45 protein-coding genes and 3 pseudogenes (1 of these 48 only partly in view) are annotated in these 57,671 nt (G+C 68.5%); 27 read left to right on the plus strand and 21 right to left on the minus strand.

Features of this window, described 5'->3' with window-relative positions:
- Positions 1-127 carry the 5' portion of a hypothetical protein gene (locus tag ABZW30_RS23220; RefSeq protein ID WP_355673073.1) on the minus strand. The gene continues 632 nt to the left of window position 1, outside the view, so only the first 127 of its 759 coding nucleotides appear in the window; it begins with the start codon at positions 125-127; its stop codon lies beyond the left edge, outside the window.
- A gap of 199 nt (positions 128-326) precedes the next feature.
- Positions 327-650: a hypothetical protein gene (locus tag ABZW30_RS23225; RefSeq protein WP_355673074.1), complete on the minus strand. Its 324-nt coding sequence runs from the start codon at positions 648-650 to the stop codon at positions 327-329.
- Positions 651-876: 226 nt separating this feature from the next.
- On the opposite strand from ABZW30_RS23225, the gene ABZW30_RS23230 reads away from it, so the two are divergent.
- Positions 877-1,425 carry a hypothetical protein gene (locus tag ABZW30_RS23230; RefSeq protein WP_355673075.1) on the plus strand — a complete coding sequence of 183 codons (549 nt, stop codon included), beginning with the start codon at positions 877-879 and terminating at the stop codon, positions 1,423-1,425.
- A 215-nt stretch (positions 1,426-1,640) separates the two neighbouring features.
- Here the strand turns inward: ABZW30_RS23230 and ABZW30_RS23235 are convergent, their stop codons facing one another.
- The 7 genes from ABZW30_RS23235 to ABZW30_RS23265 form a co-directional block, all read right to left on the minus strand.
- Positions 1,641-3,146, minus strand: coding sequence for an ATP-binding protein (locus ABZW30_RS23235; RefSeq protein WP_355673076.1), 1,506 nt, complete (start codon positions 3,144-3,146; stop codon positions 1,641-1,643).
- Between the two features lie 23 nt (positions 3,147-3,169).
- Entirely contained in the window at positions 3,170-3,619 is a 450-nt protein-coding gene (locus ABZW30_RS23240; RefSeq protein ID WP_355673077.1) for a DUF6238 family protein, read from the minus strand.
- A 35-nt stretch (positions 3,620-3,654) separates the two neighbouring features.
- Positions 3,655-5,124: an SCO6880 family protein gene (locus tag ABZW30_RS23245; protein WP_355673078.1), complete on the minus strand. Its 1,470-nt coding sequence runs from the start codon at positions 5,122-5,124 to the stop codon at positions 3,655-3,657.
- A gap of 154 nt (positions 5,125-5,278) precedes the next feature.
- Positions 5,279-6,721: an ATP-binding protein gene (locus tag ABZW30_RS23250; RefSeq protein ID WP_355673079.1), complete on the minus strand. Its 1,443-nt coding sequence runs from the start codon at positions 6,719-6,721 to the stop codon at positions 5,279-5,281.
- Positions 6,722-6,736: 15 nt separating this feature from the next.
- On the minus strand, positions 6,737-7,432 hold the full coding sequence (locus ABZW30_RS23255) for a hypothetical protein (protein WP_355673080.1): 696 nt from the start codon (positions 7,430-7,432) through the stop codon (positions 6,737-6,739).
- Positions 7,432-7,740, minus strand: a complete 309-nt coding sequence (locus ABZW30_RS23260) for a DUF6112 family protein (protein WP_063346628.1) — start codon at positions 7,738-7,740, stop codon at positions 7,432-7,434. The genes ABZW30_RS23255 and ABZW30_RS23260 overlap by 1 nt, the downstream gene beginning before the upstream one ends.
- A 77-nt stretch (positions 7,741-7,817) precedes the next feature.
- Positions 7,818-8,993 (minus strand): C40 family peptidase, encoded by a 1,176-nt coding sequence (locus ABZW30_RS23265; RefSeq protein WP_355673081.1) that lies wholly within the window; start codon positions 8,991-8,993, stop codon positions 7,818-7,820.
- 563 nt (positions 8,994-9,556) lie between these two features.
- Between ABZW30_RS23265 and ABZW30_RS23270 the strand changes: the two genes are divergently transcribed.
- Positions 9,557-10,303 (plus strand): site-specific DNA-methyltransferase, encoded by a 747-nt coding sequence (locus ABZW30_RS23270; RefSeq protein ID WP_355673082.1) that lies wholly within the window; start codon positions 9,557-9,559, stop codon positions 10,301-10,303.
- Positions 10,304-10,388: 85 nt separating this feature from the next.
- Here ABZW30_RS23270 and ABZW30_RS23275 read toward each other — a convergent pair whose 3' ends face one another.
- A complete protein-coding gene (locus ABZW30_RS23275; RefSeq protein ID WP_355673083.1) occupies positions 10,389-11,336 on the minus strand; it encodes a DUF5655 domain-containing protein in 948 nt (315 codons plus the stop codon).
- Between the two features lie 489 nt (positions 11,337-11,825).
- Here ABZW30_RS23275 and ABZW30_RS23280 point away from each other — a divergent pair, with 489 nt between their 5' ends.
- A complete protein-coding gene (locus tag ABZW30_RS23280; protein ID WP_355673084.1) occupies positions 11,826-12,740 on the plus strand; it encodes a hypothetical protein in 915 nt (304 codons plus the stop codon).
- Here the strand turns inward: ABZW30_RS23280 and ABZW30_RS23285 are convergent.
- The 3 genes and pseudogenes from ABZW30_RS23285 to ABZW30_RS23295 all read right to left on the minus strand — a co-directional run.
- Positions 12,737-12,961, minus strand: a pseudogene (locus ABZW30_RS23285) (integrase core domain-containing protein); the annotation flags it as partial. The gene ABZW30_RS23280 and the pseudogene ABZW30_RS23285 overlap by 4 nt on opposite strands.
- Before the next feature lie 42 nt (positions 12,962-13,003).
- Positions 13,004-15,592, minus strand: a complete 2,589-nt coding sequence (locus ABZW30_RS23290) for a tetratricopeptide repeat protein (protein WP_355673085.1) — start codon at positions 15,590-15,592, stop codon at positions 13,004-13,006.
- A 527-nt stretch (positions 15,593-16,119) separates the two neighbouring features.
- The gene (locus tag ABZW30_RS23295) at positions 16,120-18,558 is read right to left on the minus strand and encodes a DUF262 domain-containing protein (RefSeq protein ID WP_355673086.1); all 2,439 of its coding nucleotides are present in this window, start codon (positions 18,556-18,558) and stop codon (positions 16,120-16,122) included.
- A gap of 432 nt (positions 18,559-18,990) precedes the next feature.
- Between ABZW30_RS23295 and ABZW30_RS23300 the strand changes: the two genes are divergently transcribed.
- The 5 genes from ABZW30_RS23300 (at position 18,991) to ABZW30_RS23320 (ending at position 26,541) form a co-directional block, all read left to right on the plus strand.
- Positions 18,991-20,169 (plus strand): cysteine desulfurase family protein, encoded by a 1,179-nt coding sequence (locus ABZW30_RS23300; RefSeq protein ID WP_355673087.1) that lies wholly within the window; start codon positions 18,991-18,993, stop codon positions 20,167-20,169.
- 65 nt (positions 20,170-20,234) lie between these two features.
- Positions 20,235-21,341 (plus strand): DUF4007 family protein, encoded by a 1,107-nt coding sequence (locus ABZW30_RS23305; RefSeq protein WP_355673088.1) that lies wholly within the window; start codon positions 20,235-20,237, stop codon positions 21,339-21,341.
- Between the two features lie 2 nt (positions 21,342-21,343).
- Entirely contained in the window at positions 21,344-24,949 is a 3,606-nt protein-coding gene (locus tag ABZW30_RS23310) for an ATP-binding protein (RefSeq protein WP_355673089.1), read from the plus strand.
- The gene (locus ABZW30_RS23315; protein ID WP_355673090.1) at positions 24,946-25,782 is read left to right on the plus strand and encodes a phosphoadenosine phosphosulfate reductase family protein; all 837 of its coding nucleotides are present in this window, start codon (positions 24,946-24,948) and stop codon (positions 25,780-25,782) included. The genes ABZW30_RS23310 and ABZW30_RS23315 overlap by 4 nt, the downstream gene beginning before the upstream one ends.
- Positions 25,783-26,001: 219 nt before the next feature.
- Positions 26,002-26,541, plus strand: coding sequence for a hypothetical protein (locus tag ABZW30_RS23320; protein WP_355673091.1), 540 nt, complete (start codon positions 26,002-26,004; stop codon positions 26,539-26,541).
- A 25-nt stretch (positions 26,542-26,566) separates the two neighbouring features.
- Here the strand turns inward: ABZW30_RS23320 and ABZW30_RS23325 are convergent, their stop codons facing one another.
- Positions 26,567-27,337 (minus strand): phosphoadenosine phosphosulfate reductase, encoded by a 771-nt coding sequence (locus ABZW30_RS23325; protein ID WP_355673092.1) that lies wholly within the window; start codon positions 27,335-27,337, stop codon positions 26,567-26,569.
- A 588-nt stretch (positions 27,338-27,925) separates the two neighbouring features.
- Between ABZW30_RS23325 and ABZW30_RS23330 the strand changes: the two genes are divergently transcribed.
- Positions 27,926-28,828 carry a hypothetical protein gene (locus ABZW30_RS23330; RefSeq protein ID WP_355673093.1) on the plus strand — a complete coding sequence of 301 codons (903 nt, stop codon included), beginning with the start codon at positions 27,926-27,928 and terminating at the stop codon, positions 28,826-28,828.
- A gap of 153 nt (positions 28,829-28,981) precedes the next feature.
- Here ABZW30_RS23330 and ABZW30_RS23335 read toward each other — a convergent pair whose 3' ends face one another.
- On the minus strand, positions 28,982-33,805 hold the full coding sequence (locus tag ABZW30_RS23335) for an ATP-binding protein (protein ID WP_355673094.1): 4,824 nt from the start codon (positions 33,803-33,805) through the stop codon (positions 28,982-28,984).
- Between the two features lie 656 nt (positions 33,806-34,461).
- Between ABZW30_RS23335 and ABZW30_RS23340 the strand changes: the two genes are divergently transcribed.
- A complete protein-coding gene (locus tag ABZW30_RS23340) occupies positions 34,462-34,653 on the plus strand; it encodes a hypothetical protein (RefSeq protein ID WP_355673095.1) in 192 nt (63 codons plus the stop codon).
- A gap of 50 nt (positions 34,654-34,703) precedes the next feature.
- Here ABZW30_RS23340 and ABZW30_RS23345 read toward each other — a convergent pair whose 3' ends face one another.
- Positions 34,704-35,861 (minus strand): site-specific integrase, encoded by a 1,158-nt coding sequence (locus tag ABZW30_RS23345; RefSeq protein ID WP_355673096.1) that lies wholly within the window; start codon positions 35,859-35,861, stop codon positions 34,704-34,706.
- Positions 35,862-35,953: 92 nt separating this feature from the next.
- Between ABZW30_RS23345 and ABZW30_RS23350 the strand changes: the two are divergent.
- A pseudogene (locus tag ABZW30_RS23350) lies at positions 35,954-36,118 on the plus strand (pirin family protein); the annotation flags it as partial.
- A 357-nt stretch (positions 36,119-36,475) separates the two neighbouring features.
- Here the strand turns inward: ABZW30_RS23350 and ABZW30_RS23355 are convergent.
- Complete coding sequence (locus ABZW30_RS23355; protein ID WP_355673097.1) at positions 36,476-36,760, minus strand: hypothetical protein; 285 nt, start codon at positions 36,758-36,760, stop codon at positions 36,476-36,478.
- The gene (locus ABZW30_RS23360) at positions 36,736-37,248 is read right to left on the minus strand and encodes a hypothetical protein (protein ID WP_355673098.1); all 513 of its coding nucleotides are present in this window, start codon (positions 37,246-37,248) and stop codon (positions 36,736-36,738) included. The genes ABZW30_RS23355 and ABZW30_RS23360 overlap by 25 nt, the downstream gene beginning before the upstream one ends.
- Positions 37,249-37,309: 61 nt before the next feature.
- On the opposite strand from ABZW30_RS23360, the pseudogene ABZW30_RS23365 reads away from it, so the two are divergent.
- From ABZW30_RS23365 to ABZW30_RS23430, 14 genes and pseudogenes are all read left to right on the plus strand, one after another.
- Positions 37,310-37,990 (plus strand): annotated as a pseudogene (locus tag ABZW30_RS23365) (transposase); the annotation flags it as partial.
- Positions 37,991-38,408: 418 nt separating this feature from the next.
- Positions 38,409-39,281 (plus strand): ABC transporter ATP-binding protein, encoded by an 873-nt coding sequence (locus ABZW30_RS23370; protein ID WP_355673099.1) that lies wholly within the window; start codon positions 38,409-38,411, stop codon positions 39,279-39,281.
- Complete coding sequence (locus tag ABZW30_RS23375; RefSeq protein WP_355673100.1) at positions 39,278-40,108, plus strand: ABC transporter permease; 831 nt, start codon at positions 39,278-39,280, stop codon at positions 40,106-40,108. The genes ABZW30_RS23370 and ABZW30_RS23375 overlap by 4 nt, the downstream gene beginning before the upstream one ends.
- Before the next feature lie 380 nt (positions 40,109-40,488).
- Positions 40,489-40,653, plus strand: a complete 165-nt coding sequence (locus ABZW30_RS23380; RefSeq protein WP_355673101.1) for a thiazolylpeptide-type bacteriocin — start codon at positions 40,489-40,491, stop codon at positions 40,651-40,653.
- A gap of 43 nt (positions 40,654-40,696) precedes the next feature.
- Complete coding sequence (locus ABZW30_RS23385; protein ID WP_355673102.1) at positions 40,697-40,861, plus strand: thiazolylpeptide-type bacteriocin; 165 nt, start codon at positions 40,697-40,699, stop codon at positions 40,859-40,861.
- 70 nt (positions 40,862-40,931) lie between these two features.
- Entirely contained in the window at positions 40,932-42,086 is a 1,155-nt protein-coding gene (locus tag ABZW30_RS23390; RefSeq protein WP_355673103.1) for a hypothetical protein, read from the plus strand.
- 5 nt (positions 42,087-42,091) lie between these two features.
- Positions 42,092-44,656, plus strand: a complete 2,565-nt coding sequence (locus ABZW30_RS23395) for a lantibiotic dehydratase (protein ID WP_355673104.1) — start codon at positions 42,092-42,094, stop codon at positions 44,654-44,656.
- Positions 44,653-46,422, plus strand: a complete 1,770-nt coding sequence (locus ABZW30_RS23400; RefSeq protein ID WP_355673105.1) for a hypothetical protein — start codon at positions 44,653-44,655, stop codon at positions 46,420-46,422. Before ABZW30_RS23395 ends, ABZW30_RS23400 begins: the two co-directional genes overlap by 4 nt.
- Before the next feature lie 26 nt (positions 46,423-46,448).
- A complete protein-coding gene (locus tag ABZW30_RS23405) occupies positions 46,449-48,407 on the plus strand; it encodes a YcaO-like family protein (RefSeq protein WP_355673106.1) in 1,959 nt (652 codons plus the stop codon).
- A 26-nt stretch (positions 48,408-48,433) separates the two neighbouring features.
- Complete coding sequence (locus ABZW30_RS23410) at positions 48,434-49,939, plus strand: hypothetical protein (RefSeq protein WP_355673107.1); 1,506 nt, start codon at positions 48,434-48,436, stop codon at positions 49,937-49,939.
- Between the two features lie 17 nt (positions 49,940-49,956).
- On the plus strand, positions 49,957-50,913 hold the full coding sequence (locus ABZW30_RS23415) for a thiopeptide-type bacteriocin biosynthesis protein (RefSeq protein WP_355673118.1): 957 nt from the start codon (positions 49,957-49,959) through the stop codon (positions 50,911-50,913).
- Positions 50,910-52,139 (plus strand): cupin domain-containing protein, encoded by a 1,230-nt coding sequence (locus ABZW30_RS23420; RefSeq protein WP_355673108.1) that lies wholly within the window; start codon positions 50,910-50,912, stop codon positions 52,137-52,139. The genes ABZW30_RS23415 and ABZW30_RS23420 overlap by 4 nt, the downstream gene beginning before the upstream one ends.
- Positions 52,140-52,177: 38 nt before the next feature.
- Positions 52,178-53,233, plus strand: a complete 1,056-nt coding sequence (locus ABZW30_RS23425; RefSeq protein WP_355673109.1) for an LLM class flavin-dependent oxidoreductase — start codon at positions 52,178-52,180, stop codon at positions 53,231-53,233.
- Positions 53,234-53,377: 144 nt separating this feature from the next.
- A complete protein-coding gene (locus ABZW30_RS23430; RefSeq protein WP_355673110.1) occupies positions 53,378-53,944 on the plus strand; it encodes a hypothetical protein in 567 nt (188 codons plus the stop codon).
- A gap of 28 nt (positions 53,945-53,972) precedes the next feature.
- Here ABZW30_RS23430 and ABZW30_RS23435 read toward each other — a convergent pair whose 3' ends face one another.
- On the minus strand, positions 53,973-54,359 hold the full coding sequence (locus ABZW30_RS23435) for a hypothetical protein (RefSeq protein ID WP_355673111.1): 387 nt from the start codon (positions 54,357-54,359) through the stop codon (positions 53,973-53,975).
- A gap of 1,152 nt (positions 54,360-55,511) precedes the next feature.
- Between ABZW30_RS23435 and ABZW30_RS23440 the strand changes: the two genes are divergently transcribed.
- Positions 55,512-55,703, plus strand: a complete 192-nt coding sequence (locus ABZW30_RS23440; protein ID WP_355673112.1) for a hypothetical protein — start codon at positions 55,512-55,514, stop codon at positions 55,701-55,703.
- 50 nt (positions 55,704-55,753) lie between these two features.
- Here the strand turns inward: ABZW30_RS23440 and ABZW30_RS23445 are convergent, their stop codons facing one another.
- On the minus strand, positions 55,754-56,254 hold the full coding sequence (locus ABZW30_RS23445) for a site-specific integrase (protein ID WP_355673113.1): 501 nt from the start codon (positions 56,252-56,254) through the stop codon (positions 55,754-55,756).
- Here ABZW30_RS23445 and ABZW30_RS23450 point away from each other — a divergent pair.
- On the plus strand, positions 56,191-56,733 hold the full coding sequence (locus ABZW30_RS23450; RefSeq protein WP_355673114.1) for a transposase: 543 nt from the start codon (positions 56,191-56,193) through the stop codon (positions 56,731-56,733). The two genes, ABZW30_RS23445 and ABZW30_RS23450, sit on opposite strands and share 64 nt — an antisense overlap.
- A gap of 385 nt (positions 56,734-57,118) precedes the next feature.
- Here ABZW30_RS23450 and ABZW30_RS23455 read toward each other — a convergent pair whose 3' ends face one another.
- Positions 57,119-57,295, minus strand: a complete 177-nt coding sequence (locus tag ABZW30_RS23455) for a hypothetical protein (protein ID WP_355673115.1) — start codon at positions 57,293-57,295, stop codon at positions 57,119-57,121.
- Positions 57,296-57,671: the final 376 nt, after the last annotated feature.

Here is a 57,671-nt window from a genome sequence, read left to right on the forward strand (position 1 = left end):
GGAAGTCGAGGCGCTCCAGCATCCACTGGGCGGCGGCCGACTGGGTGGGCAGGGAGGCGACGATGCCGTGGCTCGGGTGGTGCCCGATGGCGACGTCGGGCAGCTGGGTGGGTTCGGCGGCAGGCACAGTGGGGCTCCGCTTCGCTGGTACGGACAGAGGCGGCCGGGATCGTGAGGTCGGCTTCCGGCGGAGCTGATGATGCGGAGAACAGGGAGTTTGGCCCGGCCGGAATCTGCTGGTAGAGCCCATGACCGCCGGGCCGAGCGTCTCGTGTCCTGACACGGCGGCTGGATGGACGTGCCGTTCACCGCGTTCAGCCATCCGATCAAGCGGGGCAGATTTGTTCGCGGTCCGTAGGCCAGGTAGGTGCCGTCCGCCGAGGAGCAACCAGTTGCAGGCGGCGTCGACTGTTGACCCGGCCCATGTGCACAGGAATGCCCTGGTCGACTGCCTGTCGGGCGACGCTCCGGGCACCCGGGCCGAGCTTCCATTCAGTACTGCCGCCGATGAAGAGCACGTCGGTTTGGTCCCAGGGGATGAGGCCGACGACCTCGGAACCGTCCTGGGCCGCGAAAGCTGCCGGCACGCCCAGGCTCCTGATCCGGGGCAGCCAAGGCAGGGACACCGTCAGGGTGGCGACGGCGTCCATGGGCTCGTCGGGAGCTACCGCGTAGAGGCACCGGTCCGGGCTGTAGCGGTTGATCGTGGTCGTGAGCCAGGTCCACCACTGGTCTTCGCCGGGCCAGCCTGACCCGGCGTGCGGCGGCTGGTGCGCCCGCTTGAGATGCGGGTCCCACCGGTTGTCGCGAAGTCTTGACACTGCGTCACGGGCCGAGAACCCTGGTGCTGTACTCCAGGGACGTGAGGGACACGGCATGCCATGGGTTGACGAGACCGGGCGCCACCAGGGTTTCCCGGCGGCGGTGTTGGCGGACGGCAGCGAGCCGGCGCCCTTGCCGGACGGGCGCACCACCTGGTGGCTCTACAACGGTGCGGATGGTCCTCGGGCCGCTGCGGTGCGCGGTGGTTGCAGCTGCGGCTGGCGGGGTGAGCGGGTGCACCTGTTGGACTTCGGTGACGACGCGGCGACCGAGGCGGTGGGCGAGGCCACCGGGCCTTTCGCGGACTGGGAGTGGCACGTCGACCTGGCCGAGGGTGTGGTGCCGCGCGAGGTCGAGGAGCTGGTCGCGGCGCTGGTGGACCGGATCTGCGACCTGACGGAGAGTCGGCCGTACGCCGCCGCCCGTGCGGCCGCCCGGTTCGAGCGCGCCGCCGGTTCGACCGCGCTGCTGGCTGGCCGCAAGGCCCGCAGCAATCTGATGACCTGGGAGTACATCGGCCGCGCCTTCGGCTGCGGGCCGGAGGAGGCGCTGGAGCGGTTTGGCGAGACGCTGCACGACGTCGACCGGGGTGATGAGGCGTAGGTCGTCAGTCTTCACGCGTTGGGCAGGCGAGATCGGCGGCGTCCCCTGGCCAACTCTTCTGGGGGCGCCGCCGTTTGAGCCACGCAAGGTGAGCAACTACCTGTAGAAGCAGCTCGCCTTCGCCAAGCAGCGGTGAACTGCTGCCAGGACACCCCAGTTTGGGTGTCGCAACGGGGTTCTGTCCCATCGGAGGGTGGGCGTAGGCGGTGCCCGGTCTACGCGGCCATGCGGAAGTCGGTGTCGTAGAGAGCCCGTTCGCGGCTGTGGAGGAGGTGCTGCACGATGAAGGAGAGCGCGGCGACCTTCCACAGGCCCCGGCCGCGGGTGAGGGCGGCGATGGCCTGGGCCTCGACGCCGGTCAGGCCCAGCAGGGCCATGGCGGCGGGGATCTGGTCCGCTTCCTGCCGGTAGATGATCCGCGTCGAGCAATCCGCCAAGAGACCCTCGGCCAGGACGCGCCCACGTGAGCCGGCGTCGCCTGCGGACAGCAGGTCGGACAACCTGTGCAGGATAAGGAGGTTGGCGATTCCCAGTCCTCGGCTGAGCTTCCACTGCTGCTGCATGCGCTCCAGGAGGCCGACGTGCCGCATGATCCGCCACGCCTCGTCGTAGATCACCCACCTGCGACCACCGGCGGGGTCTGCGAGGGCAGCCTCCATCCACGCGCTCGCGCAGGTCATCGCAAGGACGAGGGCGGTGTCGTCGCCGCTGCTGCCGAGGCGGGACAGGTCGATGGAGAGCATCGGCGCGTCCGGGTTGAACGTGACGGTGGACGGCGCGTCGAACATGCCACTGAGATCCCCGTGGACCAGGCGGCGCAGGGCGTGCGCGAGGTCGTCGGTGGCATGGCCGAGGCTGCCGGCCTGGCCGCCGAGGGCGGCGTCGAGGCGTTCGGGACGGCCGAGGACGTGGGCGATCTCGCCGAGCAGCGGCACCGCGTCGGCAGCGTCGGCGTCGGCGACGACCAGGTCCAGGGCGACGTCGAGGCCGGTGTGCTCCATCGGCAGCAAGTCCCGCTTGAGTACGGTGGCCGCGAGGCTGGCCAGCAGCAGGAGCCGGCGCTTGCGGACCTCGCTGGTCCAGTCCTCCTCGCTCACCCCGTCCGGGCGCTGCGGGGCGTCCAGCGGGTTCAACCTCCCTGGGAGGCCGGGGCCAAGCGCGATGGTCTGACCGCCGAGCGCCTCGGCCAGACCCGACCACTCACCCTTCGGATCGCTCGGCACGTAGATCTTGTACCCGTGGGCGATGGCGCGGGTGGCGATGGACTTGGCGAGGGCGCTCTTGCCCATGCCGATGACGCCGCACAGGATCGCGTTCGGGTTCGTGAACCCCTCTATTCGGCCGGAGTTGTAGAGGGCGAACGGGTCGTAGCAGAAACTGCCCTCGGCGTGGAGGTCGCGGCCGATGAAGATCCCCTCGGCGCCGAGGCCGGCCTCCGCGAGGAACGGGTAGGCACCCGAGGCGGTGGCGGTGGTCAGACGGTGCTTGGGCAGGCGGAGCTTGCCGCCGCGCGCGGAGGCAGGCCCCGGGCGGCCCGACACCGGGTAGGTGGGCCGGAGTTCGGGGTCGGCGCCCTCGTGCTCGCGGCGCTCGGCGGCGGGCTGCGCGTGGCGGGCCTTGGTGCGGGCCTGTGCGAACTCGGCGCGGGCGGCGCGCTGTTGGGCGCGGGTGCTCTTGCGCGGGACGAACAGGGGGCTGGTGGTGACACGGTTCCTGGGCATGGTCTCGAATCCGGGGTGAAGGGTCAGCGGCGGACGAGGCCGGTGAACGGGGCGTGCAGGTCGGCGGGGGTGGTACGGCGGCGCACCAGCTGCGCGGTCTCCTGGTGGCGGCGGCAGATGCTCAGCTCCGGCGCGCCCTCGGGCCGACGGGCGCGGCAGGCTTCGGGGCCAGGGACCTCGCCGCTGCCGGGCCGAGGCGAGGCGTGGTAGGCGGCGTGGAGGTGGTCGGCGGCCTGCCACAGACGGGTGCGCGCGGCCTTGAGGTGGTCGCCCTCGGCCGGCAGCAGCGCCGCGGTGCGCTGGGCGTGGGCGTCGAGGAGGCCGTGCAGCGCGACCAGGTGCTCGTGGAGCGAGTCGAGTTCAGCGCGGGAGGCGACCAGCGGGCCGGTCGGGATGTTGAGCGCGCGGTGGAAGTCGATCGCGGCGGTCGCGTACGGGACGAAGTCCTGCGCAACGGGGGTGGTGGCCGGCATCAGGGGTGCTCTTTCGGAAGGCGGGAGGGCCGGCATCACGCGGCGAGGGCGAACGGCAGCGCGGAGGCGGTGAACGCCTCGGCCTGCTGCCAGGTCAGCGGGCGCAGGTCGAGCTGCGCGCCCACGGCGGCGGTCTCCACCACGGCGCAGGCGGAGCGCAGTTCGTCCTCGGTGTCGGCAGAGACGGTCAGCAGCCCGGTGAGAGCGACGTCGGCGTGCCCGGCGATCAGCTGCCGCTCGCGATCCTGGATGTCCTGGTACTCCACCGAGTCGGCCTCGCTGGAGACCTGGCCCTTGCGGGCCCGCTCGGCCGAGTCCGCGATCACGCTGGCCTTCTTGCGGCGCACGTCGCGCAGCGCCGAATCGAGGTCCTGCGGCTCGTAGGACAGGGAGACGGTGCGACGCACGCCGGAGGCGAACATGACCTGGTGCAGGAAACCGGCGTTGACCTGCGTCCTCGGCCAGTTCTCCACCCAGTAGGTGGTGTGGTGGGCGGAGTCGGTCGAGATGTGGTCGGCCTCCTCCACCACGACCACCGGGCCGGCGGCGGCCGGTTCGGCGGACGGACGCCCGTCCTCGGACCAGCGGTCCAGCGCCGCACGGGACTTCGGGTCGTAGGCGGTACGGGCCACGGCGGCGATCTCACCGGCGGACAGCCAGCCGGACGGGGCGAGGCCGCCGGTGCGGGCGGACTGCTCGAACGCGGAGGTGAGCTGGGCCAGTACCGCGAAACCACCGGTCAGGCCACCTCCGGCCTGGGAGATCAGCCGCCGCGCGCCCTTGAAGTCCAGGGCGATGGCGACGTACGCCTCGTGCGGGGCGGCGGCCGGACCGGCACCCCGGACCAGCTCCCCGTACAGCTCACCGGCCAGCGGCGCGTCGGGACAGCCGTGCTCCTCCCAGTACCGGCGAAGCGCGTCGCCGGTGTCCGGGACGGTCCGCTCGATGACCTGGATGCGGGCGACCTGACCGGTTCGGGCGAGCGCTGCCAGGGAGCGCCCCCACCCGGTGACGTTGGCGTTCTGGGTGCCGGGGTCGAGCAGCGCGTAGGCGCGGGAGGAGACCTTGACGATCGCGGTGAGGGTGCCCGCGTGCGGGTCGTGGACGGCGCCGTAGCGGCCATCGGGCGCGGTGACCACGCGCAGGCTGGCCGCGCTGCCGGGAAGGTGGAGCAGGCCCTCGCGCACCGGGCGGGAGGAGGGGCGGGTGAGCCAGACCAGCTGGCCGCGCAGGCGGCGAAGGCCGTAGCGGGCGGCGACGGGCGCCCAGTCGGCGAGGGTGCGGCCCCGGTAGCGGAGGAACACCAGGGCGGCGACACCGGCCCACAGGGGTATGAGCTGCAGGGCGCCGGTGACGCCCCGGGTGACGAGCACGGCGAGCAGCAGCAGGCCGGTGGCCGAGGTAGTGATGAGTTGCGGGGCGCTCAGGCCGAGCAGGATGCCGCGCTTGGAGCGGTGGGGGAACTTGACGGATGCGGGGGTGGCGTCGGGCGTCGAGGAGGACATCGGGGTTCCAGAGGGATGAGCGTGCGGGCGGCGGGCGGGGGCGCGGCACTCTTCTGGACGTCATCGCGGATGCTCCTTCGAGGGTTTGAGATTGGGCGGTGGGCCTGGGGTAGGCGGCGGGCTGCCGCCCGCCCCAGGGCATGGGGGGTGCCGGTCAGGAACCAGGCTGGGTGGGACCGTTCGGGTAGACGAACCGGGCCGGTGCCGGAGCTCCGGCCGGCGCCGGTCCTGCACTCGCGGGCGCGGGCGGCGCCGGGACGCCGGGGCCCGCCGGAGCCGGGCTGGGCGCCGAGGACGCGGGCGCTGCAGGGGCCGTCGAGACGCCCGGCACGGACGGAGCGGAGGGCTGGGCCGCGACGCCGTCCTGGCCACCACTGGATGCCGGCTGGCCGCTGCCGCTGCCGGAGGAGGCCCGGGTGATCAGGGCCGGGAGGCCGGGCCGGGTGACCATGGCGCGTCCGCGGTCGCCGGGCGCGCTCTGGTCCTCGCCGAAGCGGAACTTCGTCGGCTGCTGCGCCGGGCCAGCGTCGATCCCCTCCTTGCTGATCCGGCCGGTCGGGTCGATGCCGGAGGCGGCACCGCCACCGCCCATGCCCGGGACCTGGGCCGGGCCCTGCGGCGCCGGGACGCCGGTGCTCATCTGCATGGCCAGGGAACCGGCGGTCTTCGCCGCCCCGGCCGCGACCGCCATGCCGGCCATGCCGGTACGGTGCGTGTCGTCGTGGCCGCTGCCGTCCGTCGCCCAGTGGACGAACTTGTAGACGGCGTACGGGCACAGCAGCACCATGACCATGATCACGACACCGGCCAGGGCGTCGGACAGGGCAGCCATGCCGTCCTTGGCGTCCGTCTTGCCGAGCGCGGAGACGCCGACGAGGAACACCACCGTCATCAGCAGCTTGGAGACGATCAGGGTGGCGGTGGCCTCGATCCAGCCGCGCCGCCACCGCTGGGCTACCTCCCAGCCGCCGCCGGCACCCGCGAAGGCGGCGAGCGCCACCAGGATCAGCACGCCGACCTTGCGGGCGACCATCACGCACCAGTAGAGGAACGCTCCGATCGCGCTGCCGACCGCGACCAGAGCGGGGATCGCCCAGCCGAGCGGGAACATGGCGCCGAACTGGGACACCTTGATCATGCGCCTGACCGCGTCGGCCACGCTGGTGTGAGCGGCTTGGAACAGCCCGGTCGACAAGGCGTCGACCACGGTCACCGCGACCGCCGTGAAGCTGATCGCGCCGAAGGCGAACAGCACGCCGGTCATCGTGCCCCAGCCGGCCTTGGCCAGCGCCCGTTCGTCCCGCCGCCAGGCGGCCAGGACCAGCTGGGCGCAGAAGGTGCCCACGGTCAGGATCAGCCCGATCGGCAGGATCAGCTGGTAGTTGTCCCTGAACCACGGCGCCGACAGGTCGATGGCCGTGGTCTCGTCGACCGCCTTCGCGCACAGGTCGACGGCGCTGGCCGCAAGCTCGCCCATGCTCTTGGCGATCCATGCGCCGATGCCGTCCGTGATGCTCTTGCCCGGGTCGCTGACGAAGTTGATGCCGTCGACGACGTTGCAGACCTGGGCGACCATCGGGAGGTTGCAGATGTCCACGAGGAACTCCCGAGGTCAGGGCGCCACTGCCGGCAGCACACCGGCAAGGGCACACGGGCGGTCAGGACGGCACTGGACGGCGAGGGTGGCCGAACGGTCCTCGGCCCCGCCCTGCGGGGCGCCGTTCCAGGAGATCGACTGCTTCCCGGAGACGGTCACGGCGTAGACGTACGCCTGCGTGATCGCCCCCGGATCGGCCTGCAGTGCCTTGGTGAACCTGTCCGGGAAGTGCGCCTCGTCCGCGGTTGCGGTGGCGAACTGCCCGGAGTCGGCCATCCGCCCCCACAGCACCGGGGAGGGGACCAGGCGGTCGACCGAGTCGGCGTCGAGGTACTGCCCCTCGTTGGTCAGCCATCGGTGGAGGGAGGCCACCAGCTCCGGCTGCGAGGACGAGCGGGTGTCGTACGACCACAGCGCCACCGCCGCTGCCTTCGCGAACGCGATCGGATCGTGCGTCGAAGGCGGGCCCGGCAGCGCCTTCGCATGCCCGCCCGTCGACGGCGAAGCCACCGGCGCAGAGGGTGCGGCCGAACCCGCAGCTGCAGCAGCCGGGTTGGCGGCCTCGCGCCCGTCCCGGGTGACGTAGGCCAGCACGCCGGCGCAGGCGACGAGCACCACCAGGACGAGCGAGCCCAGCAGCGCCCGGCGGCGCACCAGCGCGCCGCCGGAGCCACCTGGGCGAGGGCCCGAGGCGAAGGAACGTTTCTGCATCACTTGACCTGGCTTCCAAGCGTCGAGAAGAACGAGACGACGCCGTTCGCGGCGCCCAGCAGCAGGGCGGCGCCGGCCGAGACGAGTACGCCCTTCTTGCCGTTGGCCTCGGCCTGGTGGCCGCCGGAGTGGTGGCCCCAGGCCCACACCCCGGCGCTCACGGCCAGGGCTCCGACGACCGCGATGATGCCGAACAGATTCAGGCTGCCCATCACCTGCTTGAGGACCGAAAGGCCGGGCAGGCCACCCTCGTTGGGGGTGATGCCGGGGTCGTAGGCGAGCTGTACGACTGCGTCCGCGAGATACAAGGGAGGCTCCAGAGCGGTTCAGGGCGCGCGAAGGCAGCCCAAAGAAGGTGGGAGGGGAGAGGGGGAGAAGAAGCTGGTCAGGCGACCCGGCGGGCGGCGAGGATCTCCGGCCGCCACGAGGCGAGGGTCGAGATCTTGACCACGTCACCGGTCTTCGGGGCGTGCACGATCAGCCCCGAACCGATGAACATGCCCACGTGCTCCGGCACGGCGGCGGTGCCCCGGGTGAACAGCAGGTCGCCGGGCTTGAGGGAGTCCGCCGAGGCGGCGGTGCCCTGCTTGACCTGGTCGTACGTGGTCCGCTCCAGCGAGACGCCAGCCGAGCGGTAGGCCATCTGCATCAGCGAGGAGCAGTCACACCTGCCCATCGGGTCCGCCCCGTGCGAGTTCGCGCACGTGCCGCCCCACTGGTAGGCGGTGCCCAATTGGCCGAGCGCCCAGCGGATCGCGGTCTGCACCGGCTGCGGCGCATCGGCCGGGACCGTGTAGCCGTTGGGCAGTGAGCCCGCGGGGATGGTGCCGAAGTCGGTACCGTCACCGCCCGCCGTGGGCGTCCCGCAGCCACCACCCGCTGCCGGGCCGGCGCTCGCGCCAGCCGTTGGTGCCGGCGTCGGATTCGGCGTCGGCGAGGCGCTGGAGGCGGGGCCGAGCAGCGGCGCGAGGGCCTTCTGGAGGGCCTCCGCCAAGGGCTGCCACTTGGCGTAGGCGTCCGGGAAGCCGGAACGCTGCACCGCCTGGGCGGCCTGGGTGACGGTCATCGACTCCCAGCCGCTGACCTTCTGCAGCGCCTCGTAGAACTTCGTCGAGGCGTACACCGGCTGCATGATCTGCTCCGGCGCGCCCCAGCCCTGCGACGGCCGCTGCTGGAACAGGCCCAGCGAGTCCCGGTCGCCGCCGTTGACGTTGCGAAGTTCGCTCTCCTGCAGCGCCGTTGCCAGGGCGACGACCTGCCCGCGCACCGGGATGTGCATCGCGACACCGGTGGCCTGGATCGTCCGGGCGTTGGGGATCTGCTCGGACGGCTTGCTCAGCCCGGCCACGGCCGGAGCCGACAGCGGACTGGAGCCCTTGAGGATCGCCTCGACCTGCGCCGCCACCGCCGAGGAATCCACACCCTGTGGATTTCCACCGGGAGGGCAGGAACTGGACGTGGTTGCCGAGGCGTTGCCCGCGCCGACGATCGCGACGGGCAGGGCCAGCACCAGCGGACCGCAGGCGACGACGCCGACGAGTGCGCCGACCGTCTTCTTCACGACGGCCCCCGGTCACCGGGCATCGGTCGACCGGGTGGCGTAAGCGAATGAGGGCACGGGTGTGCCAGGGCATGCTGCATCGCAGCGGCTCCTCGGGGATTCGTAGGAGAACGCGGTGCCGGCCTCTCGTGCGAAGAAGTCGCAGGCACCGCGCCGGTGGTGAAACCGCCCTTGCTCAGAGCGGGCCCGGGTCACGGGAGTTGGTAGCTCCAGGACGCCGGTCTTGGGTCACGCGCGGCAGCCGGCCGCGCTCGTAATCTCAGCCGGAACACGACGGCGCTCCTCGGGACTCAGGGGGAAGGGGATGCCGCCCGCACGTGGTCGCGCCTGCACTGGGCGGCACGGATCAACACGCGGCGGGCCAGGGCCGTTTGGCCTGCTGCCCGGTTGGCATGGCGAGACAGTAGACGCGAAAGTCGGCCGCACCAAACGACCCCCGGTCGGACCCCGGGCCATTAGGTACGGCCGCCGATCGCGGCTACCGTCCCCGCCATCCCCGCTCCCGGCGGCTGCCGCCGGGCGTCGCCCAGAGCGGGCCCAACCATGCCCCGAAGGAAGATCCCATGAGTTACAAGCTGCACCGAGGCGACGCCCTCACCGTGCTGAAGACCCTCCCGGACGAGTCCGTCAACGCCGTCATCACCGATCCGCCTTACAACAGCGGCGGGCGGACCAGCTCCGAGCGCACCAGCCGCGACGCCCGCGCCAAGTACGTCACCAGCGGCAGCATCCACGACCTCAAGACCTTCCCCGGCGAGAACCGCGACCAGCGCTCCTACCGCTCCTGGCTCACCGAATTGCTCACCGAGGCGTACCGGGCGAGCACCGAGCACTCGGTTGCGATGGTCTTCTCCGACTGGCGGCAGGAGCCCACCACGAGCGATGCGCTGCAGATGGCCGGCTGGACCTGGCAGGGCACCATCCCCTGGATCAAGCCCGCAAGCCGCCCGAGGAAGGGCGGCTTCAAGCAGAGCGCGGAGTTCATCATCTGGGGCGTCAAGGGAACCCTCGACAACAGCCGGGACCTCTACCTGCCCGGCCACTTCACCGCCTCCCAGCCCCGCAAGGACCGGATGCACATCACCCAGAAGCCGGTGGAGATCATGCAGCAGCTCGTCCGGATCTGCCCCGAGGACGGCGTCGTCCTCGACCCCTTCACCGGCAGCGGCTCCACTGGAGTCGCCGCCTTGCGCGAAGGCCGGCGCTTCGTCGGCGTCGAACTCTCCCCGCACTACGCCGACGTCGCCGAACAGCGGCTGCGCGCCGAGCTGGCCCAGGACGACTTCGTCCTCGCGGGACCGGAGGCGTGAGCGTGAGAACCGTCACCAGGGCGAGCGGCCGAAGACGCGAAAGGGCGGCCGGAGCACCAGACTCCAGCCGCCCTTCCGGCGTCCCTCAGGACTCCTCGACCGCCCGCCGGATCAGCGGCACGGCCTTCTCCACGTCCGCGGACGAGACGATCCGCACCTCCAGGTCACCCGTCCCCAGGTGCCCGATGCCCCGTACGTCGCGGGTGAAGCCCTCCTCCAGCTCCACCGTGTCCGGGTCCAGCCGCAGGTACACCAGGATCGCCCGGTGCGAGACAGAGGGCCGGAAGATCACCGACGCCACGTTCAGCATCCGCCGGTAGGCGATGTAGTGCTTGAGCACCACCACCTCCAGCTCACCCGCCGCGGTCAGCACCTCGTCCAGCTCGCCGTACAGCTCCCGCAGGCACCCCGGCACCTCCACCTGCGAGACCTCCGCCGGCGCCGCGACCACCTCCGGCTCGTCGCTCGCCTCGCCGGCCGGAGCAGCCAGCACCGGCGAGGCACCGGACGCGGAGAAACCCGGAACGGTCTCGACCAGCTGCAGCGTCAACAGGTCCGGACCGAAGACCCGGTAGCGCACCAGGTCCACGCGGTGATCCCGCTGGTAGAGCGAAGCAGCAGCACGGTCATGGCGAGAGAACTCGCCCGCGACGCAGATCACCCGGGGCCGCCGCCAGTCAACCGCCTCCGCCGCATCGGCGCCCAGACGTCTGCGCACCAGCGCCTCGAACTCGTGCCGGTGCGCCAGCAGCCAGACCAGGTAGGACCCCGCCTGGGCGATCACCCCGGCATCGCGCCCGCGCTTGAACTCGATGACCACCGGCACGCCGTCCTCGTCCAGCCCCAACGTGTCGATCCGCCCCTGGCGCCACGGCCCCGTCACGTACTCCGACGCCAGGAACCGCACCCCCAACATCGGCTCCAGCGCCCCCTCGACCCGCCGCTGCAGCTCCCGCTCCCGCGCCACCGTCGAACCCCGCAGCTCGACATCCCGGCCGTCAGCACCCCGCCGGAACACCTTCAGATCGGCCACCAATGCCCCCTCGCACGACCGTACCCAGGGACCAATCCAGAAGAGGAATGAGGTATTCCCTATCCTGGCCTCTAGGTGCGCTCGAAGGCTGATGACGGTCCCGGCGGGGCCGGCCGAAGCATGCTTCGCGACGACCGGCCCACCGGCACTCGACGTCAACTCAGGCCGATGAACCGCCGAGCGAGGTTGAGAAGGACGAGACACAACGGCCCGCTGACCGCGCGAATGCCCTCCACGGCGGCCACGTGCGAGAGATCGCTGCGACGGGCAACTCGAGCGCGGCACGGGCAGGCTCGCGGCGTTGTGCGACGGCGCTTACGGTTGGACATGTCAGCCTCCTACGGAAGTGGTTGATGGCTCCCCCGCGTCGAGGGTCCGGCCAGGAACGTGTCGACGCGGGGGTGTGCATTTGGCACCCCTTCACCATCCCGTCCCGACTGTTCTTATGTCGCGCTCTCAAGGCCCGATCCCGGTGTAAGTTCCAGAACCATGGCTGGCTTCGACGACGCGGTCGCCGGCACCGCGGACGACCTGGTGGCCGACGCCCACGACATGGGCGTCCGGCTACGACCCCGGACGATCACGGCATGGGTGGAGCACGGCCTCCTCGCCTCGCCCCTCTTCCGTAAGACGACTCAGCGGGGCAGCGACACTCGTGTGTTCCCGCCGGAGCAGCGTGTCCTCTTCCAGAAGATCGTCGAGGCGAAGCAGCGCTCGCCGCTTCCGAAGGTCCCGCACCACACGGTTGCCCCGGTGATCATCCACATGTGGCTGGAGGACTCCGGGGTCGTCACCGACGAACAGGCTCGCAGGGCCCTGCGGACGTACTCGGGGAGTGCAGGTGTCGCGACGGCCGCCGGCCGCAAGGCCAGGGCTAGGGAAGTGATCGCCCAGTTTGCGCACCCCTACGCGCTGAGAGCCACCCGGCGGGAAGTCGAGCGTCTTCTAATGGAGGCAGAGAAGACCCGTAACCCGCGATGGGAAGACCTCGGGGCGGCGATGAAAGACCTCGTCGCCCCATGGGGGGATGACGGACGGGATCGACTTGCCGAACGGACCCCTGGGCTTCCGGATATGTCCATGACCTTCGACTACGCCGTACTCCTATGGATGACCAAGGCCGAGGTCTCGCGAGACCTTCGGGCGGAGAGCATCCAGCCGACGAGTCTGCTGGCCGCTCGAAGGGAGTTCCGCCAAGGCTGGGCGGAGTACCAGCGCGATCGTCCGGCGCTGATGGCACAGGTCGAGGGCGGGGCGCTCCTCTTTGCCCAGCCGGGCGGCTGGGAAGCCCAGGTCAGGGAGCACGTCGATGCATTCGCCTCAACCATCGGCCGCGTCGCCGGACAGGCCGACATGATCATGAGCGGGGCTCGTGGGGGCCTCGGCTGGCGCAGCCGGGCCTAGGTGTTCTGACCCGTGAGGTTGGGGACGCGGCTGGCGGGTGGTTTGCTTGCGAGTGCGGTGTGTCCGCGGTGGTGATTGTAGGTGCGGAGCCAGTCGGGGTAGGCGTCGTGTCGTTCCTGTTCGGTTCGGTAGGGCTGTGCGTAGGCCCATTCGTCGAGCAGGGTGCGGTTGAAGCGTTCGACTTTGCCGTTGGTCTGGGGCCGGTACGGAGTCGATAGTCGGCGGAGGTTTCCGAGATGGCCTCGGGTGGGCGGTCCCGGTTCTCAGCGATTGTGAAAAGGGCTCCGGGCCTGGAGATTGCTCAACCAGCGCCGGGCTGCCTGGATCCCATGTTTGTCGCCAGTCTCCCGGAAGGCAATTGCGGCCTGCTCGAGGCACTTGATGGCAGGCCCGATCTGCCTCAACTCCTCATGCGTTACGGCAAGGTTCATCAGTGTCTCGCCCTCCCCGTGGCGATCGCCAGTGGTGCGTTGAACTCGTAGCGCCTGCTGATACAAGTCAAGTGAGAGTGAGAGTCGACCTGCACTCGCATGGGCATTTGCAAGGTTCTTCAAGACGCTGCCTTCTTGGCGTGCGTCTCGAAATTCTCGGCATATATTCAGGCTTTGCTGAAAGTGTGATGCTGCAGTCTCATATTTTTGGAGGTCATAGTAGGCGCGCCCGAGGGAATTGTGAGTCACGCCTTCTCCTGCGCGATCTCCAAGCTTCTGGCATATCCGCAGATCTTCACGCAGAAAATCGACTGCCCTGTCGAGGTCTCCAAGATCGACGAGCATGGTTCCCATGTTGTGGAGAACGCGCCCCTGGCCGCGGATGTCTCCTGACTTCCGGTGCAGAGTGAGCGATTTCTCAAAATATGACATTGCCTCGTCGAAGCGTCCGGCCTCCACGAGTGAGGATGCCGCTGAACTAAGGATCGCCGCTTCGCTCGGGTGGCCCCCAGCCTCAATCACCAGGCGAAGAGCTTCCTGATGAAAGGAAAAAGCCCGGTCTGGTTGATGTGCGGCGTTGTGGAACCGCCCGAGGCCAGATAGTACTTCGGCCTCTAGCTGCGGATCTCCGAGCCTTTGGGAGGACTTGAGTGCAATCTCAAGCATATCGGCCCAATCCCCAAGGCGGCAGTTTTGTGCGAAATGCCTCTCAAGTCGCAATGTAATGGCTATTGAGATAATATCCAATTCCACATAGTGGGCGTAAGAAACCGCTGCCAGCAGAGTGGAGTATTCGTCATCGAGCCAGTTGCGGGCCTCGCCTGGCGATAGGAAGCGCTCGCTAGGCGCCTCATCTGCCGTCCAGCTGAGCTGGCCGTCGGCCTCCTCGGCAACCTCGAGAAGATGGAGCAGGATTCTTTGGAGGGCCCCCGACGATTCCACATTATTGGTATCCTCGTCCGCTTTCTCCTCCGCATACAGACGGATAAGGTCGTGCATCATCCAGCGTTCTTGAGCGTTGCTTAGCAGAAGGTTCGCACTCATGAGTGTGCGGATCAGTGACCGTGTCACTGATGGGGGAGCCTCAAGGAGGATGCCGGCTGTTTCCATGGAGAAATGCGGGCCAGGGGCCAACGCAAGCAGCCTGTAAGCGCGGGCCTCTTCCGTGGACAGCCGCCGATAGGAGAGCATGAAAGCGGCCCTTGTGGCCAGCGGGTTTCCCAGCACGTCGATGTCATTATGCTGCAAGCCGCCGAGGCGGCTTCTTGTGTCTTTCAGCTCGTCAATCAGGCTGGCAAGTGGTCGCTTGGGTTCGATTTTCAGCAAGGCCGCCACAATCTGCAGGGCAAGCGGCAACCCGCCACACAGGGCTGCAAGCTGATCGGCATCTTCTGGGGCGCTGGCGACCCGTTGGTCATCGGGCCGAGCGACGCGCAGGGCTTGATCGAGCAGTTGTGCCGCGCTGGACCCCGACAGCTCATTGAGCTCAATCTGGCGGCCGGGCAGCGATGCGAGAACGTGCCGAGTGGTGACAATGATCCGATGCTGGGAGAACGAAGGAATGAGAGGAAGAACCTGACTGGCTGCCGATACGCTGTCCAGGATTAGGAGGAAAGGGCGCTCCTGGCGCCCCAAGTAAGCTGCGTGAGTCCGCCAAAGATCCAGCACCTCGGAGCCTGCGGGCGGAATGTCCGCCTCAGGAACACCGAGATACCGGAGCAATTGCTCCGCCGCGTTCTCGGCTTTCAAGTCGCTGTCGTTGCTGCTGTAGCCGCGCATATCAAGGAACAGCACGCCGCCGGAGAACAAGCCGAGGTCACGTGCTCGATAAGCCGCCTCGATGGCCAAGGTTGTCTTTCCGGATCCTCCCATGCCGGAGACCGCCGTCACTATTGAAGGCTGCGCCTTCTCTCGCGCGGGATCCAGCTCGCTCAGCAGATCGGCCAAGCAGCTTTCCCGCCCAACGAGTCCGACTGGTCGTGGGGGCAAGGTTTCCACGGTGCGCAGCTCTCGGCGACTGACCTCGGGGCTCACGCGGGCCTTGGCCGGCCGTCCGCCCCGCAGCGCACTCCGCTCCTCCCGTGCCGCGTGGAGAAGTTGCAGCCAGGCTCCCTCTGGCATGTGCTGGTGCCCGCGAGCCGCCGCTTGCTTACGCAGATAGGTGACGAGCAGGGCAAAGTACTTCTCTTTAGGGCCAGGAGCAGGAACATGCCCGGCATTGAGCCAGGTGCTGATGGTGGAGTCCGAGATTTTGATCGGCGGGGCCTGTTTGGCGGCAAGTCGCACAAGCTGACCCAATGTGGGCTCGCCAGCGTCCTCGTACAGGCGCTTCAGCTCGGTACTGAAACGTTCGACAGCCCCACCCACGGCCACGCCCTCCCGCCCTGCTTCCAGTCTGACGGTCTCCTGGAAGACTTCCAATCGCTCTGCTGACCAGCGTACTTGTGCCTCCACGGACAGACCTGTGATCGCTGGAAACCCCCTGGACGGCGGACATATGTGCCAACGCCCGTCGGACCTATCCGCTGGGCATACGATCCAGGAGGCATCCGTGAATCGCCCAGTTCCGAACCGCCCTACCCGCCGCAAGGGGCCGAGGGAGGCGCGTACCTTCGCCGACCCCCGCCGCGAGGGGCCGGGCGATCGTCGTCAGCAGCTCATTGCTGTCGCGCTCAAGGGTGTCTGTGCTGGCCTTGCGCGGGCTGCGCTTGAAGAGACTTGGCGGTGGATTTCCCAATAGCAGTCCGAAGCCCACTGGCCCACTCGGGCATGACGATGTGCCCACGAGCCATGGCCACGAGTACAACTCGTGGCCATGGCTCACAGCACCGGAACTCACCAGGCCGAAACCGATATCTGCTGGCCCCCGCCAGGCGGCATGCGGGGGCGAGGATCGTCGCGCCGCTGAGACCGGCCCCGAGTCGGTTCGATGTCGACCGCGGAACCGCTCAGAGGCCGAGCCAGGGTGCGAGTGAGTCCCAGGCCATACCGCACAGCCGCTGGGAGCGCTCGCGTACGAACTCCACGCTCCAGTCCTCCTCACGCTGCGCCAGGGCTGCGACCAGAGGAAGGTAGCGCGCTCGGCGGATGATGGCCTCGGCCCCTTCGCCGATTTCGATGCCTTCATGGGCGGCCTGCGCGAGCGTCTTCTCCGCCTCCTCCACCGTCGTTGCGGAGAGAGCCTGGAACATCAGCCGCTTGATCGGCCACGAGCGCTGGTGGGCGGACGAGTTCTCGACCCTGGGCAGCAGCGTCAGGTTCCCGAGCACGTGGACGGTGCCCGGCTCGTCATAGAGCTTTCCCTCCCAGCCGCTCGCGCCGGAACCCTTCGGGGCCACATGCTCGATCGTGGAGAACGCCTCGTCGTGCCAGCGCTCCAGGTTCAGCGTGCTCAGGACGCCCTGCCGGCCGAGCGTGACCAGACCGGGCTGCTCCCTGTCGGGTGTCGAGTCGTTGGAGGCCGCGAGGAGCAGGAGTTTGGTGAGTTGGCGAGAGCTCGTGTAGACGGGCGTCTCGGCTGCGCGTGCCACCCAGCGGTCCTTCTCGCCGAGCCCCTCCTCCTGGAGCTGCTGGCGGAGGTAGCTCAGCATCTCTTCGATCGGGGGAACTTCGGTGAGCTGCCGGCCGAACCGCATGAACCTCAGCCCACCTTCGTCGGCGGCCGGGGCGCCCATGAGCTTCCGGTAGACGTTGTCGATTCCGTTGGTGCTGCCGAAAGCTCCTCGCCAGAGGCCGTAGAAGGCGCCGCAGGCTCGGACGGCGGTGAGGAACTGGCGGGCCCGCTCGTCGATGTTGTCTTGAGCCAGCCGGTGCGAAGCGTAGTACCGGGTGAGCGGCGCGACCACGATGTCGTGCTTGGCCTCGCGAAGCACCTGGGCGCACAAGGCGGCCTGCTTTCGCAGCGCGTCGTCTGTGCACTCCGGAAGCTTCTCCGGTTGAGCCCACGGGCCGGAGACGAACTTGGTGACCTGGGCTAGTGCTTGCAGGAAGACGCGCCGTTCTGCTTGGCCGGCTTCCTTGTCGAACGCGGTGCGCAGGTAGTGGCGTTGCTCGCTGAGGCGCTTGCTGAGCCGGGTTCCGTCGTTGAGTAGCGCGAACGGGATCAGGATGTTGTCTGTTGCCGTCTGGCGCTTGTCCGCGGACGACGCGCCCTGCGCGTCGAGGTACTTCTCGATGGTGTCAAAGTGGTTGTACGACTCTGACTCGTGCCACTCCTTGAGCGGCTCGTTCTTGATGGCCTTGGGCTTGAACGTCTCGATCGCCGTGAGAGGCTGCCCGGTGGTGTTCAGGGCCTCGAACATGTCGAAGCCGTAGTCTTCGTGCTTGGACGTCACAACCGCTACGGTCACCCGGTTGAGTAGGTAGTTGGCGAAGACGATCAGCCGGAGAAGTGCCCCGATGCGGTCGTCTTCGCGGGCTGCGTCGATCACGAAGTCGGGGAAGGGGCTGTTGAACAGGGCCTCTTGGAGGACTTTGGACTCCACCATGGCCTGCGCGGAGGGGAGATCGGCCTCGTCCTCCCGAGCCTGCCGCGACAGCGAGACGGCCTGACGCAGCGTCCGGCGGATGAAGGTGCGTGTGAGCTCGAGATGCTTGTGCGCCTGGGCGTTGGCGTCCTCGGCTTCGCCCTCGACGAAGGGGATGTGCTTGTAATCCTGCGAGCCGGTTTCGTCGCGCCGGTACTTCCCGTACTGGTGCAGGTAGTACCCGATCGGGGACTCGTATTGTGCTTCGCCCTTATTGCGCGACCACACGTCGTGGAACGAGCGGATCATGCGAGGGTAAAAGCGGAAGTCGCCCTCCCCATATCGCATATCCTCCTCGAACGTATCGGTGAGGCGGACTGTCACGTCGACTGCCTGGTTGAAGCACCAGTCTCGGGCTTCGCCTCCACTCTTGGGGAGCCGGTTCGCTCGAATGCTGATTTCTTCGTGCAGGACAGTGGTCAGAAGTAGGAGGGTGGTCATCCGCTGCTGACCGTCGATGATGCTCATGACCTTCGCGGGCACCATCGGTCGGTGGATCGGATCCACCGTGCTGTACTGGAGGTCGCGCAGTGCGATCACGGAGCCGATGAAGCAAATCGACTCCGGGAACTTGGTGATCTGCTCCACACCGTGGGCGACATCTGCGATGAGGCGCTTGACCTTGTTTGACTCCCAGCTGTACGCGCGCTGGTACGGCGGGATATAGAGTCCCTGGCCGGTTTCGCTGAGGTACTGTGCCACTGTGTAGGGGGCAGCGTCGAAGATCTCGCGGGTTTCCAAATGAAGCTCCCGTGCGTTACGCGGTTCGGTTTGCCGTTTCAGGCTCTCCGCGCGGTAGTCGCGGCTCTTGGGTTCGTTGGGCGAGTGCGGGCAGCCTGCGGCCCGGCGTCGCTGGAACACTTCACAGTTGCTGCGGTTCTGCCAGCCCCCTCGCCCTGCCCCTCCCCGTTGAGGCACCCCTACGCGCAACGCTCCCCTTGCGCAGCTCGACCTTGACTGTCGCGACCCGCTGCAACGCGAGGACCACGACTAGCGATCAAGCCTAGACCGAGCCACTGACACACGGGGGCCCGTCGCGGAAATCCGCATTCGAAGCCGGGGTGTAGCGGACCTTGTACCGGGTGTCACTCAGCTGGCCGGTGACCGATCCCGGCGGATTCTGGCAGGTGCATGGCATGGGCCCGGTCGGGTGCGGTCGTTTTGATGAGCCTGCTCCGACTGTCTCCGCAGTTGGATAGGATCTCAGTGCACTCCTGGTGGAACCGATCGGTCCGTCGAGGAGAGCCGCCAGGAGTGAGAGTCGGAGCGAATCAGATCAAGAGGGGGCAAAACATGGCAGAGGCCCGTGCTGAGGAGGTCGACATCGTATACCTCGACTACAACGCCACGGCACCACTGCGCCCCGAGGCTCTCGACGCAACGCTGGCCGCTCTCAAGAGCGTTGGCAATGCTTCAAGCATGCACCACTTGGGGAGCGACGCCGCAGCCAGAGTCGGTGCCGCCCGCCGTCAGCTCGCCGGCCTGCTCAACTGCTCTCCGGGGGAGATCATCTTCACCTCCGGGGCGACCGAGGCGAACAACCTTGCCCTCCATGCAGCGTACGCGCGAGGCGGTGCGCTGGTGACCACGGCTGTGGAACACCCCGCGATCCTCGAAACAGCCCGCGCCGTCACCGAAGGGGAGCCGGACTCGCTCGTCGTTCTCCCTGTCGATGCCGACGGCGTTGTGGACCTGGAGTCACTCCATGGGATCCTCCGCGAGCGGCACGTGGCCCTGGTGTCGGTCATGCTCGCCAATAACGAGACCGGAGTGCTGACCGACCTGACGCCCGTCATCAAGGCCGCTCACGAGGCTGGGGCCCTGGTCCACACTGACGCCACACAGTATGTCGGGCGGCTGCCCGTGGACCTGGACGCGTTGGACGTCGATCTGCTGTCCCTGTCGGCCCACAAGTTCGGTGGCCCGCAGGGCGTCGGAGCGTTGTTCGTCCGCCGCGGTACCAGCCTCCCTCACCGTCCTCTGCTGATCGGAGGCGGGCAGGAACGCGGGTGGCGAGCGGGCACACTGAACGTGGCCGGCATTGCCGGGCTCGGCGCGGCAGCGGAGGCCGCCGATCTCAAGCTGCAGACAGAATCCGCCCGAGTCGCCAAGCTTCGTGACGCGCTGGAGGCTGGTCTGACCACTCGGCTGCCGGGCTGCCGTATCAACGGTGCTGGCGTACCCCGCCTGCCAGGTGTGACCAGTATTACCTTTCCCGGTGTGCCGGCTGATGCGGTGCTCGCCGCCATGCCGCATGTGGCGGCCTCCGACGGCAGTGCTTGTGCGTCGGGAGCCCCGACTCCGAGCCATGTGCTCCTCGCGATGGGCCGTACCCGTGACGACGCGGACTCCACTGTGCGGTTCTCCCTGGGCTACGCCACGACAGAGGGGGACATCGAGCGCGGCGTCGATGCCGCTGCAGGGGCGGTCGCGCAGGTCCGATCGGCGATGGCCGCTACTGCCGAACCGTGACCGGCGTTACTCCCAGATAGCCCTGCTTCCCTCTGAACCACTTGACCATCGAGAGGTATCCCCGAATGTCAGACAGCCGGCTCGCTGAAGCCGTCGAGCTCCGCTTCAACCGCCATGAGACCTTCGCTCCGCGGTTCGGCTGGATGCATAAGGCATACATGCAGGTCAAGGACGTGCCGGACATCTTCTACCGCGAGGACGCGCCGGTCCTGCTCGGCGTCGGCAAGAACATGGTCAACGCCATGCGCTACTGGTCGAAGGCATTCAAGCTGACCCAGGAGCACGCCCACGGCGACCCTTCGCGGAAAGCCCGCTTGGCAGCCCCCACATGGCGGGCACGTTGGCTGCTGGACGAGAACGGCGCCGACCCCTACCTCGAGGACACCGGCAGCCTGTGGCTGCTCCACTGGTGGCTGCTCTCAGCTGAACCGGACTCCAAGTGCCAGGTGCCGAGCTGGTACGTGATGTTCAATCTGGCACCGCGCTCCCGCGTCACCGACCTGGAGATGCAGAGCGTCATCACGCGCTACGTCCACGAGAACTTCAAGGAAGACGACTGGCCCGCATCGGAGTCGGTCAAACGTGACGTGGACTGTCTGGTCAAGATGTACGCCTCGGACCAGGAGTTCAACCCGCTGTCCCCGGGCAGCTTCGAGGATCTGCTCATGTCTCCGTTCCGAGAGCTCGGCCTGCTGGAGGGGCAGGGCAAGGGCAAGCAGAAGACCTGGCGCTTCACCAGCGGTGCCCGCTCGAACCTGCCGGCAGCAGTCCTGGCCCACGCCTGCCTGGACTACGCCTCACGGCTGTCCTCGACCGCTGGCTCGATCTCCCTCGCCCGGCTCGCGGCCGAGGAAGGATCCCCAGGCTCGGCGTTCCGCATGCGAGAGCCAGAACTGACCAAGGCCATCGAGTCCCTGGTCGGCAACCATCCCGACCTGCAGATCGTCGAGGCACTCGGCCAGCGAAGCCTCGCCTACACCAAGCCGCCGAAGTCGCTGGCCTGGGACGTGCTCGACGAGTACTACGGGTGTGTTCGGCAGCGCGAGGACTTCCCCACTCCGGAGCAGTGGATCGAGATGTACCCGGGACTTGCTGAGACGGCGGCGGGCACCCCACGCAAGAAGTCCTCGCAGCAGGCTGAGGAGCTGGTATTCGGCGAGGAGAACGTCTAATCATGACGACGAAGAACAAGCAGCACCCCCGCCAGACCACCACGGGCGTCCAACTCCCACGAGGCATCGAGTTGGTCGGATCGGAACTGCGGTCCACCAACCTTGAGCGCGACGTTCGCGAGCGCCACCTGAACTCGCCGTACGTCGGAGCCCGGGCCCAGGATGTCCTTGAGCGCGTCACCCACGCCGTGGGTGACCTCGGACGTACGCGCGCCTGGTCGTTCACCGGCCCCTATGGTTCCGGCAAGTCCACCCTGTCCAACCTCTTCGACGCCTTCCTCGGGCACGACAAGGGGCGGCGTGCCGAGGCCGAAGCGGCAGTCGCGGCGACCAGCCCCGGCTACGCCACACGGTTGGCGCGCGTACGGGACCAGCTCACCGAGACGGGCTTCCTTGGCGCGGTCGCCACCGCACGCCGTGAGCCCCTCGCAGCAACCGTCCACCGCGCCCTGCAGACCGCCGTCGAGCGCAAGTGGAAGAAGCGGCCTCCGAAGGCAGTCGCCCAAGCCCTCGCTGTGTGCGCCGAGCGCGAGGTGCCGACCGCGCAGAGCCTGGTGGACGCCTTCACCGTCCTGTGCGAAGCCGCCCCAGTCCTCCTGATCCTCGACGAGTTCGGCAAGACACTCGAGTACCTTGCTGCGGCCGGCGATAACGGGGACGCCGACAGCGACGTCTTCCTGCTCCAGATGCTGGCCGAGAAGGGCGCCAGCCGCTCGGGCTTGCCCCTGTTCATCTTCACCCTGCAGCACCTGGCCTTCACCGACTACGCGGCGCGCTCCAGCAGTGTCCAGACCCAGGAGTGGGCCAAGATCCAGGGCCGCTTCGAGGACATCACCTTTGCGCCGAACCTCGGCGACGCGGTGTATCTCATGCAACGCCGCCTCGACCTGACCGCCGTCGGGGAGCCCGGACGCGCGCTGATCGACCAGCAGGCCGAAGCCGCAGCGAAGGCGTGGAAGGAAGACCACGCGCTCAACGCCGTCGTCGACATCTCCGCCGAGATGTTTGCCAGCCTGTACCCGCTTCACCCGCTCACCGCGGTCGCAGCCCCGCTCCTTGCCTCACAGATCGGACAGCACGACCGCAGCCTCACCGGCTTCCTCGCCAGCGACGAACCGAACACGGTCCGCCGGACCCTTGAGGCATTCTCCTCCGACGCACCCGAGCGCGCCTCCACGGTGCGCCTGCCACAGCTCTACGACTATTTCTTCGCCTCCGGCCGCACCACCATCCTCGCCTCGTCCAACGCCAGCCGCTGGCTCGAGGTCGACATGCGCCTCAACGAGGCCCACGGGCTGCCCGCCGAGGACCAGGAACTCCTCAAGATCATCGGCATCCTGAACCTCATCGACGCAGACGGGCTCCTGCGCGCCACACCGGCAATGATCCAGTTCGCGTTGCACGACCCGCTCGACGCCCAAGACACCGAGCGCTTTGCCGCCCTCCAAGAGCGGCTGAGCAAACTCGTGGAGGGCGGCTTCGTCGTCCACCGCGCCTACAGCGACGAGTACCGCGTCTGGCAGGGAACCGATGTCGACATCGACGCCCGGGTCCGCGAAGTCGCCACCCGGATCCGGCCTGCCGACGTTGTCGAGTACTTCAGCAAGCACCTCGGTACCGTCCTGCCCGCGGCAGTGGTAGCCGGCAAGCACAGCCAGCAGACCGGCATGCTGCGCTACTTCGTCACCGCGATCAGCCACGAAGGCGAGAAGATCGACGGCCCTGAGATCGTCAAGGACGCCGCCGACGGTCTCATCGTCTACCACCTCGGTACCCACGACACCCGGCCCGCCGTCAACTCCCCGCTTCCCGTGCTGATTGGCACTACCGAGGAGCCCGACAAGGTCCTGCAGGCCGGCATCGACCTCGTGGCCCTCGAGGAACTCCTCGACGACGACACCATCGACCACGTCGCCGCCCGCGAGATCGCCGAACGGGCGGCCGAGATCTCTCAGAAGATCGGCGTACAGCTGGACGAAGCCTTCAGCCCCCGGAGCCCGCAGTCGACTTGGCGCCTGTGGCATGAGGCCGCCGAGACCAGCAGCGAGCCCAACGCGGTCATCGAAGCCCGTAGCTACGCCAGCCTTGCCTCCCAGGCATGCGAGCGCGTCTACCCGTACACCCCGCACATTCGCAACGAGATGGCCGGCCGCCACCAGCTCACCAGCAACGGCGCGCGTGCCCGCCGCGAAGTGCTCACCGCGATGATCCAGAAATCGGGTGTCCACCTTCTTGGATTCGACCCGGCCCTCTACTCCGCCGAGCGCGCGATGTATCACGGAGTCGTCGAGTACCTCGGCCTCCACCGTGTCGCAGGGGAGAGCGGCAGCGGTGCCGACGCCGACAGCATCCTCACCCACGGCATCTCCCGGCCCAGCACCGATGTGAACGCCGAGGTCATGGCCGTCTGGGAGGCCCTCGAGGAAGCACTCACCAAGGCCATCGCCCCCACCCCGATCGTGGACATCTACGGGCAGCTCATGGCGCCGCCGTACGGCGTCAAGGCGGGCGTCGTCCCGATCCTCGTGGTCACCGCACTGATCCTGCGCGGCGAGGACATCGCCCTGTTCGAGGAAGGCAGCTACTGCCAGCGGCTGACACCGGAGATCATCGAACGACTCAACGTCAACCCGGACCGATTCATGGTCAAGGCAGCACCTGTCGGCCGCGGCCAGCGTCGTCTTGTTGTCGAGGGCCTCGCCAAGGCCCTGAACGTTGCCACGCCGCGCTCGCGCACGGCGCGCAACCCCGTGCTCCTGGCCGTGACACGGATGCTCCTGGGCCGCGTCATGGACCTGGATCGCTATGCGGCTAAGACGAAGCGTCTCAGCGAGCCGGCGCTGAAGCTTCGCGACGTTCTGGAGAACGCGACCGACCCCGACAAACTGATCTTCACCTCCCTGCCCGAGGCCATCGGTATCGCGCCTGTCCTGCCTGACACGCCCAAGGACGAGCAGGCGGCCAAGGCGTACGTCGCGAGCCTGATCGCCACCTTGGATGAGCTCTCCGGAGCCAGCGCTAATCTGCGCCAGGAGGCCGTGGCCGCTATCGCGAAGGAGTTCCGTCTCCCCGTTGAGCTTCGAGAGTTGCGATCGGGCCTGGCAGAACGACTGCGAGGATTCGCCGACGCACCGCTCGAGCTCAACCTGCAGGGGTTTGTTTCCCGGGTCCTGAACGAGAGCCTGCCGGACGAGGACTGGCTCGACCCGATCACCATCCGCCTAGCGAACAACAACCTCAAGGACTGGACGGACAAGGACGCCGAGACCTTCCCCGCCAAGGTCAAGGAGGTGGCCCGAGCCCTCGAGCGTGTCAGCCACCTCTACGAGGCACACGACGTGCCGGCCGCCGATCAGCAGCCGGCCGCGCCGCGCCGAATCGAGACCCGCCTGCTGACGCTCACCACCCCCCAAGGCACAGAGGAACGCACCCTCATCCACGTGCCGAAGCAATCACGCAAGGCCGCCGACGACCTCGTTGTCAGTGTCATCAGGCAGGCTGAAGAGGCGCTCGGTCCCGACGGTGCCCGCATCCTGCTCGCCGCCCTCGCCGAGCGCCTGGCCGCGGCCGGCACCGACACGGCCCCCGAGACGAAGGAGAAGCTGTGAGCGACACCACCGGCTCCGGAACCAAGACACGCCATGTCCTCGGCCTGTCCGGAGGCAAAGACTCCTCCGCCCTCGCCATCCACATGCGTGACCGGGTACCGGACATGGAGTACTTCTTCTGCGACACCGGCGCCGAGCTGCCGGAGACCTATGAGTACCTCAACCGCCTCGAAGCCGCAGTCGGCAAGCCCATCGTCCGACTGAATGCCACCCGCGACTTCGACCACTGGCTCGAGGTCTACCAGGGCACCCTCCCCAGTCCCCAGATGCGTTGGTGCACCAAAAACCTCAAGATCAAGCCGCTGGAGGAGTGGGTCGGCGATGACGAGGTGATCTCGTACGTCGCCATCCGGGCAGACGAGAACCGCCTCGGCTACGTCAGCACCAAGCCCAACATCACTGCGGTGTTCCCCTTCCGCGAGGACGGCATCGACCGCCCCGGGGTCGACCGCATCCTCGACGAAGCCGGTATCGGCCTGCCGGCCTACTACGAGTGGCGCACCCGGTCCGGCTGCTACTTCTGCTTCTTCCAGCGCAAGCACGAGTGGGTCGGCCTCAAAGATCGCCACCCCGAGCTGTTCGAGAAGGCCATAGCGTACGAGGAAAAGGTCAACTATCGGCACACCGCTATGCAGGGCCGGGAGTACACCTGGTCCCAGGGCGAGTCCCTGCACGAGCTGATCGAGCGTCGGGACGAGATCGAAGCCAAGCACCAGGACGCGCTCGAACGAGCTGCCAAGCGCATCAAGCCGAACCGGCCGCTCCTGGAGATCCTCGCGGACGCGCACGACGAGGACGACGACGAGGCTGGCTGCGCCGTGTGCCATCTGTGAAACACGGGCAGCACGAGGCCCCGTGGTGACGGCCGTGAGCCGGTCGCCACGGGGCTTTGTGGTGGGCTGGGGCGAGTAGGGCTGTACCCGCGTGCTTTCTGGTCGAGTGGCCGCTGCGTCGGCGAGACCCAGCACGACGGAACGATGAACGCTATCGTTTAGGGGCCCTGCCACTGATCGGGGCTCGTTCTACCGTCGATCCGTGGAGAAGCGCAGGTCATGGCCGGGAAGATGCCGTACCTGGTCGGCCATTCCGAGATCGCGAGCCTCTTTGGTGTCGAGCGGCAGACGTCGCAGAAGTGGCGGACCGACGGGGTCCTTGACGACCCCGACCTCATCGCGTCCGGTAACCCGTACTGGCTGCTTGGCACGGTACTTCGGCTGGACGGGTACAACGGTCGGGAGATCACGCCGGAGCGGCTCGCGCTCTACGAAGCGGCCATTCCCGGGGGCTACAGGCCGGAAGACCCGGCGGACCTGCCGGCCATCGTGGGGAGCAAGGAAGCAGCTCTGATTTTAGGCACCAACGAGGCCGCCATCGCGCGGTGGCGCCATCGGAATAGGATCGCCGACGCCGATTTGAGGCTGTCGGGATCACCGCTGTGGCTTCTCGAGACCCTCCTGGCCGACGCAGAGGCCCGGAGCCGGCCAGTGAACACGGGGGAGGTCGAAAGGCTTCGCGCTGGCCAACGAGCGGCTCAAAAGCCGCGAGGGCGCAAGGCAACGACCCCCAGTTCTGACGTTTCATCAGATAGCTGACCGGCGTGGCTGTACGAAATATGCGTCATGTCATGCACCAGCCGGAGTCGCACAGCCCGTCAGCATCATCTGCTGCAGCTGGTGCTTCAGGCAGAGTTATCGCCTCCGCGAGTGGGCGGCCGTAGCGGGTGAGGTAGACGGGGTCGCGGCCGAGATCAGCCCGCCGGTCGTTGACCATCGCCTCGATCGCGACCGACCGGGCGAACAGCTCGGGCTCCGCAGCACGCTGGTGTCTCCACGCCTCGACCGTTCGGAAGGGGCAGAAGAAGCAGGAGCTCTTGGGCGGCACTGGCAGCCCTGCCTCCTCGATCAGTCGGACGCAGTCCTCGCGGCGCAGTCCGAGATCCAGCAGCGGATAGTCGATCAACTCATGCGGCTCACTTCGCCGCCGGTTCGCCCGATGGATCTCGTCCAGGGAGATCCCAATGCCGACCGTCGCCGGCGTCATCGCCGTCGCACCGTGCTGACGAAGCCATCGCCCGACCACCTTGATCTTGAAATCCGCAGTGCAGGACCTCCGGCCTGGCGCCCCGTTCGCCATCCGCACCGGGATCGGAATCGACCGGACTCCTGGCCGGGCGAGCCGCTGCACGAGGGTCTCCGTCTCACCGTCTCGCCGACGGCGCCGAAGTTGCTCGAGCTTTAGTCCCGATCGCGAAGCAAATGGAACGGCGACATCCTGCACATAGGCGAGCGTCGCTGGGTGCTCGCTGTCGTCACCGACATTCGCGAACAGAAACGTCGGGTAGTCGATAGTGCCCCGGGCGGCAAGAACGAGCAGGGCGGTTGACTGCACGCCCCCTCCGTATGAGACCACCCGCAAGCTGTCAGCGCCCCTGTTGTCAGCTGGATCGGAGGAGCTGGCGTGTGTGCTTCGGGCGCAGCGCAGGGCGGAAGTCGTCACAGAGACACCTCTGGGTCGGGCGGGTGAGATGTGAAATAATCTATTGATGTTGATCTAATTAATCAAGTGTTTATTTCTTTGGAGGCTGAGTGAAGCAGCTGAACGAGGTGCTGCGGATCTATCAGGGCGTCAGGCACCTCCAAGGGCGCCTAGCGCATCTGGGGCACCTTCTGTGTGTCCAACCGCTTGGTGCTGGCCGACCTGGCCTCCTCCGGCACTGCCGGGCAACTACCGTGACGGGCGGACCCGGATGGAAGAATCGGCTGACGGTCATGGCCTTCCGGAGGGACGACGGTGTTTCCTGGCGAGTTTCGACACAAGGGCCCCGGCCCACAGCTGGGAGCGCGACAGCACGGGGAGGATGGCCCGTTCGGTCCGTACGGGTCGGACGAGGGGCCCGAAGGCGATCCCGGTGGCACGTCCCGGCGCGTCCTTGGGCGATGGATGCGTGACATCGTTGCGGACCATCCCCTCCGGCGTTTGGCCGGCCAGGACGAGCCTGCCGCCGGAGTTGTGCTCGACTCTCTCGAGCAGCTCCTGGCTCCACTGGATGAACAGGTCTGGAAGAAGAAGCGCGACGAGGACTTCCCGGCCCTTAGGTCGTGGGGAGCCCTGCTCGACTTCCGGGCCGAGCTCGTCGTAGCCGCTGAGTTCCACCGCGCGAACGTCCCCTACGCTCTGGGCAACACCAAGGTCTCCAACCCCGACTTCCTGCTGGACGCCTATGGCCTGGGCCTGGAGGTCAACTCCAAGTCGCCGTCAGGGCTGACCGACCTGTGCGAGGAGATTGAAGAACTCCTGCATCGTCATCACCCCAGCGCGGGAGCCCTGATCACGGCCAGCGTGTATCCGAGCCGGATGACCGGCGACAACATCACCCTTGTCCGCAAGCACGTCGCCTCCGCACTCGAAGCGGCCGACGGCGCGGCGGTCACCCCCCTGACGGTGGTGGTCAAGGACTCGAAGAACGTCACCGACGTTCACCTCACGGTCGCACTGACGGACCAGGGCAGCGTCAACTGGCAGGTCGAGGCCGGGGACCTGACAGTGCCGCTCGGCTCAGCCGAGTACGCCGCCGTCGAGGCAGGCCGCAGCCCGGCGAAGGCCAAACAGGGTTGCGCGATGCCCGGCCGGGTCATGCTGGCCGTGGACCTCTCCCGTTACGGAGCAGCCTGGATGCGCCCTGCGTGGGTCTGGGCCGGCAGACTCGCCCGGGCCATCCCCGCCGACTTCCCATTCGGGGCACTCGCCGTCTTCCGTCAGAGCATTGAGTACCCGGGCATCCTCCAACCGGCCGTCGGCATCGCATCTCACCTGCCCGCAGAGGACCAAGACCGATTCCGCCGCCTGTGCGCCGATCTCAGCTGGGCCGCCAGCGCATAGGTACTCCGCAACCAACCTAGGCGGCGCGCAGCCCGCGGCATCACCTTCTGAACGAAGCGTCGGTCCCTGCCCTCACGACCGTTGGGTCCGGCTGAGAGCCGTGCTGAACGTCGGCCTCCTTGCATCTCCGGCCCGAAGGCGATGGGTCGCGAATCACTCCAGGCCGGGGGCATTCTCCAGTTCGCGTTGCGCGTGGATTGCTTGTTCGTCCCCAGAGGCGGCGAGCGCGTCGAGTAGGCGACCAGCGCGGTCCGCGTTCGGCCCGATGCGCAGCACGGGGTCGGTCAGCACATGGCGAAGGATGGGTACGGCTCGGTGACTGTTTCGGGCAATGGCGGATACGTGGGTGCCCAAGACGTCGAGGACGAACGAGATGTCGGCGGTGGCGAGCAGTCGGTGCCGGTAGAGGACGTGGATGAGGTGATCCGCCAGCGCCGGTGTCGCGGTATGGGCCGTGGCCCAGGTCGCGATGATGATCCGTACGGGTGCAGCAGGCCAGCTCACACCATCAGCCGGCACCGGTAGGAGCGCTTCTCGCAGGGACTTGCTGCTCTGCTGGCTGAGCGAGAGCAATGAGTTCAGGAGCGCGGGCCACAGCGCGAGCAACTGCGTGGCCTGGGCGGGTGTAGTGGCCTGCTGGGCCAGCGCGAGGAGGAGGTCGATCAGCGCGTCCGGCTGGCCGGTGAATGCCTGCAAGATCTCGTCGAGGCGTTCGCGATTGCCATCAAGGGCCTGTCGGGCAGTGATCTCATCGTGGGCCAGGCGCCACGCCCGGATGTGCGGTGCCATTTCCGCTGGCTGCTTGGTCCAGGTGCGTCGATCGTGCACGGTGAGTGCCTCAAGCAAGGCGTCGGCCTGTTCGCGGTGGACGCAGTCGGTGCTGGCGGCTCGGCTCAACGCGCCCACAGCTGGTGCCGCCAGCCGCAGGTCAACGACAGGGTCACTGCCAGTGAGCACGGGCTCAATGAGACTAGGTAGCCGGTATGACCGTCGGATACCGGCCTCGTCGGCGGGGTGCAGTCCCGCCGTAGCCACCATCTCGGTCAAAGCATCCAGTCCACTCACATGCAACACGTCGGCAGCGCTGGTACAGCCTGTGCGCTCCCACCGGTCGGTCAGGTTGGTGGCAAGCAGCGTGCGGACCTCGATAAAGCGGCTGCTCGCCAACTGCATCACGGCGTTCCGGACTTCCCTCACGGCGAGGCCGGTGCCCCGACGGAGGGTCTCGTTTTCGAGTAGCACTGGCAGCGCCAGCGCGGCAGAGCGGTCACCAGCTTGGAAGTCCTTCGCCTCGCAGACCACTTCGCCATCATCAAGGCGGGTGGCTGCTTGTGGGGTCCGGGAGGCGGCTGTAACGAGCTGCTCGCCGGCCCACCGCAGCTGCCAGGGTTCCACCGTATTGTCGTAGGCGGTCGCGGCCTTGACGATGACTGAGGCAACGGACGCCTGGCTGTTATCCATGTCCTGCGGTCCATCCATGGGTGGTGACTCGGAATGGGACGCCTCCAGCAAGGCCAGCCGCTCGAATAGGCGCTGCACATCCGTTGGACCTGCCTCATCCCGTGCACGGCAGGCATCCTCGGGCAGGGAAAACCGCTCGATGAATCGGCGCATGTCGCCTTGGGCGGCCTCGTCCTCAGCCTGGATCTGTTGGACGGCGGAGTTCACCAGAACGCTTCCGCCACCTCGGGGGAGTTCGATCAGGCGGTAGCAGGTGTGATCAAGCAAGGCGGCCATCGTCCGCATGATGTGGTCACGGGTACGTTGCCGTTCTTCGACGCCTGGAGCCTCGGACGATAGGGGGCGGGCCGTATGCTCGGCCAGCAGCCGTTGCCCCAGACGCCGGTAGGCGTCCTGACGCTCGCACGGAGCACGCATCACGATCAGTGGAATCGCGGTGACCAGGGAAGACGGGGCGGAGGGCAGCAGCCAGATCGCCGGCTGCTCCAGCGCCGGGTCCAGCTCGCTGTCGACCCGGGCCGCGTTCTCGGCAAGGATGTCGACGACCACGGCCAATAGTGCGATGCTCTCCCCACAGGCCAGGACCCGTTCCACCAGCCCTGCCAGGTTCGCTCCTGAGGTCGCACGACTTCTCGCCCACCGACGCAAGGCTGCGAGCGCGGCGAGCGCCGGTCCCGGCCCCGACGAGCCCGCCCACGGCCATGCCCACACGGTCGTTGACCTGGCATAGGTCCGCAGGCCGGCCTGCAGCGGCCACGTAATTCGGCTTTCCCCCGAGAGATCCTCGCGATCGCGTCGCGTCACCGCAGCCGTAGCCGCGTCGGCGATCTCTCCGACCAAGGGCAGACCGTGCTCCGGCGCGTACTCGAGCAGGACTGCGAACGGTCCCAGATCCGCCGGATCGGGCAGTTTCGGGTTCAGCTCCCTCGCGATGCCCGACAGGATGGGCCACCAAGGGTCGCGGACGCCGTCCCGGCCGTGGAACTGGCCGAGACTTCCGGGTGGGCCCAGGTACAGCGCGCGGGCCGCCCCGGCCAAGAGCTCGGGCTCCAGGCGCGCCATCAGTTTGCCGAGCCTCTGGTCCTCGACAATCGCCTGAACGGCCAAGGGATGACGGACCGCGATGTCGGTAAGCAGGTTGCGGGCCGTTTCGTCGAGACGGCCGGCGGCGCAGGCTAGCGCCATGGCAGTCTCTCGCGCGTGCAGCGAGCCGCCGTCGTACCAGGAGACGGCGGCGGCCGGCACCCCCTCCACCAGGTGATTTGGTGCGGCATCGGCCATAGTATGGATCCAGGATGCCGTCCAGGCCAGTGCTTCACCGGCCGCCTCAGGGCCCAGCCGACCCGCGTGGGTGATCAGGAACTCCATAACTGGCAAAGCGATCTCGGCATCCCGCACCCTACGTTTGGCGGCCGTGATCAAGGCCAGCCCGCCGTCTTCCAACATCTGGGATGCGAGGGCCGGCCACACCGCGTCGGGCTGACCGAGTTCGAAAATCGCCTCGAAAGGGACATCCGCCCAGCGCACATCGTCACCTTCGGCCAGCCTGCGCGCCACAGCGCTGAGCTCCTGCCATGCAGCTGGCAGCTGGGCTGGGCGGCGTCGGGCGGCGCGGGCCAACAGCATCTGCCCCCACAGTCGCACTCCGCGCAGCAGCCGCCGTGGACGAGGTGCCCTCGGGACGTCTGGCGCGTCACCGGCGCGCAACCGTAGAGCAACGGCGTAATCCTGTTGCACGTCGTGGGTGAAGGAGAACTCCGTGCCGTCACGCACCAGGATTCCGTCACTGACCAGCCCTTCACGGGCCACGCCGGGCAGCTTCCGCAGGCCGGATTGGGAGTGGCCGTTGAGTACGGTGTCCGCCATCGCGAGGTAGACGTCGCTGCGTTCATCCGGCGACCCGAGCCCGGGCCGCTTCCCGTCGCGGCGGCGGACCACGTGCTCGTACACCCAGTCGATGACGTCCTCCTCCCCCAACACCTGCTCCGGGCTGTGGTCGTCTCCCTCCTGACGCAACAACTGCTCGACTACGTACAGGTTGCGCAGCAGCCGCGAAGGCCGGGCCGAGCGCTGCAGGACCCGCAGGGCGGGAAAGGCTGCGGTGACCGAGCGGACCTCCGCGTCGTCCAGCCCGGGTACCTCGATGCGCTGCACGGCCTGCTGGCCGCCGCTTTCGGAGAGCACCTCGCCGACCTGGTCGGCCGCCTGCTCTCGGACTACGGCGAGCACATGCCAGCGCCCACCGTCGGACCGAGGGAGCGCCCCCAATAGGGAAGAGAGTAAGTAGCCGGCATCGGTCAACACCTGCTCGGCGCCGTCGACCAGCAGCAGCCGATTCCCGCCGGGTGCCGCAGCAAGGGTCCGCTCGACGCGCGCGCCCACCGCCAGCTCGACGTCCGAAAGCGTCTTCCATGGGTGCTCTGCCAGAGAGAGGGTGAAGACGCTGGCCCCATCCTGACGCACGCGCCGCGCGACCGCGCGGCCCAGAGCACTCTTGCCAACGCCCGGCGGCCCCGTCAGCAACACCCGCTCGTGATCGCGCACCGCACCAAGTACGGTCTGGGTCAGTAGATTGCGCTCCAAATGGAGCCGACCGCCAAGGCGTTGGCCCACCCGCGGGTCGCTCAGCACCCTCTCGGTCCACTGCTCGACCGCCTCCAACTCGGGCAGAGCCGGGGGATCACCGCGCAGCACAACACCGCGCTGGTGCAGCAGATCGCGCAGCATTGTTACATCAAGCTCTGCACCCTGAGGCCCGAACTGCTCAGCGATGTCAGCAAGGCGCAGGAACACATCAGCTGCACGCGGTCCGCGGTCGCTGGCGACCAAGGTGGAATCCAACAGACGGAGCAGTGCGTGATAGCTGGCGCCGCCCTGCTCTGGTTCGATCTCGACCACCAGACGCCGCGCGATGCGGAATGCCATCTCCTCGACCACCTGCGGCGTCGGGGTGGCGCCGTCTGAAGCGGTCATCAGCTGCGCCACGGTGGTGGTGAGGTGGTCCCACAGCCGGTGGTAGGGCTCGCCGCGCCGACGTGGAACTGCCAGGTCCGCCTTGAAGTCGTCAAGACGGGGGCGATCGGCCGCCTTCGCTAGCTTCGCCAACGCCTCGAGGTCGCTCAGCGGACCCGTGGAGACCACACCGAACAGCCGTCGACGCGCGTCGACGTCCGGCCCGTACTGCTCGAGGCTTGCTAGACACTGACGTATCGTCTTACGCCACGACTCTTCACTTGGCTTCACCTTGAGCGTGCGCTTGACCTGCTTCTCCACGACGAACTCGAAGGAACCTGACCGGTCCACGGCGATGACGTCGTCGAGCGGGTAGCCGGTGTCTCCCTGCTGAAGCCGGATCTCTGTCGGCGGCCCCGCAAGTCCCTCGACAGGTACGTGGCACAGCATTGCACCAAGCGCCAGGGCTGCGACGCGGTACTCGTAGATGGTGCCGGCACCGCCGGTGCCCTCCGGAGAGCTTCCCCTGTTCACTGTCCGCTCCTCGCGATGCCTGCCCGCCATCAGCTGGAGTTTAGTGGCCGTGCCCCGGCCAGGGTTAAGGGATCGCAAGCTCAAATCCGGTCGTCCCGATTCGCATAACTGCAGGTCGTAGGCCGTTTCCCCTTCTGCCGGGTACCGCCTCTTTGATGTTCCGTCGGCTGGTGGGTCGCAAGAAGGGGGCGATTTCCGCGTTGCCGTGCACGCCATGCCGATTACCCGGTGGGCGAAGCCCTGGTGGGGGAGCGGGTGAGCGAAGGATGCAGTCCGTCTCCGTCGCCGGGCCGGGATCCGGTCCGCCGCTTCGCGCATCGGTTCTCACTTCGCGCGGGGAGAGACATCGGATGCTCCGGGGGCGGAACAAGACTACAATCGGGGCGTGAGGCAAATCACTCTCGAAATCTCGCTCGCGCGCTGCCTCTCACGCGCCTCTCACGGGCTGGGCGTCATGAGGTGGTATCAGGCGTCATGCGGGCCGAATGAGATGGGCCCTGACCTGCGCAATTCAAACTGGTGAACACCAGTCGGACGCCTGCTCGACCGCTGGGGGTCAAGTGAGCCACGCAGGCGACGACAAGGTTCGCCATGCCCTCTATCACACTGTGACGGTCAGACCAAGCCGTTGAGATTCGGTGAGATTTGGGCTCCGTTTAGATCTGGCCGCCACACAGGAGGAGCCCGTGCCCGAGCAGTTCATGAGCGTCAAGCAGACGGCGTCGTATCTGAATATGTCCGTTGCGTGGGTGTACCGCGAAGCGCCTCGGGTCGGGCTTGTGCCGTACAGGTTCGGGAGTGGGCGGAACGCGAAGCTTCAGTTCATGGCGTCCGAGGTTCAGGCGTGGGTGAAGCAGCAGCGCCTGTCTGCTACGTGAGGCCGCCATCACGAGAGGGGTCTGCCCAGGTGGGCAGACCCCTCTCGTGCTCAGGCGGCGAGTCCGAGGTCGAGGACCTGGGCGGCGCGGCCGATGGATCCGGGCATGAGGTGGCGGTAGATCTTGAAGGTGACGTCGATGCTCTTGTGGCCCATCCACTCGGCGACGTCGGTGATGGGGAGGTTGTGGCTGAGGCAGTTCGAGGCGAAGAAATGGCGGAGGCCGTAGACCACCATGCCTTCAGGGATGTCGACGTCGTCGGACTGCTTGACGACGCGCTGCCACTGGTTGTGCAGCAGGTGGTACGGGTAGGGCTTGCTGAGGTCCCGGGGGTGGCGGAGGAGGTAGCCGTCGACGGTGCCGTACGTGTCCGCGTACGAGAGGATGCTCAGCCGGACCCGGGCGGGCAGCGGGACGTCGCGGTATTCGCCTTCCTTGCGGTGTTTGAGCGGCGCGTAGTCCTTGGTGGTCTGGTTGACCTGTTCGGTGACGCGGTAGACGTCGTCCGCGACGAGGTTCTTGAGGTTGACGGCTGCCGCTTCGCCGTTGCGCAGGCCGCAGCCGCTCATGAGGTCGGCGATGAGGCGGAAGGTGTCGTTGCCTGCCATCCGTATGCCCTGGAGCTGGGTGAGGGAGGGAATGATGGCGCGCTTGGGGTCGTATTGGGGCGGTGCGACACCGTCGAGCGGACTCGCGTCGTAGAGGCCAAGGCGGTGGGCGTCGAGGAGGATCGACTTCAGCTTGTCGAAGGCGTTGGACTGGGTGGCGAGTCCGACGCCGTTTCGCTCCATGGTTTGGATGAAGGCGTCGACGACCTTGTGGTCGAAGGTGCCCATGCGGCGGCTCCGGAACACCGGGTAGAGATGGTGGTCGAGGAGTGAGTTGAGGTGCCTCAGCGATTGCGGGCTGAGGTGGCGCTGGCCGGCCTTCCACTCCTCGACGTACTCGTGGAACTGCATCGAGCCGTACTTCTGGATCCGTTCCGCCTTGCGTTGGCTCTGCGGGGAGTTCTTCCGCGCCTGGTAGACCTCGGCGAGACGGGCCTTCGCCTTGTCCTGGGTGGCGAACCCGGACTCCTCGGTCTGCTTCCCCGTCGCGTTGCGGTAGCGGATCTTGTACTCGTGCGGGCACCTCAGCCACCGGCTTTCGGGGTGCTCGCACTCCTTGTAGAAGCTGCCCATGCCGCGGACGAGGTTGATGGTGGCCATGGTTGTCGACTCCCGGGCGTCTTGCTGACCTTTTGCTGACCCCGGATGGTCGATCACGCCCCTGACCTGGGACGAAACGGCAAACCCGTGATATGTGGTGGAACTTCATCGGGCGGTCGAACGACGATATTGCACAAGCCCGTTCGGATTGGATGACCACCAATCGATTCGGTGAGGTGCACGGCTACGGGGGTGACCGACTGCCCGCCCCTGAACTCCCCGCCACACCGCTGAAAGCGCGGGGGCGAGTGCGCTGACCTGGGGTTTCGTGTGGCGGGCGGAAGGGCTGCGGAGAGGGCCTTCCTGCCTGCCGTCGCCGACCTGGAGGGCAGCGGCTCAGGCCTCTAACGGGCTCGATCCGGACGGCCGTCGATTCTCGGGTGCGGCCATCTGTGGACGGCTTTGGTCGGACCAATGCTGACTTTGTTGACTGATCTTCAGATTGTTGGGCTGCTACACGACGAGGTCCGCCCAGCGCGCGAGGCCGGTGGCGACTCGGTCCAGGTTGGCGGCTGCCTCGGTCCACCGCTTCGGTGGTTGTTGCAGATGCTCCAGGCAGGGCTGTGTATCGCCGGGTGGGGTGCAGCGCGTGGCGGCACCCCACCCGGAGGTCCTCAGTTGACGTGGAGGGTGAGGGCGGCGGTGTGGAGTTGTCCGGCGGTCTGGAACTGGAGGTAGACGCGCCAGTTGCCGGGCTTGGCGAGTTCGGCGTGGAAGGTCAGGTTCGGCCCGCCGTGGTCGCCGTTGACGGTGGTCTCGGGGTGGAGGTGGGCGAAGGCCTGGTCGCCCTCGTGGAAGGCGCTGATGTGGGCGTAGGTGTCGAGGTAGGGCTGGAGGTCGGTGACGGGCTGCCCGTCCTTGGCGAAGGCGACGGTCAGTTGGTGGGCCATGCCGGCCATGAGTTCGCCTTGGACGGTGATCGTGTAGCCGTCGACGGTGGTGGTGGTCGAGGCCGCGGGCAGGGGGTGGTGGTGGCGTCGCCAGGGATGGTGATGGTGCGGCTGAGGAGGAAGTCGGTGCCGGTGCCGGTGCCGGTGCCGGTGCCGGTGTTGGGGGTGAAGGAGGCGTACAGCCGCCAGGTGCCGGGCTGGAGTGCGGCGAAGTCGGCGGTCCAGGTGCCGTCGGCGGCCATGGCCGGGTGGAGGTGCTGGTAGCCGGTGAGGTCGGAGCGGATCGCGTAGAAGTGGAGCTTCTTGGTCTGGTCGACGGCGAAGTCGGTGACCGGCTTCCCGTCGGGGCCGGTGACGGTGAACGTGTAGGAAGCGGGCTGTCCGGCGGGGAGGCTGGTGGCGCGGGAGCCGAGGCGGTAGCCGTCCTTCTCGGCGGCGAGGCCGTCCCCGGCCGCGCCGTCGTCCATGCCGTGCATGAGGAACAGGCCGAGCAGCACAGCGCAGAGCGCGAGCAGCCAGGCGACTCCCGGGCTGTGCGCATGCCTGCGATTCACGACTGACAAGGAGACGCTGCGGTCCTTCTTCGAGCTGCTCGGCCCTGAACGCTCCGCGAGGATCACCCACGTCAGCGCGGACGCCGCCGACTGGATCGCCACCGTCGTCGCCGAGCGCTGCCCGCAGGCGGTGCGGGTGATGGCCCCGTTCCACACCGTGCAGTGGGCAACCGACGCGCTCGATGCCGTATGCCGCGAGATCTGGAACGCCGAGCGCGCCGGCAAGGGACGCGCCACCCCGGGCTCCAAGTCACTGAAGAAGGCCCGCTGGACCCTGTGGAAGGACCCCGAGGACCTCACCGAACGCCAGCGCGCGCAACTGGAGTTCGTCGCGAAGGCCCACCCGGTCCTGCACCGCGCCTACCTGCTCAAGGAAGGCCTTCGCCTGGCACTGAAGTCCGGCCCCGACACCCCCGAGGCCCTGCGCGACTGGGTGTCCTGGGCCCGCCGCTCGCGACTGGAGCCCTTCGTCAAGCTGCAACGGGCCATCGTCAAGCACTGGGACGCCATCACGGCGGCGGCCGAGCACTCCATGAGCAACGGGCTCGTGGAGAGCATGAACACCAAGATTCGGCTGATCGCCCGTATGGCCTTCGGCTTCAAGGACCCCGCAGCGCTCATCGCACTCGCCATGCTCAGCCTCGGCGGCCACCGACCCCACCTACCAGGCCGTCAAGCTGCATGAACCCACCCACGGAAGCAACAGGAGAGCCGAAAATGCGAGCTGTGATCCGTGCCTCAGTGTCCGCTGTTCGCGAGGGTGGGCGGCGGCCTTGCCGGTGACGGGGCGTCATCGAGTCCGGCGGACGCCCCCAATCCTTCGACCGGAATGGTTGCGGAAAGTAGCCGCCAAGCTGAGTGGAGGTAACCCCTCCGAATCTTAACGTTCGTTGACGGAGGTTCGGTCGTTGACTCTCGATCGACGTCGTGCCTAACATCCACTCATGCTCTGTTAACAGGAAATGAATAGAGAGTGCCCAAGGGTCAACGGGGGCCCTGGGTGTGGGAGCACGAAACAGTGGGCTCTGTGTCCCAGGTTTCGGTCGGGGGATCACTTGCCAGGGCAACGCTCTGCTTTTTTTGGTCGTTTTACAGGCAGCGCTATGCGCAATTCGAGCGAGATCGTTCCATCGGGGCATGCGACCCCGTTGGTCGTCAACGATCTCGTGAAGACATACGGGTCGCATGCGGTGGTCAACGGTATATCCTTCTCCGTTGACCGAGGTGAGGTTTTCGGCTTGCTGGGTCCGAATGGCGCGGGCAAGACCACTACCGTGGAAATCCTGACGGGAATGCGTTCTGCATCGGCCGGTACCGTGCAGGTGCTCGGGGTGGATCCAGCCACTGCCGACCGGGCCTGGAGAGACCGCGTGGGCGTTGTTTTCCAGGACGGTACGGACCACGGTGATTGGCGGGTCGGTGAGCTGGTTGCACAGTTCGCCCGCGGTTACTCGAAGCCTCTGGAGCCGTTAGACGTTCTCGAAGCCGTCAGTCTCGCGGACTGTGTGCGTACGCGGGTGGACCGCCTCTCCGGCGGCCAGCGACGAAGGCTCGATGTGGCGCTGGGTATTGTCGGCCGGCCCGATGTGCTGTTCCTGGACGAGCCGACCACGGGGTTGGATCCGGAAGCGCGAAGGAGCCTCTGGGAACTGATCCAGCGGCTTGCGCAGCGCGGCACCACGATCCTGCTGACGACGCACTACCTGGACGAAGCCAGCCACCTGGCGGACCGCCTCTGCGTCCTCAAGGCAGGCGAGGTTCTCGAAATCTCGACGCCTGCCGAACTCGGCCGCCGGCACGCTGCAGCCGTCATCAGCTGGCGAGGTGCGGGCGGGCCGGAAAGTGTTCGGACCGACGACGCCGCAGTGACGCTGAAGCAGCTCGAGTCGAAGCTGGGTGGGCCACTGCCGGACCTTCAGATCCACAGGCCTTCACTTGAGGACCGCTACCTGGCGGTGATCGGGGAGGACCGATGACCTCGCCCCAGGTCACCCCCCGGGTGCTTCGATCCTCGGTGCTGGGACTCGGGGTGAGCCGCGGACTGGCCGAGATCCGGGTGTACGTGCGGGATGTTCAGGCCGTGTGCTTCGGCCTCGCTCTGCCGGTGGGCCTCATGCTGCTATTCGGGACTCTTTTCCAGGGAGAGGTTACCGGGACGCACGTCCCGGTACGTGATCTCATCGTCGCGGGGGTCTGTGCATCCGCGATCATGTCGGTTGCCTTCGGCTCCCTCGGTTCCGCTGTCGCAGCCGACATGAGTGACGGCACGATGAAGCGAATCCTGGCCACACCGTTTCCACTCGCCTCCTATTTCATCGCCAAGGTCGTGCAGGCTGCGGTACTGGCCTTCGTCGATGTCGGAGCAGTGCTGCTGGTGGCCGTGCTGTGGTTCGGCTTCAGACTTCCCGTCGATCCCGCTCGATGGGTGACTTTCGCGTGGGTGTGCGCGATGGGAGTCGCCGCAGCCTGCGCCATGGGGTTTCTGGTGGGCTCGCTCATCAAGGATCCGAAGAAGTCTTCGGGTGCCATCCAGTTCCCCTTCATATTCCTGCAGTTCCTCTCCGGCGTCTATTACTCGTTCCGTGGGCTGCCCAGTGCGCTTCAGCATGTCGGGGCACTTTTTCCACTGAAGTGGATGGCACAGGGCATGCGCGCCGCGCTCCTGCCCGATGGGATGCGGTCGGCGGAGGTGGCGGGGAGCTTCGAGCTGGAGCGGTCCTCAGCCATTCTGCTGCTCTGGGTGTGTGTGCTGCTCCCGCTGTGCTTCTGGAGTGTGCGACGCCGCATTCGCGGGCGCTCCTAGGGTTCTGTCGCCAGGCAAAGGCGATCTGCCTCTTCTGATCGTGCACCCCATAAGCCCGATAGCGGCTTCCGAGGCTGCGGAGGCGCTGCCTGCCGGCGTTGCCGCCTCCGCCCCTGGCAGCCGTTTTCGCTGTGGCATGACTGGCAAAGGACGCACTTCTTCCGATGGCTAATCTTCGGCTGCGTGCCATTCGCGCGCTGCCTTTTCAGCATGCCCTTTTTCGGCTTTCTGTCGCAGGTTTCTGGCCGATTGAGGCGGTCGGAAAAATGTATTGACTCTCCCACTTTCGATGGTAGTGTCGAAAGCAATTCGGCCCTGCGGGGCTTGAAAGTCGCAGCGGGGTCGAAGGTGTAAATACCCTCCGCGAGAAAGGGGTCTCCATGGAGACCGCCATTGCAATCACCGATGAGGAGTTCTCGGTCTTCGGCGTCGAGGAGCTGTCCGTCCTCGACCTGAACGACTCCGTGGCGCTGCCGGAGCTCGGCGCCTCGCACTCGAACTTCGCGTGCTGCTCCTCCTCCAGCTCCTCCTCCTGCTGCTGCTGACCAGCGGCAAGGGATCAACCGCCAGTAAACGAAAGGAAGTTCCATGGACATGCAGGTTCTGTCGGACCTTGACTTCGCTGCGTTCGAGGTCGAGGAGCTGTCCGTCCTCGACGTGACCGACGCGGTCGTCGTTCCGGAGCTGGGCGCCTCGGACACCAACCACGCTTGGTGCTGCTCCTCGTCCAGCTCCTCGTCCTGCTGCTGCTGACAGCGGCTTGATGTGAGTCCTGGTGGCGGGGGAACCCTCCCCCGCCACCAGGCGGTTGCCCGATGGCGAGATGAGGAGTGACATGCAACTGCCCGGCCATGTTGCGCTGAGGGCCTACGTGCACAGCCGCCGTGCGTGGGTGGCCCAGTACCTGGGCCCGGCCGTCACCTGGCTCCAGGAGGAGCACGGGTTTCTGGAGGTGTCTCTGCGGCGCGGCTGGTTGCATGGTCCGCACCTCGAACTCCAGGTCCACGACCACGTGGACCGGGAGATCCCCTGGGAACCGGTGCTCCACCGCTTGCGGCGCGGCTGCGACGCGGTGGAAGCAGAGCCGGTCACCGAGGCGGACTACCTTCGGAAGGCCGAACGTCTGGGTGCGCTGGAACGCGTGCCGCCGCCCTACCTTCCGCTCTACGAGCATGGAACCGTTCTCGAGCTGACGGCTGAGCAGGTCCGACGGTGGGACTCCGGTCTCGACCGCCTTCGCGGGAGCGCGATGGCCCGAATGACGGCACCCCTGTTGATGACCGCCGGAATCACGGACGAGGCGGAGTTCAAGCGTGAGCTCGCCAGCGCCTTCGCGGCCGTGGTGGGCATCCACCCGGCCGGCCTGGAGCACGGCTGCTTCTCCCTGCGCTCCCACGTCGAGTCGTTCCTCCAATGGACGCCGCACGCGGACCGGCTCCGGGAGGAGTTCGCCCGTCGTCTGGCGACGGACGGGGATCTCGTCGAGGCCGCAGTGCGCGGGGCGCTCGCCGGCTCCGGGAGCGCCACCGCCAACGGCTGGAGGGCAGCCGCCGCCTATTCGGCGGGCCTGTTCGACGCCGCCGTCGCCTCAGGAGCCCTCGACTACGCGGCCGTCCAGCACATGGCGGTCGGCGACCAGACGGCGCCTCGGATCGAAACCGCCTTCAGCGGGAAGTCGCTGCGGCGCCCCGACGAACTCAGCGAGTTCCACCGGACGGTGGGTGGCACCGGGGTACTCGACAACCCACCCGGCTGGTTCACCTCGTTCCGTGTCGTGATCAACCTCTTCTACCAGCAGCTTCCGATCCTCGATGTGTCGCCCATGACCCGGCTCTACCTCTGCTACGCGGTGAGCGAGGCGGTGGACAGGGTGACCGGTCGCGACTGGCGGGACCGTCTCGAACCCATGAAGGACAGCTACCAACCCAGGGACCTCAACGCCGACCTCGGCCGGCTCCCGGGAAACGCACAGGGGTGAACCACATGACTGTCGAACCTGTACTCGCGGCTCCGGCGGCACCGGTGGACACGTTCCCACCGGTGGCGGACACGGTCATGCTCCGGTTCAACCCGTTGCGCCGGACCCGCCTGGCCAGCTCCGAGACCGTCCGGATACTGGCCGAGTACCAGACCTGCCACGCCGAGCTGATCCGGCTCGGCGAGAAGTGCTCGAAGGAGCTGCACACGCTGATCGGAGCAGCCACCGGCCCCGCCCGGCGGCGCCTGCTCCAGCTCCGACGGGACATTCACAACGGACGGCTGCCGGACACCGACGGGCTGGCCCTACCGGAAGTCTGCACCCGGTGGTTGGAGCTGGCCCACGAGGCAGCGGTGCTGGAACACGAACTCATCCGCCGCAGCCCGGAGTCCGCCGTCACCGAGCAGGAGGCGCTCGTCACGCTCGCCGGTGACGAGGACTTTCGGCGAGCGCTCGCGCTCAGCGCCCCAGAGGTGTTGAACGCGGTGAAGCGCTACACCCGGGCTTTCACGCAGGGCACCCTGTCGCGGGAAGAGCGCAAGTCGGAGCGGGGAATCGTCCAGTACCTCGCCCGCGCCCTCACCCGTACCAGCCCGCTGAGCCGCTTCACGGCCGTGGGCGTCCTGGAACTGTCCCCGGACGGGCGGCGGCTCGACGCGGTCCGGGACGTCGCCGCGACCTCCTTCATGTCCCTGGACCTGCCGTTGCTCAACTACGTGCTGGGGGGGCTGGCCAGTGACGGGCAGGAGCCGTGGATCCAGCAGGCGCCGTCCGTCGTGCAGGAGCCCGAGTCGGGCCGGGTCACGTTCGTGCACACCCGGGACGGCGTCACCCGCCGTCTGTCCGCGCCCGGAACGGACTCCGTGTACGCGCTGCTGCGGGTGACCGCCATGGGGCCACGCCGTCTGAGCGAGGCCGCCCGCGACCTCGCGGCAAGCCTTAACACCGACCAGGAGGCGGCGGTCAAGCTGCTCGCGGGCGGCCTGTCGACCGGCCTGCTGTGCCGGGTCCCGTCCGGGCGGGAGATGGGCGGACTACTCCTCGGCAGCGCACTGGACGAGGTGCCCGAAGGCGCCCCGGAGCTCACGGAGATCCGCACCGAACTGCGAGGCCTGGCCGCGGCAGCCGCCGAAGAGCGGCTCGAAGGACTGCGCAGGATCGACGAGTTGGGAACGTCGCTGGCACGACGAGTGTCCCGCCCGGCGACGCTCAAGGTGAACGAGGACTTCGTCATCCAGCCGCAGTCCGTCAGCCTTCGGGAGCACGCCGGGCAGTTCGCCGACCTCGCCAACACCGTGGAGTTCCTCTCGGTCTTCGACCGTATGCACGACGTGCGCGCGCTGCTGACCGCCGCGTTCGTCGAGCGCTTCGGCCGTGGCGGGGCCACCTCGCTGCTGGACTGCGCCGAACTGCTGGTCACCAAGGTCTACATCCGGGAGCGGGTGCTCAACGAGGCCACCGCCGCCGACCTCGGCCCTGCCGACGGTTCGCTGCAGGAACTGCTCGCCGTACGGCGCCGCGCTCTGGACGAACTCTGCGTCGACCTCGACGGCCGCGCGGCCGACGGCACCGTACCGGCAGAGGTGGTCTGGCCCTCCGAGATGCTCGCCCAACTGGTGGCGGACGCGCCCTCGCGCCTGCGCCACGGGACGCTCTCCTACGGCGTCCTCGTGCAGACCAGCGGTGACCGACTGGTCTTCAACGACGCCTACGCCGGACACGGCATGCTCGCGGGCCGCTTCCTGGAGGCCCGGAGCCAGCACGGTGGCGACGCACGCAACCGCCTGGCCCGAACCCTCCAGGCCTGGTACGGCCGGGACGCCCGAGCCGTGGAGGACACCGGGCTGCACCGGCTGAACGTCAACCGGCACCCCCAGGTCCTGCCGGACCGGATCGGCCCGGACGACTGGTCGCAGCTGCTGCTCGCCCACGACGAGGAGACGGACTCGCTGTACATCCGGAACCGGGCCGGTGAGCGTTTGAACGTCCTCACCCTCGGGGCCGGGATGCCCGAGCTCTACCCGTATCCGCTGCGGCTGGCCACCTGGTTGCTCACCGGTGGACGCCTGATCAGGGACATCGGCGCTGAGTGGCACCGCCGCAGCGGTTGGGACCCGACCGGACCGACCACCAGCACCCCACGCCTGGTGGCAGGTGACGTGGTACTGAACCGCCGGCGCTGGTACTTGGGCGGCGACGCGAAGGACCTGATCGAACCGACCGGTGGCTGCGACGCCGAGCGCCTGCTCGCCGTGGCGCGCTGGCGTGCCCGCCACGGGGTTCCGGACCAGGTGATGCTCAAGTCGGCGGTGTTCGGCCTGACCGGTTACGCGGACCGCGCCGAGCCGGCCGCCAGCGCTGGCGGCCGGTGGCGGGAGAAGCCCCAGTACGTCGACTGCGCCAGCGCCCTCTTCGTCCGCGCGCTGCCGCGGATGCTGGCCCGACGGAGCAGTGGCTGGGTGGAGGAGGCACTCCCGGCGGTGGAGGAATCGCCGAATGCGGCGGAATGGGTGGTGGCTCTGGCCCGCCCCGACGGAGGACGTTTCAGCACCGAGGAGTGGTCGGCATGAGGATGAAGCTGCGTCCGGGGTTGCACTACGCCCCCGTACACAAGGGCGTCTTCATCGGAACGGAGAAGGCCAAGTTCGTCCTCGGCGGGCCGCCGGTGCTCTTCCGGCTCGTCGACCTGTGTGTGCCCCGTCTGGAGGAGGGGTGCACCGAGGAGGACCTCCTCGCGGCGGTCGGTGACTCCGAGAACGGCCGCAAGGCCGTCCGGCACGTGCTGTCGGTCCTGCGTGAGCACGGGCTGCTGCTGGATCTCGACGCGGTCGGCGAGCCGGACCGGGCCGATCAGGAGCGGTTCGCCGACGCCCTGTGCCAGTTGGAGGCGGAGTCCGCCGACCCGTACGCGGCGTTCGCCCGGCTGCGCCGCGCCCGGGTGCTGCTCCAGGGCCCCGCCCGGGTGGTGCTGCCGGCCGCGCGGACCCTGGCGCGTTCCGGCATCGGCGAGGTGGTGCTCGTCGTCGCGGCCGAGGAAACGGCCGCTCTGGCCGCGACCGTCGAGCGGTACCCAGCCGTGACGGTGACTGTGGCGGGCGGGCCCGAGGAACTGCCGGAGGCCGACGCCGCAGTGGTCTGCGTCGCGGCCACCGACCTCGCGACGGCCCCGGCGGGGCCGTCGGCCCCGCTGGTGGTGCCGGTCCTGCTGGGCACCCCGGTGGCCGTCGTGGGCCCGCCCGCCGAGTGGTCCGCAGACTTCGACCGCGCAACCCGGCTACGGGAGCGGGCCGTCCGCTGGGCCGACGGGGAGCAGCCGTACCCCCGCGCCACCGGCGACGCCCTGGCCGTCGGACTCGCGGCCCAGCTGGTCTTCCGGATGCTGGGCGGCATCGTCCGCGCGGACAACAGCTACGTCGTGCACGGCCCGACCCTGGAGGTGGCGGCCCTGGGCCTCGGCGCCCTGCCCGAACCGCGCCCCGGTGTCCTGGCCCTCGACGCGCTGTCCGACGGCGCCGTCGAGGATGCGTCCCGGACAGCGGAGGAATGGCACGGCCTGGTCAAAGCGGCGGCCGAGCCGTGGACGGGCCTACTGCGGCTGAGCGCGCCGGTGGACCTGCCCCAGCTTCCGCTGTCGCTCGCCGCCGTCGAGGACATGGACGTCGAGGCCGGGCTTCCGCTCGTACGCTGGGCTGCAGACCAGGCGACAGCCGGCGTCGAGGCCGGTCTGACGGGGCTGCGTGCCATGGCGAACCGGTGCCCGTCGCTGCCGGCCGACCAGGCCCCGGCCACCGGTCCCCGAACCGTGGGAGCGGCCGGTCTGACCGCCGACCGCTGGCTGGTCGACGGCGCGCTGCGGATACTGGCACCGACGGCCCGGAAGGTTGCCGAGCTTCCGTACCAGGAGGTCGGCACGGACGAGGGGCGTCGGTTGTGGCGGGCCCTGGAGGACTTCGAGCTGGTGCCCGTACGGATGGACCTGCTCGCCGTGGCGGGCGTGGACTGGCTGCTCGCCCGGGTCACCCGCCGGGACACCGGTGAACTCCTGTCCGTGGGTTGGGGCCGCGACGGCCACCACGCCGCGCTGGCCGCGCTCGCGAACGCCATGGCCCGCACCCAGGTGCTGCGCGTGCGCGGAAAGGATCTGGTCGGGCACCAAGTGGAGACGGCTGCCATCAATGACGTCGAGCCTGCCGAACTGGCCATCCTGTGTGAGCAGTTGCGGGAGCACTTCGGTGTGCTCGGCTTGCGACTGGTCGGCACCAGCCACCCGGCCGACCCGCTGCTGGGATCGCTGGAGCCGTGGTGGGGCCCGGTGACCTTGGAGGCCGTCCGGTGAGGGACGCGGATACCTCCCTGAAGGCAGTGAGCGCACCGCGCTTCGACGACTGGCTGGCGGCAGCCATGGCGGGGACCGGGCCGCACACGGCACGGCTGGCTCCCGCCGGCTTGCTGGCCGGTGTGGCGCGCGGCTCGGGCGCTCACGGCGGGACGGTGGTCGACGTGTCCTTCCGCCACGGCTGGGACCTGGCCTGGGAGTCGGCCCGGTGGCAGGAGGCGTCCTCGGCACTGCTGTCGGTCCGCAAGGTCTGGAACGAGCTGTTCATCGGCCCACTGTGGTTGCGCGGCTCGACCACGAGCTGCGCCGGGTGCGTGGAGGTGCGAGGCCTGGTGGCGATGGACCATCCGCTGCTCGGGCATCACGACCGGCCGTACGGCGGCGTGTCGGCGTTGCCGGTCGGCCTGGCCGAGACCTCCGCCCTGATCGCGGCCAACGGCGCCGAACATCCCCTGGCAGCCGACGAGTTGATCGTGGTCGGGCCGGCCTCGGCACGTCGGCACCGGGTCCGCCGAGCCTTCTCCTGTCCGGTGTGCGGGTCGGACCGCACCGGTCCGGCGCGCTCCGACGAGCAGGCGCTGTGGCGGCCGGAGCCGCTGACGCTGCGTTCGCAGCCGAGCGGCGGACCGGTACCGGTCCGCAGCCGCCTCGGCGGGGTCGGGCTGGACCAGGCGAGCCTGCGTGAGCACCTGGTGGATCCCCGGTTCGGGCCGGTCCTGGGCGTCCTGCGTGACGTGGAGGCGCCGTTCGCGATGTGCGACGCGGTGGTGCCGGAGTCCCGGAACATGGGCTACGGCCGGGGCCTGACGGTGGCAGAGGCAGAGCCGGTGGCGATCCTGGAAGCCTACGAACGGCTCGGCGGCTTCCCCCATCACGGGCGGGTGGTGCGCTCCCGCTCCCAGCGCTCCCTGGGGTGTGACGCGATCGATGCGACGCGGCTCGGCCGGTACACCGAACGCCAGCTCGCCGATCCCTCCTGCCGTGTGCTGCCCTGGGACGAGGACACCGAGTCCGACTGGGTCTGGGGGCACGACCTCTCCGACGGAACGCCCAGGTTGGTCCCTGCCGACGTGGGCTTCTACCTCTACGAGTACGAGCACCGCCTCGACTACCACGGTTCCCGGCGCGCCGGGGCGGCCACCCGGCGGCGCAACTACTTCGACGAGTCCTCCAGCGGCTGCGCGCTCGGCAGCAGCGTGGAGGAGGCCGCAGTGCACTCGCTGCTCGAACTCGCCGAACGGGACGCCTTCCTGATGGCCTGGCACTGCGGGCAGCCGCTGCCGCGCATCGACCTTTCGACCGTGACCGACCCCGTCAGTCGTCAGCTGCTCGCCCTGATCGAGAGCCGCGGGTTCGACGCCCACCTGCTGGTGGCGAGCAACGACCTCCGGGTGCCGGTGGTCTGGGGCTGCGCGGTCAACCGTGGTCGGAAGGGCATGGCCAGCTTCTCCGCCGCCGGTTCCAGCGCGGACCCCGAGGGCGCCGTGCGAGCGGCGCTGTGGGAGCTGGGGCAGATCGTGGCCAAGCCCCTCGACCTCGACGCGGAGCGCCTGCGGCCGATGCTCGACGACCCCTGGCGGGTGGAGACCCTGGAAGACCACTTCCACCTGTACACGCTCCCTGAGACCCTGCCCGTCGTCGAGAAGTTCCTCGACGGACCGGTGCTCCCCCTGGCCGAGGCGTTCCCCGGCTGGCCGGAGGCGCTCGCGGCGCACGCCCAAGGCGATGTGCGGGGTGCTCTCGACTACCTGGCGAATCTGTTCGGGGCCGCGGGCCTCGACGAGATCGTGCTGGTCGACCAGTCGACGAGGGATCACCTCGATCTCGGACTGCGCGTGGTGAAGGCCGTGGTCCCCGGGATCATCCCGATGTGCTTCGGCTACGCCCAACAGCGGCTGACCGGCCTGCCCCGACTGAGATCGGCGCTACGGGCAGCCGGCGTGCCGACCGATCCGCTGCCCACCCTTCCCCACCCGTTCCCGTGACCAGCACGTCCCCAGGAGTCTCACGCGTGGACCAGACCTCGGTTCTTCGCTACGCATTCACGCAGGGCCTCGGAAAGACGATCGTCACCGCGCCGATCACAGTCCGAGACGTACCCCCGACCACGTCCGGCCAACTGCCTCCCGGCTTCTCCCCGGACCGGACCTCGCCACTGCCGATCGGCACGACCGACCTCCTCGAACGGATCCCGTTCTGGCACGGTCGGATCTCCGACCTGGCAGCGCCCGACCCGAGCGAGGCCCTGGGCCGGGCGCTGGCGACCGCGTTCGGATTCCAGCGACGCGAGCCGTGGAACGAGTACGCGGACCACCGCGGCTACGCCTCGGTCCGGAGCAAGTACCCGGTGCACGCCTTCGCCCTGCGCTCCGACGAAGCCTGGTTCGTGGACGCCCACGGACACCAGCTGGTCGGACAGGACAACGGCGGAGATCCCTCCGCCGAGCAGGAGCCCTTCACCGGTGTCGCACTGACCGGCCGCTACACCCACCTGCCCTACTACTACGAGTTGCTGCGCGGTTCGCTGGTGGACCTGGAGATCGGGATCAACCTCCGCAGCCTGTGCATAGCGCTGGAGGTCTTCGGCATTCCCTCGCGGGTCCGGATGCCAGGAGCCGACGCCGGCCAGCAGTTGGTCCAGTGGGGTCTGCGACCGGACGGCGAGTGGTCGCTGCCGGTCACCGTCGACCTGGGCGAGGCGGGCCCCGCTACCGCCGACCCGGGACCTGCCGTCCCACCGACCGTGCCCGAGGTGACCGGCGGCCTCCCGGATCCCTGGCTGCGCGAGCTCGTCGAGGTCAACCGGGAACTCGCCACACAGCCGATACCCGGCCAGGGCGAGACGCCGGGGCCGCTGCTGGTCCAGCCCGCCGTTCCCGTCGGAGCACCGGGCGGTGCGGGCATGCCGTCCTGGGCCGAGGTGCTGTACCGGCGCTCCGCCGGGCGCATGCCGCGGCGGCTGCCCGGTGTCACCGGCCGGCCCCGGCGGCTGGCGGCCGACGCGTTCGACGATGCGCTCGCCTGGTACCGTGTGCCGCCGCCCACTTCCGAACTTCAGTCCGTGTATGGGAAGTTGAACTGCACGGTAGCGGTGCAGAACGTCGACGGGTACGCCACCGGTCTCTACCGGGTCAACCCCGAAAGCACCGAGCTGCTCGTCGAGGACCCCGACATCCTCAGGAAGCTGGAGGAGTGCTACGGCACCCCACTGGCCCCGGGCAACGGGAACGCGGTGCGGCACGCCTCGTTCGTGTGGTTCTTCTCGGCCAGGCTTCCGGAGCTGCTCGACACCTTCGGTACCGGCGCCTGGACCGCCGCGCAGTACTGCGCGGGCTGGGCCGCCCACGGGACGTCGCTGGCGGCCGCCGCCCACGGCCTCTACGCCCGCCCCGCCCGCGCGTTCGACGATGTGCTGACCCAGCCGGTCCTCGGTACCCAGCCGGGCGAGACCACCCTGCTGAGCGTCATCTGCGGCACCGAGAGGTACCTGGAACCCGCTCTGGACCTTCGACAGTGACAAGCCCGGTGAACACCATGGAAGAGTCGGCCAGGTGGACCGCCTGGCATCTCCACCTGCCGGCCGCCGACATCGGGCTGCAGGACCGCGCGGTGGCGGAGGTGGTCACGCCGACGGTCGCGGAACTACCCGGGACGGGCTGGTTCTTCGTCCGCTACTGGCAGGCCGGACCGCATGTTCGGCTCCGCCTTCGCGGCCTGGCCGACGACCAGGAAAAGACCGTCGAGCGCAGCCTGACCGAGCGGATGGACCGGCTCTGTGCGGACTTGCGGTCGCCGGGACTGAGCACGGCCGACTACCTCGCCCAGGCCCGCCAGCTGGCCAGGGCCGGTGAGAACGGCAGTGCGATCGACGTGGAAGAGCTGCTTCCCGCCGGAGTGCACCGCAGTCCGTACCAGCCCGAGTTCCAGAGGTACGGAGGCCGGGCGGAGATGGCACAGGCGGAGGAGTCGTTCCAGCGCTCCAGCGAGATCGTCGCCTCCCTGCTGGCCGGCGCCGCGCACCGGGGAGAGCGCCACGCGGGCGCGGTGAGCCTGCCGCCGGGCGTGCGGTTCAAGGCCGCATTGCAGGCGACGGCCGCCGCCCTGGAGGCCGCCGAACAGGACGAGAAGTGGGTGCTCGGGTTCTGCGAGCACGGAGTCCGCACCTGGGGCTCCTGGCTCACCCAGGCCGGCACACCACAGGCCCACCTCGACGCGCTCAGCGCCGAGGCGGCGCGCCTCGGTGCCCAACTGACGGGCATCCGTGCCCTGCTGCCGACGGCCGGGAACGGCACGGTGCGGCGCTGGGCCGACGGTCTCGGCACCACGATGCGCCGCTGGCGTACCACGCCGGGCATCGAGGCCGAGTCGGTCCTCTTCTCCCACATCCACATGCTGCACAACCGACTGGGCACCGCGGCCCGGGCCGAACTGCTCTGCTACGCCGTACTCCACGACGTGCTGAGCTCCGAGATCAGGAAGTCGAACCGATGAACCGAGGACCGACCGCCGTGCCGAGCGGTGTCCTGGCACGGCTGACCGGCAGCCCCGAGGAGTTCCTCCTCCGCGCGCCGGCCGAGCCGGTCATCTACCGGGCCCGGGGCGACATGCACGATCTGCTCTCCTTCGAGGCCATCGACCGGTTGCTCGCCGAACGGGCACTGCGGCGACCGGCGCTCAGGCTGATCCACCAGGGGCGGCAGTTGGAGGACCACGAGTACCTCCGCAGGAGCACACTGCACTCCGACACGGCCGACCCCCGGCGGATCGGCGAATGGCTGGCGGACGGCGCGACGCTGGTTCTCCAGGTTCTGGAGGATGCCTGGCAGCCGGTGGGCGAGTTCGCGGCCGAGCTGGGAAACGAGCTGGGACACCCGGTACACGTGAACGCGTATCTGACGCCGGGAGACAGCCAGGGCTTCAGCCTGCACCACGACATCCACGACGCCTTCATCGTCCAGGTGGACGGCACGAAGGACTGGGTGGTCCACCGCCCCCTGGTGGCCAATCCGCTGCCGCACGAGACCTGGGACGCCGTACTCGCCCGCAACGGCCGGGGCGAGCTCGTCGCCCCCGACAGCCCGCCGCACCAGACGTTCACCCTCTCACCGGGGGACTGCCTGTGGCTGCCCCGGGGCTGGGTCCATGCGGCACGGTCCACCGAATCCACCTCGCTCCACCTCACCGTCTCGGTGGACACCACGACCGCCGCATGGGCCTGGCAGGAGATCGCCGAGATCGTCGGCAGGCAAGAACCGATGCGGACGGCACTCAGCCGCGCACTGATCACCGACCCGGACCGCGCGACCGAGGAGATCTCGGCGGTCCTGGCGGCCGCCACCAGCTGGCTGAGCGAGGCCTCGCCCGAGAAGCTCGTCGACGTACTCAGGACCGCGGCCCTCCGACGGTTCCCCGCGCCGCTGCCGGACGCCGTCACGGGACACGTCGCGACCTCGCGCGACGAGTACCTCCACGAGACCTTCGCGGTCCGCGGCCACCACGTCTTCGCGCTGGAGACCATTGAGGACACCCTCCACGTGCGGATGGCCGGGCGGACCCTCACGATGCCGGCCGCGCTGCGCGAGGGCATGGCGGACCTCCTGGCGCGAAACACCGTGCGGAGCGCCGAACTGTCCTGGCTGGACGGCCCGGACAGCCGGGTGGCACTCCTGCGGCGCCTGCGCCGCGAGGGCATCATCGCGCACGTCGACCCCCGCTGAACAGCGCCCCGAACCGAACACAACGCCCAGGAGAAACAGTGGAATTCGGAATCTCGTTCCTTCCCGACGTCACGCCGGAGACCAAGCCGGCGACCGAGTACTTCGAGGAGACGCTCGCCCTCTCCCGGCTGGCCGAGGAACTCGGCTACAGCCACGTGAAGATGACCGAGCACTACCTGCACCCCTACGGTGGCTACTGTCCGAGCCCGCTCACCTTCCTGACCGCGGTCGCGGCGCAGACCCAGCGCATCCGGCTCATGACCGGCTGCCTGCTTCCCTCCTTCCACCACCCGGTGAAGATCGCCTCCTACACCGCCATGGTGGACGCCATCAGCGGAGGACGGTTGGACGTCGGCTTCGCCCGCGCCTACCTCCCCTACGAGTTCGAGACCTTCGGCGTTCCGCTGGATGGCAGCCGGGAACGGTTCGAGGCCACCATCGCGGCCGTGGACGAGCTGTGGACGCAGGAGAACGTCACGCGGGAGAGCCCGTACTTCTCCTACCGTGACGCGACCACGCTGCCGCGTCCCGTCCAGGCGCCGCGCCCGCCCACGTACGTCGCGGCCGTGCGTACCCCCAGCAGCTTCGTGCGGATCGGGGAACTCGGCCACGGCCTGCTCATCACTCCCGGCGGCCTCGGAATGCCGTCCGAGCGGGTCAAGGCCTACCGGGATGCCTTCCAGCCGCGTACGGCGGCGGTCCCGCAGCCTCGCGTCGTCGCCAGCCTCCCCCTGCTGGTGTGCGAGACTGACGCCGAGGCCAACCGGCTGGCGGACCGGTACCTGCAGAACTACCTGGATGTCTGGACCTCGGCGGCCGACTCGTGGAACAACACCGCTTCCCCGGACTACGCCTCCTACTCCGGCATGAGCCGCTTCCTGAAGTCGATGTCCGGAACGGACTTGCGCCTGACCGGGAGCGCCATCGTCGGCAGCCCGCAGACGGTGATCAGCCGGATCGAGCGGTTCATCGAAGAGGTCGGCGAGATCGACACGATCCTGTGGCAGGTCGACTTCGGCGGCATGCCCTACTCGGTGGCCGCACCCAGCCTGCAGATCTTCGCCGAGGAAGTCATGCCGAAGTTCGCGCACTGATGACTGCGATCAGCATAATTGATTGACAGTCAGGTCAGCGCCGGGGGCGTCGAACGAGGCGTCCCCGCCCGGAAGCCAGGAGAACGGTCCCCGATGATGGTCACCCTAGGCCGCGACGCAGCTCGCAGGTCTCTGAGGAAACAGATGGCGAACGGCTGCTTGGGGGCACTGACGGGCTCGTTGTTCGGCGCCCTGTGGTTCGTCCTGGGCCTGGCGTCCGTCTCCGGCGACGTCCTGTCCGTGGCGCAGGCCGGCGGGGCCCTGCTCGCGGTACTCGCCGTCCTCTCGTTGGGCTATCTGGCTTGGTCGGCGCTGTCGACCCCGGCCCATCTGGCAGGCGCTCCCGCGTCCGCCAAGAAGGGCACCGACTTCACGTTCGTCGTCATCGTCGAGGCGATCGCCCTTGGCGTGGGCAATACGTGCCTGCGCAACACCCTTCACCGGCCGGAGTTGATGTACACCTGGTCCGCCCTGGTCGTGGGTGTTCACTTCCTGCCCCTGGCCAAGACCTTCGCAACGCCCGTGCTGCGCTGGATAGGCGCCGCGATGATCCTGGTCGCGCTGGCCACTCCGATCGCAGCGCAGCTGTCCGATGCCTCGGATGCCGTGTGGCAGGCCGTGCCGGGATTGGGTTGCGCTGCGGTTCTGTGGGGATCGGCCATCGTCACTGCCGTCCGCCAACGGAGGCTGCTGGCCCGAGCCGGCCGCTGAACCGACGACGACACCAGGCTGGCCGCGATCACGCCCGCCACGGGCCGGGGCCGGCAGCGTGGCCACGACGCAGGCCCGTTGCGTGGCACGCTTTGCTGAGGATCTCGTGTGTCGCTGTCCGCGCCCAGTGCGGGCTGCCTCGCCGTACCCCTACCGCCGTCCGTGCGGCCAGCGCCGCCTCCCGGACGTCCGGCCGCGGATGCTGCCGCAGCGTGCGCAGCAGGGCGCGCCAGTGCGGTGGCCACCCGGTGCGCGGGCCCAGGGCGTGGGCGAGGCCGACCGCGAACAGGCCGTGCGCGCAGCCGCCGTGTGCCGCGAGCCGTTCGACCACGCCCTGCAGCACCTCCGGGTCGCCCGGACGGCGCGTGGTGTTGAGCCGGCTTCGCAGGGCCTCGGCCGCGCGGGCGGCCAGCACCGGAGGCCAGCCGGTCGAGTTCGGCGAGCAGGTCGTCGTGCGTCGCGTCGAGGTTCAGGGTGGCGGTGCGCAGTCGGATGGCGTGTAGCGTGAAGTCGGGTGTCTCGGCGAGGAGTTCGGCCGCTGCATCGGCAGTGGCCCGGGCCGTTGCCGACGGGCGGTCGGTCAGGCCCGCACTGAGCCGGGCGACCAGGTGGTCGATCCGCTGCCAGGTCGGGCGGTCCCGGCCGGCCGCCGCGTCCAGCCGGGGCCCGTTCTCGTCCTCGTGGTCCGCGCCGCCTGCGGCCGTCGCCTCGATCGCCAGCAGCTGTGCCAGTGCCCCGGTCAGCCGGTGGCCCGTGCCGCGGGCGGCCAGCGTTGCGAGGCCAGCCGCTGCGGCCCGCCAGGAGGAGCGGTTGGCGAGGTCGACGATGCCCGCCACCAACAGCTCTTCCGCTTCGGGGTACCAGGGCGACCAGGCGGCCAGAAGGTCCAGCGCGGCATGGGCGGTCTCCGGGACGTCCCTGCTCGCGACTCGGCCCACCAAGGCGGCGTAGCGGGGGCGGTCGGCGGTGGGCAGGTCCAGCGGCCGGGTGCACAGCACCTCGGACCTTGCCGCCGGGGTGCCCGCCGCAGCGCCTTCGAGCAGCCGCCAGGCCGGGTGCGCGGGAGGGGGCGCTGTTGCGCTCGGCACCACGGGAAGCGATTCCTAATCTGAGTGACGCTCCGATTGAAAGGAATCATCTGCTGATTGGCATTAATTCACAGGGGTGTGAATACTGCGGATCGTTTGGTCGGAGTCGGCTTGTGGCTACGCCGGGTTCGGGGCGGAATGAGGCGCTCGAGGGCGCCGGTCGCGATACCAAGGGGGCATGATGCCAATCACTCTCGAACGTCCCCTCGCCAGCTGCCTCTCACGCGCCTCTCACGGACTGGGCGTCATGAGATGTCATGAGACGTCATGCGTGGTGGACGAGGTGGGCCCTGGCCTGCGGGATTCGGACTGACGAACACTAGCAGGACGCCCGTTCGATCGCTGGGGGGCAAGTGAGCCACGCAGGCAACGGCAAGGTTCGCCACTCCCCGTATCACGCTGTGACGGTCCGGCCAAGCTGTTGAGATCCGGTGAGATTTGGGTCCCGTTTAGATCTGGCCGCCATGCAGGAGGAGTCCGTGCCCGAGCAGTTCATGAGTGTCAAGCAGAAGGCGTCGTATCTGAATATGTCCGCTGCATGGGTGTACCGCGAAGCTCCTCGGGTCGGGCTTGTGCCGTACAGGTTCGGGAGTGGGCGGAACGCGAAGCTTCAGTTCAAGGTGTCTGAGGTTCAGGCGTGGGTGAAGCAACAGCTCCTGCTTGCTACGTGAGGTCGCTATCGCGAGAGGGGTCTGCCCAGGTGGGCAGACCCCGCTCGTGCTCAGGCGGCGAGTCCGAGGCCGAGGAGCTTCGCGGCGCGGCCGATGGAGCCGGGCATCAGGTGGCGGTAGATCTCGGAGGTGACGTCGATGCTCTTGTGCCCCATCCACTCGGCGACGTCGGTGATGGGGAGATTGTGGCTGAGGCAGTTCGAGGCGAAGAAGTGGCGGAGGCCGTAGATCACCATGCCTTCGGGGACGTTGACGTCGTCGGACTGCTTGACGATGCGCTGCCACTGGTTGTGCGGCAGGTGGTACGGGTAGGGCTTGCTGAGGTCCCGGGGGTGGCGGAGGAGGTAGCCGTCGACGGTGCCGTACGTGTCCGCGTACGAGAGGATGCTCAGCCGGGTGTGGGTGGGTAGAGGGACGTCGCGGTATTCGCCTTCCTTGCGGTCCACGCCGTCCTCGCCGGCCTCGGTCACACCCGACCGGCCGGCGGGTGCTTCACCGGCCCCGGCCGGGCCTGGCTCGCCGAACTGCCGCTGCCGGACGCCGCCCGCCACGTGGTGGAGGACCTCCTCGCGGTCATGGACGCTTTGCAGCCACCGATCGACGCGCTCGATCGGGACCTCGCCGCCTGCGCCCGCGGCGATCCCCGCGCATCACCGCGCTGGCCGTCGTCGCCGAGGTCGGCGACATCACGCGCTTCCCCTCCGCCCGCAAGCTCGCCTCCTGGGCCGGACTCACCCCCACCGTGCGCAACTCCGACCGCACCGTCCACCACGGACACATCTCCGAGCAGGGCTCCCCCCGGCTTCGCTGGATCATGTGCGAGGCGGCCCAGACCGCCAAACGCCACCCCGTGTTCGCCCCCGGCTACCAGGAGATGGCACGTCGGCGCGGCAAGAAGATCGCCACCACCGCGGTCGCCCGCAAGCTCCTTGCCCGCGCCTACCACGTCCTGCGCGAGGTCAACGACCAGCAGACGACACCACGCCGCGCAACCGCCACGCCCCCAGGGGCGGCCACACGCTCCGGGTGAGCTCGCATCTCCGCATGAGACGGCACCGCCGCGCCCGATGACCTGACTGAGCAGCCCGGTTCCCCGCACCACGGTCATGGCGCCGGCCCCGGTCGGACGCCGTGGGGGTACCTCCCGGCCGAAGGCTGGGGGAGGGTGCATGTGACGCCACACGCCCGACCGAATCCGGGGAACACCAACACGCCATCCCCACAAGGACTCCGGTCGTCCTCGTCGGACCATCATCGGCCGCCGCTCGTCCGCGTCCAGCTCGTTCGTCCTCGCCCGCTCGATTCCTCGCGGGCTCCGGGCGCTCCAACCGGACTCCTCCCACGCGGCGGTCCGCACCGGACAACCACGAGGACACCCCCGAATAAAGAGACCCCGGATGCAAGTCCCGGGCATCTCAGCCTGCCCATTGACAGGCCCACCCCTCATGGGTGCAGAGACGTCGCTCGCGGACCCACGGCAGCACGTCCTCGACGACGTCCGCCACCTGGTCGAGCGGCGGCTCGCTGAAACGCTTCTCCCGGCCGGGCAGTCCGACCGGCGCGATGTCGAGGCCATCCGGCGTGGAATTCATCGAACAGGCCTTCCTGACCTGTACGTTCTGACGCAGGGACGAACGTGCGTAGGCCACCGTGTGGATGGCTGGCCGTCCCGCTCGCTGTTCTCCTTGCCGTCGGCTGGCTGGCCGCGGGTCGCGAGTGGCTGCCCGGTGGCTTTCCGACCGGCTGTTGGCCGGCTGTCGGCGGGTAGAGAGGCACACCCGTGTGGCCCGGTCCGGCTCGTCCCCGGCCTGGTTTGCCTGCGGCCCCTGCTGGGCGTAGTGTTCTCTAGCTGCTCGGCAGGGAGCACCGGACACGCATCGGCGCGGACGGTCCCGGAGCGGCCAATCCCCTGAAACACCACTTCCCGGCTCGGGCCGGGTCGCGTGCGCGTTTTTCGTGTCGCGACTC

Source organism: Kitasatospora sp. NPDC004669, from assembly GCF_040609455.1.
Lineage (GTDB): Bacteria > Actinomycetota > Actinomycetes > Streptomycetales > Streptomycetaceae > Kitasatospora.

Coding starts and splice junctions, on each gene's coding strand:
- ABZW30_RS23345 (WP_355673096.1), bottom strand. CDS start 35,861: ATGGCCACCATCAACCTCGTCCGCGGCATGGGCAGCTTCTACAAGGAG.
- ABZW30_RS23235 (WP_355673076.1), bottom strand. CDS start 3,146: ATGCCCAGGAACCGTGTCACCACCAGCCCCCTGTTCGTCCCGCGCAAG.
- ABZW30_RS23370 (WP_355673099.1), top strand. CDS start 38,409: ATGCGCAATTCGAGCGAGATCGTTCCATCGGGGCATGCGACCCCGTTG.
- ABZW30_RS23430 (WP_355673110.1), top strand. CDS start 53,378: ATGGCGAACGGCTGCTTGGGGGCACTGACGGGCTCGTTGTTCGGCGCC.
- ABZW30_RS23390 (WP_355673103.1), top strand. CDS start 40,932: ATGAGGAGTGACATGCAACTGCCCGGCCATGTTGCGCTGAGGGCCTAC.
- ABZW30_RS23225 (WP_355673074.1), bottom strand. CDS start 650: ATGGACGCCGTCGCCACCCTGACGGTGTCCCTGCCTTGGCTGCCCCGG.
- ABZW30_RS23415 (WP_355673118.1), top strand. CDS start 49,957: ATGGAAGAGTCGGCCAGGTGGACCGCCTGGCATCTCCACCTGCCGGCC.
- ABZW30_RS23355 (WP_355673097.1), bottom strand. CDS start 36,760: ATGGCCGGCATGGCCCACCAACTGACCGTCGCCTTCGCCAAGGACGGG.
- ABZW30_RS23240 (WP_355673077.1), bottom strand. CDS start 3,619: ATGCCGGCCACCACCCCCGTTGCGCAGGACTTCGTCCCGTACGCGACC.
- ABZW30_RS23400 (WP_355673105.1), top strand. CDS start 44,653: ATGAGGATGAAGCTGCGTCCGGGGTTGCACTACGCCCCCGTACACAAG.
- ABZW30_RS23385 (WP_355673102.1), top strand. CDS start 40,697: ATGGACATGCAGGTTCTGTCGGACCTTGACTTCGCTGCGTTCGAGGTC.
- ABZW30_RS23380 (WP_355673101.1), top strand. CDS start 40,489: ATGGAGACCGCCATTGCAATCACCGATGAGGAGTTCTCGGTCTTCGGC.
- ABZW30_RS23255 (WP_355673080.1), bottom strand. CDS start 7,432: ATGCAGAAACGTTCCTTCGCCTCGGGCCCTCGCCCAGGTGGCTCCGGC.
- ABZW30_RS23310 (WP_355673089.1), top strand. CDS start 21,344: ATGACGACGAAGAACAAGCAGCACCCCCGCCAGACCACCACGGGCGTC.
- ABZW30_RS23245 (WP_355673078.1), bottom strand. CDS start 5,124: ATGTCCTCCTCGACGCCCGACGCCACCCCCGCATCCGTCAAGTTCCCC.
- ABZW30_RS23270 (WP_355673082.1), top strand. CDS start 9,557: ATGAGTTACAAGCTGCACCGAGGCGACGCCCTCACCGTGCTGAAGACC.
- ABZW30_RS23375 (WP_355673100.1), top strand. CDS start 39,278: ATGACCTCGCCCCAGGTCACCCCCCGGGTGCTTCGATCCTCGGTGCTG.
- ABZW30_RS23230 (WP_355673075.1), top strand. CDS start 877: ATGCCATGGGTTGACGAGACCGGGCGCCACCAGGGTTTCCCGGCGGCG.
- ABZW30_RS23455 (WP_355673115.1), bottom strand. CDS start 57,295: ATGAATTCCACGCCGGATGGCCTCGACATCGCGCCGGTCGGACTGCCC.
- ABZW30_RS23305 (WP_355673088.1), top strand. CDS start 20,235: ATGTCAGACAGCCGGCTCGCTGAAGCCGTCGAGCTCCGCTTCAACCGC.
- ABZW30_RS23335 (WP_355673094.1), bottom strand. CDS start 33,805: ATGGCGGGCAGGCATCGCGAGGAGCGGACAGTGAACAGGGGAAGCTCT.
- ABZW30_RS23420 (WP_355673108.1), top strand. CDS start 50,910: ATGAACCGAGGACCGACCGCCGTGCCGAGCGGTGTCCTGGCACGGCTG.
- ABZW30_RS23280 (WP_355673084.1), top strand. CDS start 11,826: ATGGCTGGCTTCGACGACGCGGTCGCCGGCACCGCGGACGACCTGGTG.
- ABZW30_RS23300 (WP_355673087.1), top strand. CDS start 18,991: ATGGCAGAGGCCCGTGCTGAGGAGGTCGACATCGTATACCTCGACTAC.
- ABZW30_RS23395 (WP_355673104.1), top strand. CDS start 42,092: ATGACTGTCGAACCTGTACTCGCGGCTCCGGCGGCACCGGTGGACACG.
- ABZW30_RS23320 (WP_355673091.1), top strand. CDS start 26,002: ATGGCCGGGAAGATGCCGTACCTGGTCGGCCATTCCGAGATCGCGAGC.